Genomic DNA, 54,808 nt, shown 5'->3' with positions numbered 1-54,808 from the left:
CGAGATCGAACCGATCAGGTAAGCCACCACAGCAACAATCACATTGTTCATTGATTTCTTCTTATCTTCGGGAACGAGGACGTGAGCAAGACTTCAGGACGCGCATTTTAATCGACGCTCGCGCAACTCACGGGCGTGGCCTTCAGCAGGTCGCTCAGGACTGGCGGCGCAATGCTCACCAGATACCCGCGTCGTCCGCCGTTCAGATAAATTGTGTCCAGCTCCAGGATGGTCGATTCCACGTACACCGGCATCGCCTTCTTCGTGCCAAATGGCGAAGTACCGCCGATCAAGAACCCTGAATGCCGGTTGGCCACTTCCGGTTTGCACGGCTCGACGCGCTTCGCGCCAATCTGCCGGGCAAGATTCTTGGTCGAGACCGTTTTGTCGCCGTGCATGAGCACGATCAGCGGCTTCGCATGTTCGTCCTCCATCACGAGCGTTTTGACCACGCAATGTTCATCAACACCCAACTGGCGCGCCGATTCTTCCGTGCCACCATGCTCGACGTACTCGTAAGGATGCTCGCCGAAAACGACTTTGTGCCGACGCAAAAACTGCGTCGCCGGGGTCTCGGAAATGTGTTTTACCTTGGACATGACGGCATTGTAGCGGCGCGAAAGCACGGCCACCATCGGCCGAACGGCCAATTGTGCGAGCCGATTTACTGTGGCACGATCGTTCGCAATTGCTCATCTGGTGTGCGCCACCTCGGAGATTTAATGTGATTCGCGATTCAGAAACCCAGACGTTGCTTGAAGATGCCATTCGCCGCTTTGTACGCGAAACGCTGGTGCCGCGTGAAGCAGAAGTCGACGATACCGACCAGATTCCCGCCGATGTGCTCGCCGCCATGCGCGAGATTGGCTTGTTCGGGCTGACCATTCCGGAGGCTTACGGCGGTCTCGGCCTGACGATGGAAGAGGAAGTGCGCGTGGCGTTCGAACTCGGCCAGACATCGCCGGCATTCAGGTCTGTGATCGGCACGAACAACGGCATCGGATCAATTGGCATTCTGCTCGACGGCAGCGAGGAACAAAAGCAGCACTATCTGCCGAAGCTCGCGGCAGGCGATCTGATCGGCTCGTTTTGCCTGACCGAACCGGATGCGGGTTCAGACGCGGCGTCGCTTAAAACCAAGGCGCTTAGAGATGGCGATTACTACGTGCTGAACGGCACGAAGCGCTTCATCACGAACGCGCCGGAAGCCGGCATCTTCACCGTGATGGCGCGTACGAGCGACGCAAAAGGCGCAAGCGGCATTTCGGCGTTCATTGTCGAGCGGGATTCACCGGGGTTATCGCTCGGCAAACCCGACAAGAAAATGGGCCAGCGCGGGGCGCACACGTGCGACGTCATCTTCGAGAATTGCCGCATTCCGGCCGCGCAATTGATCGGCGGCGTGGAAGGCGTTGGGTTCAAGACGGCGATGAAAGTGCTCGATAAAGGCCGTTTGCACATTGCGGCGGTGGCTATTGGAGCGGCCAAACGGATGCTGCGAGACGCCCTCGCCTATGCCATGGAGCGCAAACAGTTCGGCCAGCCGATTGTCGAATTCCAGCTGGTTCAGGCCATGCTGGCCGACAGCAAGACCGAGATCTACGCGGCCGAATGCATGGTGCTCGATGCTGCGCGCCGCCGCGACGAGGGCCGCGACGTGTCCATAGAAGCGTCGTGCGCCAAATATTTCGCCACCGAGATGTGCGGCCGCGTGGCCGATCGCGCGGTGCAGGTGCACGGTGGCGCGGGGTATATCTCGGAGTACGGCATCGAACGTTTTTATCGCGACGTACGTCTGTTCAGGCTGTACGAAGGCACGTCGCAGATTCAACAAGTGATCATCGCGCGCGGCCTCATGCGCGGCACGGAGATTTGAAATGGACATGGATGTCGCCGCCCTGCTCGCCGCATTGCCCACGCGTATTTCCGATATCCCCGCACGCCTCGCCGCCCGCGATCCGCAGCACGTTGTGTTGATTGAAGACGAGCGACGGCTGAATGCGGCGGAGCTCGTGGAAGCAATCAACAACACCACCCGCCAGCTCGTGCAAGCCGGGGTGCAAGGCGGCGATCGCGTGATGATCGTGAGTGAGAATTGCGTGGCGCAGGTCGTGCTGATGTTCGCCGCGGCAAAGCTCGACGCGTGGTGTTTGCTCACGAACGCCCGACTGTCGGCAAGCGAAGTTGACGCAATCCGCGCTCACGCGAAGCCGCGAGTGGTGGCGTTTACCGTCGATGCATCGAAGGATGCCGCGAGTCATGCGGACCGCTTGAACGCTGCTGATGCAGCAGCGGCGACAAACGTGGGCGCGTGGCGTTTTACCGTCGATGAAACCGTGTCGCCGGAGCCCGTTGAAACGGATCCGGCCCGTCAATGCGCCGCGCTGATCTACACCACGGGCACGACGGGCACGCCGAAGGGCGTGATGCTGTCGCATCGCAACGTGTTGTTTATCGCGGCCATGTCCAGCACATTGCGGCGCGTGACGCCCGACGATGTGGTGTACGCCGTGCTGCCGATCACGCACATCTACGGGCTGACGTCGGTCTGTCTTGGCAGCCTGTACGCAGGCGCAACGCTCAGGCTCGCGCCCCGCTTCGCGCCCGATGCCGTGCGACGGGCGTTGGCCGAGGAGAACGTTTCGATCTTCCAGGGCGTGCCGGCCATGCACGCAAAGCTCGTTGAACACGTGCAGACAAGCGGTACACCGTGGCGCGCACCCGCGTTGCGCTTCGCGTATTCCGGCGGGTCTCCGCTCGATGCCGCGCTGAAGGCGCGCGTCGAAGGCTTGTACAAGGTGCCGCTGCACAACGGCTATGGCATGACGGAAAGCAGCCCGACCATCTCGCAGACCATGCTCGACGCGCCACGCGACGACTGCTCGGCAGGCGACCCCATACCCGGTATCGAACTGCGATTTGTCGCGCTGGATGGCGTGGATGTGGCGCCGGGCGAGGTCGGCGAACTATGGGTACGCGGGCCGAACGTGATGCTCGGGTATTACCGCAATGAAGCGCAGACGCGTGCGACGGTCACGGAAGATGGCTGGCTCCGGACCGGAGATCTCGCGCGTCAGGAGGTGGACGGCGCGCTGTATATCGTTGGGCGCAGCAAGGAGTTGATCATCCGTTCGGGCTTCAACGTGTATCCGGCTGAAGTCGAGAACGTGCTGAACTCACATCCCGATGTGCTGCAATCTGCTGTGATCGGACGGACGGTCGAGGGCAACGAGGAAGTGATCGCGTTCGTCGAATTGCTGCCGTCGGTGCATGCGCTGCCCGACGATATCGTCCAGTGGTGCGCAGACCGTCTTGCGCCTTACAAGCGTCCCGCCGAAATCCGCGTGCTGGCGGCGTTGCCGGCGGCATCGACGGGGAAGGTGTTGAAACATAAGCTCAGGGATCAGCTTTAATTAAGGACCCGCTCGGACCTGTCTGGACCCTTAACCGCGCGGATGGTGATCGTGATGCAGCGTCTTCAGCCGTTCACGTGCGACGTGGGTGTAGATCTGCGTCGTGGTGATATCGGTATGGCCGAGCAGCATTTGCACCACCCGCAGATCGGCCCCGTGATTCAGCAAGTGCGTGGCGAACGCATGCCGCAAGGTGTGCGGTGAGAGCGGCGCGCGCACGTCGGCGGTGAGCGCGTGGCGCTTGATGATGTTCCAGAATTGCTGGCGCGTCATGCCTTCGCCGCGCGTGGTGACGAACAACGCATCGGCGGCGCGGGCGCCGAGCAACGCCGGCCGCGATTCACGCAAATAGCGCTCGATCCAGTCGTGTGCGACCGCCCCGAACGGGATCAGGCGCTCCTTCGACCCCTTGCCCATCACGCGCACCACGCCTTCGTTCAAACCCACTTCCACCGTCTTCAACGTGACGAGTTCGGTCACGCGCAGGCCGCTCGCGTACATCAGCTCAAGCATGGTCCTGTCGCGCAAACCGAGCGCGGTTTCTACATCGGGCGCGTTCAGCAACGCTTCAACCTGGGCTTCGTTCAAGGTCTTGGGAAAGCGCGGGGGCTGTTTGGCCGAACGTAGCTTCAGGGTCGGATCGGCGGGCGCGCGATGCTCGCGCAAAGCCCACGCGTAGTAGCGTCGAAAGACTGACAACCTGCGGTTAGCGGAAGTTGCCTTGTCTGCGCGCCGGGCGGCGAGATAGCCGTTCATGTCGGCTTCGGTGGCGGTGTCCACCGTGCCGCCGCGCGTCTTCGATAACCACTCGGAGAACAAGCGCAAATCCCGCCGGTACGCTTCGAGCGAGTTCTTGGCGAGGCCATGTTCGAGCCAGAGCGCGTCGCAAAAGAGATCGATCGATGCGCTGCTCAACACGAGTTCCGGCGCGCGTTCTACCTCGGTCACTTCCATTGATTTTTCCTGTAAGCATGAGGTCATGCTTAAAATTACGCTTCCTGGCGCAGCGCCCATTCGACGTGTTCGCGAACCAGCTCTGAATCATCCGTGGCCCGGGCATTCAATGCGTCGCGGATTGCCGAGCGCTCATTCGCGCCCAATGCCGGCGAGCGCAACGCGTTGCCCATCGCCACCGCAATATTACGCAACCATCGCTCGTGGCCGATGCGGCGAATCGCGCTGCCTTGCATGCGTTCATCGAAATCGTGGGCGCTCCAGCCGAATAGCATCACAAGCGACGCGCGATCGAGCCCGTGGCGTACATCGAAATCCGCAACCGGCGCGGCCTGAGCGAACTTGTTCCACGGACAGACGAGCTGGCAATCGTCGCAACCATAAACCCGATTGCCGATCAGGGGCCGCATATCTTCGGGAATGCTGCCCTTCAACTCGATGGTCAGATACGAAATGCAACGGCGCGCATCCACGCGATACGGCGCGACGATCGCCCCGGTCGGGCAAACATCGATGCACCGTGTACAGCTTCCGCAATGTGCGCCGTCGTGTTCAGGCGCGCGATCGGGATTGGTCAAAGTGTCGGGCGGCAGCGGAATATCCACTAAAATCTCGCCGATAAAAAATAGCGACCCGGCATCGCTTTCCAACAACAGCGTGTGTTTTCCGCGCCAGCCGTTGCCCGCTTTTTGCGCCAGCTCGACCTCCAGAACGGGCGCGGAATCCGTAAATACGCGATACCCATACGCGCCAATCTCGGCTTCTATGCGATCGGCCAATTGTTGCAAGCGGTTGCGCATGACCTTGTGATAATCACGGCCGCGGGCGTAGACCGACACAACGGCGGCCGCGGGATCGGCTATTCGAGCCCATTCGGCCGCCCGCCAGTCAGTTGCCTGACCGTCGGCTGTCGCGGCACTTTCGCGCGCCTTGCCGTCGAGCGTCGATGCCGGCAGGTAGGCCATCCGAACTGTAATAACACGTCGCGTGCCGGCCACAAGCTCGGCTGGCCTCGCGCGTTTCATCGCATGTTTGGCCATATAATCCATCTCGCCGTGATAGCCTGCTTCGAGCCACGAGGCCAGGCCATCTTCGGCTTCCGTCAAGTCGGCGTCGCTGACGCCGACCGCACCGAACCCCAGCTCGCGCCCCCACGCCTTGATGCGCAGCGCGAGTTCAGCCAGCGCGGCTTCGTCGTCAAGTCTGAAGTGGCGCGTGTCCGCGACGGCGTCGTCTGACGCGCTCTCGCGTTCCACAGGGTGTTCCGGCAAACGGTTCATCACGACATTTTACGAGAATGCCCGACAGCCTCACTCGATCGTTTGCAAACCCTCCCGCCGCGCTGCTCGAACGCCGCTTCGACCTGCCCGGCGAAGACGCGACGCTCGCCTTCGGTGGCCGCTTCGCGACGGCGATCCTGCAGGCTCGCGGACTAAACAATTCACACATTTCAAGCGCGCCAACCGAACGTTTTCCCGGTTTGCAGGTCCAGTTGATCGGCGACCTGGGCGCGGGTAAAACCACGCTGGTACGCGCAACGCTGCGCTCACTCGGTCACGCGGGCCGCGTGCGCAGTCCCACTTACACGCTCGTCGAACCCTACTCCCTTCCTACGGAAACGGGTGCGCTCGAGCTCTATCACTTCGATCTTTATCGCTTTGCCGATCCAGCCGAATGGGCCGACGCCGGCTTTCGCGAATACTTCGATGCAGGTGCGATCTGCCTGGTCGAATGGCCGCAACGCGCGGGTGGATTGCTGGGTGTGCCGGATCTCGAATTCACGCTGGAACAGGAAGGCGAAGGCCGCGTGCTGATAGCGCGCGCGTTTAGCAAAACAGGAAAGTCATGTCTCGAAAGCTGTTGATCAAGCCGTTTCATTCGATCGAATCGACCGCCACGGCCTCGCACAACTGGCGGCGGCGCCAGGTGCTGCGCGCGGGTGCTTCGACTATCGCGCTTGCGCTGCTCGGACCGAAGCTCGCGTACGCGAGTTCGGTGCTCGGCGTGCGCGTGTGGCCTGCCCGCGATTACACCCGGGTCACGATCGAGTCCGATCAGCCGCTGCAAAACACCCAGCAACTGCTGCAGGGTCCGGACCGGCTCGTGGTCGACCTGAATGGACTCGACCTCGATCAGGAACTGAAGGATCTCGTCTCGAAGATCACGCCGAACGACCCGCAAATCCAGTCGGTGCGCATCGGGCAATATCAGCCTCATGTTGTGCGGATGGTGTTCGACCTGAAGGGGTCCGTGAAGCCGCAGGTGTTCACGCTGACGCCGATCGGCAGCTACAAGTATCGGCTGGTCTTCGATTTGTATCCGGCCGTTGCCCCCGACCCATTGATGGATTTGCTGGCCCAGTCCGAGCACAAGCAACAAACCTTCGATCAGACCAACCCGAACCCCACTCCTCCGCCCGCCACGTTGAGCGGCCCTGCCACGCCGCCCAAAGCGGCCGTGCCGGACAACACGGACGAGTTTTTCCAAAAGTACGCGCAATCTGATACGCCGCGCGCACCTTTGCCGTCCACTCCGTCAATACCCGTCCCGCCGATTGCAGCGATCCCGAAGCCCCGGCCTACGGTCAAGGCTGCGCCACCGACGGCCTTGGCGAACCAGGACGACTCTTCCGATAGCAGCACCACCGACGACTACGGCTTCGCCAACCCGAAGAGCAACAAGTCCGGGACAACGCGCCTGCTCACCGTCGCGATCGACCCGGGTCACGGCGGCGAAGATCCGGGTGCGATCGGCAGCGGCGGAACCTACGAGAAGCACATTGCCCTCGATGTCGCGAAGAAGCTGCGCGCCAAGATCGATGCACAGCCGAACATGCGCGCGATGATGACTCGCGACGCCGACTTCTTCGTGCCGCTCAACGTGCGTGTGCAGAAGGCGCGTCGAGTGGGCGCGGACCTGTTCGTTTCCATTCACGCCGATGCGTTCACCACGCCCTCGGCGCGGGGTTCGTCGGTGTTCGCACTCTCCGATCACGGTGCTTCGAGTGCGGCCGCCCGCTGGATGGCGAACAAGGAAAACTCGTCGGATTCCATTGGCGGCATCAATGTGACAACGCAAGATGCGAGCGTCAACCGGGCGTTATTCGACATGTCGACGACCGCGCAGATTCGTGACTCCATGCGCTATGGCAACTTCGTATTGAACGAGATTGGCGATATCAACAAGCTGCACAAGGGCTCGGTGGAACAAGCCGGTTTTGCGGTATTGAAAGCACCGGATATTCCGTCGATTCTGGTGGAAACCGCGTTTATCAGTAACCCCGAAGAGGAGCAGCGCCTAAACGACGACGCTTATCGCGACAAGATGGCTAACGCGATCATGAAGGGCATCAAGCGGTATTTTGCAGCCAACCCGCCGCTCGCCAAAAGCCGGATGACGTAAAGGCCGGATTCGCTCGCGCGGGGCTACAGCTGGATTAAGGCCTGCGCGAGCGAACCACGCCGGCCTTCTAACGCGCCGCCGATAGAAACCGCTGCCGCAACCATCCGCCGAACACATTCACGACCAGTCCGGCCATCACCAGCACCGCCCCCACGAATTGCATCGGGCTCAGCCCTTCATCCAGCAGCAACGCCGCTGAAGCCAGCCCGACAATGGGCACGAGCAACGAAAACGGCGCAACCTGACTCGCCGGATAACGCGCCAGCAGCTTGCCCCACAACGTATAACCGAGCATGGTCGCGATAAACGCGAGATAAACAATCGCCATGACCGACGTGAGCGAAATGCCGGACAAGCTGGCCGATATGCGCGCTGGCCCCTCCACCATCAGCGAAAGCGCGAGGAACGGCAGCGGGGGCACCAGGCTCGCCCACACCACAAGCGACAACAGGTTCACCTTGCCCATCCGCTTGGTGATGACATTGCCCATGCCCCACATGGACGCCGCCACGAGCGTGAGCAGGAAACCGGCAACCGTCATGGCATGCCCAGCCTGAACGCCGATCACGGCCAGCCCGCATGCGGCGATCAACAAACCGGCGACGTTCGGCCCACGAAAGCCTTCACCCAGAATCATGGCCGCAAAGATCAGCGTGAAAAAAGCCTGCGCCTGCAACACCAGCGACGCAAGGCCGGCGGGCATGCCAACGGACATCGCGTAGAAAAGCAGCACGAATTGCCCGAACGAGATGGTCGCGCCATAGGCGAACAGCCATCTAAATGGAATAGCAGGACGCTTGACGAAGAACACCGCCGGGAACGCGACCAGCGTGAAGCGCAACGCGCCAAGCAGCATGGGCGGAACGCCGTGCAGGCCCACCTTGATCACGACGAAATTCACGCCCCAGGCGAGAATGACAATCAGCGCGGACAACAAATCCTTGGGCGACATCGCCGTCTCCGTGAGTTTTATTCGAAGCTACCTTCAGGATCAGACTGGAGCCCGGAAGCCCCGAAATCAGATCGAACGCAATTCGACACTGTAGCGGACGATTTTGCAAATACGTTGTACAAACCCACGCCATAGCCCATTCGGACAAGGCGATCCCGCGTCACATCCCACAGAAAAAAGCGCTTGGGCCGACTAGGGCGCAAGCGCTTTGCTTTGCTTTGAAACCTGACCTCTTGGAACGCCCGCGGCGCCCCGGCCTACTTGCTTTGACCATTCTCCGTCGCGGCACTGGCGCCCGTCTCGACGGCGGGCGTCCTGCTCGGGTTAGCCGACTGGCCGGTCGACGACTGCTTGTTCGCGGGCTTGCGCATCTTGTGATGCTTTTTCATCGGCGCAGATGCACCGTCAGCCATGTCGGTGCTTTGCATCGGCGACGCGGTGGGCATGGATGCCCCGTTCGACGAATTGCCGCTCGACGTTTGGGCATAGGCGCCAGTAGTGGCGAACAGTCCGGCGGCAACGGCGATCAATAGCGTGTTCTTGTTCATGGTGAAGCTCCTGTCTAGGCTAGGCGGAAAAGGTCCATCGAAACGGTACTTCGCAAGGGTTCATCGAAAGGTCCATCGAAAGTTGCACGGTTCGCACGGTCGCCAACCTCGTCAGCGGCCCCATGTTCCGGTTTGAACGATCGGCCGAATGGCTTATCGCCCTGATACCGCTTGCGTGCTTCCACACGGCGCCCAGTAGAATTGCATTTCCGAGCACGCAATCCGGACGTCCTTATGTCTTCTACAATCCAAGCGTTTCTCAAGCCGCATCAGCACGACGTCGGTAACCTCATGGTGCGTCGGGTACTGCCTGCACCGGCTGCCCGCACCATCGGACCGTTCATTTTCTTCGACCATATCGGCCCTGCAACGCTCGTGCCCGGGGTCGGGCTGGACGTGCGCCCTCATCCGCACATAGGCCTCGCGACTGTCACGTACCTCTTCGAGGGAGCGATCATGCATCGCGACAGCGTCGGCTCAGCCCAGAAAATCTCGCCGGGCGACGTGAACTGGATGACGGCCGGCGGCGGCATCGTGCATTCGGAACGCACGCCCGACGAGGAACGCGCCGCCGGCCAGAACATGCACGGCGTCCAGACATGGGTCGCGCTGCCCGTGGCGGAAGAGGAGTGCGCGCCCTCGTTCGAGCATCATCCGGCTGCGACGCTGCCGCAAATCGAACGCAATGGCGTGACGTTGCGGGTGATTGCTGGCAGCGCTTTCGGTGAAACAGCGCCAACCACCACGTTCTCGCCCACCCTGTATGTCGCGGCGCAATTTTCGGCGGACAGTGCCGTGACGCTCGATACTGAACATGAGGAACGCGGGGTTTATCTGGTGGAAGGTAATCTCTCCATTGACGGCGACGTGCTGCCCGCTGGCCAGATGGCCGTGCTGAAGACGGGGTATTCCGCCGATCTGCGCAGCACGGACGGCGCAATCGCAATGTTGCTCGGCGGCGCGCCGCTCGACGGCCCACGCTTTATCGAGTGGAATTTCGTCTCGAGTTCGAAGGAAAAAATCGAGGCTGCAAAACTCGCGTGGAGCGAACAGCGGATGGGACAGGTCCCGGGCGAGACGGAATTTATCCCGTTGCCGCCGCCCCGCCGCCAGGCGAATCCGCCGGAAGCTTGAGGCTTGGGAAGCGCGAGGCAGGGATGGCCTGAGGCTTATGAGGCCGTCCAAGGTTTGAGGTCGAAGCTTGCCGGCAAATCAGGCATGCACCCGGTTGAACTCGGCCGGCTTGCCCCAAGATAATTGTTCATCGTTTAGCGTTTTTGGAGGAACACCATGGATACAACACTCGCCACGTTCGAACAGGACGTCATCGCCGCGTCCACGCTTGCGCCGGTGCTCGTCGATTTCTGGGCGCCGTGGTGCGGTCCGTGCAAGACGCTCGGCCCGATGCTCGAGCGGCTGGAAGCGGAAGGCGCGGGCAAGTGGAAGCTGGTGAAGGTCAACGTCGATGAAAATCCGGAGCTGGCGCAGCACTTTCAGGTACGCAGCATTCCGCACGTGGTCGCGTTTGCGGACGGCCATGCCGTCGACCAGTTCATCGGCGTGCTGCCTGAAGGCCAGTTGCGCGAATTCATCGACAAACTGGTTCCGGACGGCGCCGAAGCCGAGCGACGTGCCGCGCATGCGGCCTACGAGGCCGGCGACACCGATCTGGCCATTGACCATATCAAGGCGACGCTGGCACTTGATCCCGGTTATGACGACGCGCGGCTGGATCTGATTGAGTGGCTGCTAGCCGCAGGCCGCACGGACGAAGCACGCGACGAAGACAAACTGCTGTCGCCGAAAACCACGCAGGGAATCGACGCACGCTACAACGCGTTAAAGACGGAGCTGGACGCTGCCGATGCCGCCGAGAGCCTTCCACCCGCCGACGCCCTGATCGACGCCGTGAACGCCAATCCAGACGACCTGGAAGCCCGTTTCGCGTTGGCCAACCGTTTGATTGCCGGCCGCGATTACGATGGTGCGCTGGAGCATTTGTTCGCGATCGTGACGCGCGACCGCACTTTCATGGACGACGTGGGCCGCAAAACCATGCTGTCGGTGTTCGGTCTCGCCGCGCATCAACCGGAAGTGGTTTCGCAATGGCGCCGCAAATTGAGCGCGGCAATTAACTGACGCATTAAATGCCCGGCGCCAAAACCTTTCAAATAGTTTAAATCGATATTGGCGAAAGGGCATTTTGAAAAATGGCCGCTTGAAAGCGGCCATTTTCTAACCTACGCGGCGTTTAAGCGCGTTTCGCGATATCTCTTAAGACATACGCAGCAGCGGCAAATCCAAAACTGGCTGTCACGCAAACACTCGATCCAAACCCCGCGCAATTCAGTCCGACGGGTCCCGCAGCGCCCGGCGCCGTTTCTTCTGATTCGGCTGCCTCGCTGGCGTCGCGAGCGGGTGCTTCGGGGTAGATCAGCGGCTCGTCAGAATAGACCGCGCTCACCTTGAACTTCGCTTTGGGTCCACGCGGAAAACCGTGCAATTTGCGCAGTTGCCCGCGCACTTTCGAGAGCAGCGGGTCCTGGATCGTGAGTGCCAGATCGTCGATACGAATCCGCGTCGGATCAAGCTGCCCACCCGCTCCGCCGACGGTGATCAATGGCTGTCCATGCTCGACGCACCACGCAATTAGCGCCGTTTTCGTACGCACGCTGTCAATTGCATCGATCACGAAATCGAAACCGCCGCCCAGCACGGAATCGAAGTTAGCCGGCTCGATAAAATCTTCGACCTGCTCCACGCGGCACGCCGGATCGATCAGGTGAATGCGCTCGGCCATCGCGCTGACCTTGGCCTTCCCGTAGTTGCCGTCCAGCGCGTGCACCTGCCGGTTCGTATTGCTTTCGGCCACGTTGTCGAGATCGATCAGCGTCAGGCGCCCGATCGCATTGCGCGCCAGTGCTTCGACCGTCCACGAGCCCACGCCGCCAATCCCTATCACCGCCACATGCGCGCGTTCGAACGCCTCAAGCCCGGCTGGACCATACAAGCGCGCTACGCCGCCAAAGCGCCGGGCGCGGTCGGCGGCTTCAAACTCCGGCGTGGCGGAGGTAAGATTTGAAGTGTCGGCAGAGGCAGGAAAAGCGGTCATGATGAGTTAGGCGGCAGGTAGGCAAAACAAGCAAAAACGAGGCAAGAAATCATCAAAGCAGCAGTGAGCAACACCGGTCCGCACTGACGCGCTATCGCAACGATAGAACCAGAGATCAGCAGGAATTCGCTGAATTGCGTATTCTGCCTTATCGAAGATTGGACGTAAGAAATCACCGGCCAGTTTTTGAAAGCAAAATGAAAATAATTGGCCGGATCAATTCAAATTCTGTCGCCCGGGAACATGATCTAAATCATTGAAGATCAAAGGGACATTGGCAGTAAAGCGCAGAATTTGGAGACCTTGGCTATACTAATGCGATTGAAGCGTTTGCATAAAAAATGACGACCCTCGCTGATCTTAGAAAGAATTATTCCGTCGGATCGCTGGAAACATCCGACGTGGATCCCAACCCGATTCGACAATTCGAAACGTGGTTTGCGCAGGCGCTCGACGCACAGTTACCCGAACCCAATACCATGACGCTCGCCACCGTCGACGAGCATGGACGCCCTTCGGCACGCATCGTGCTGATCAAGGGCGTAGACGACCGTGGCTTCGTGTTCTTCACGAATTACCTCAGCCGCAAGGGTCATGAGCTCGCGAGCAACCCCGCCGCGAGTCTGCTGTTTTACTGGATCGAACTCGAACGCCAGGTGCGTATCGAGGGCTCCGTCGTCAAGACAAGTCCGGAAGATAGCGATGCGTATTTCGCGTCGCGCCCACTTGGATCGCGAATAGGCGCGTGGGCGTCGGAGCAGAGTGAAGTGATCGAAAGCCGCGCGGTGCTTGAAGCCCGCGAGCGCGAATTGATTGCGAAATACGGTGACAACCCGCCGCGTCCGCCACATTGGGGCGGCTACCGGCTCGTTCCCGACACCATCGAATTCTGGCAGGGCCGTCCGTCACGATTGCATGACCGTGTCGTCTATAAACGTGCTGCACACACGCTTGGGGCGAACGGCCAGCAATGGCAAATCGTCCGCTTATCGCCTTAGCCTTAGCAAGACTTCGACCTTCACCGGGTTCCTCGTGGACCCGCATTGACTGGACCCGCGTCAAATCGCGTCTCGTTGCGGCGTGTCCGGGCGGCGAAGGGCAAGTAGAGAAAGGCGAGTAAAGAAGGCAGCGAAAACAGTGCAAACGTGCAGTAAAGCGACCCGGTTTAGCTTCATTTTCAACTGAACGCGGAGAACGAGCATGTTTTGGGAGAAAAAGCTGACGCAGTGGGTGCAGGACGTTCGGGACCGGGCAAACCTGCCCGCCCGGCTGGTACTGTGGGATGGACAGCAACATGACTTCGGAAGTTTCGCGGCACCGCAAGTTACGTTGCACGTAAAGAGCGCGACCGCCCTGCCCTATCTGCTTGAACCAAGTCTCGACAACCTGGGCGAAGCCTATATAAAAGGCAAGATCGACATCGAGGGCAAGCTGTCGGACATCATCAATATTGGCTACGGACTGGCCAAGAACACGGTCACGAGCGCGAGCAAGCTGGCGCGCGTGCGGCGCTACTTCAATCATACGAAGGCGTCGGACAAGAAAGCCATTCAGTACCACTACGATGTGTCGAACGAGTTCTACGAGCTGTGGCTCGACAAGAACATGGTTTACTCGTGCGCCTATTTCGAGAACGGCGATGAAGACCTCGCCACTGCGCAGATCAAGAAGATCGACCACATCCTGACAAAGATCCAGTTGCAACCGGGCCAGCGTCTGCTCGACATCGGCTGCGGCTGGGGTGCGCTCGTCTTGCGCGCCGCCCAGAAGTTCGGCGCGAAATGCGTGGGCGTCACGCTCTCGCAGAACCAGTTCGATCTCGCCACGAAGCGCGTGAAAGACGCCGGACTGGAAGGCCAGATCGAAATCCGCCTGCAGGATTATCGCGACGTGCAAGGCCAGTTCGACCGGATCACGAGCGTCGGCATGTTCGAGCACGTCGGCCGCAAGAACCTGCCCGGTTATTTTGCCAAGGTGCGCGATCTGCTGGTCGACGACGGCATTGCCATGAATCACGGCATCACGTCGACCGACTTCAACAGCGGCGAGACGGCGCTGGGCGGTGGCGAGTTCATCGACCGGTACGTGTTCCCGGACGGCGAGCTGCCGCACATCGGGCTGGCGCTCGAAGCGCTGCAGGAAGGCGGGCTGGAAGCTGTCGACGTCGAAAGTCTGCGCCGTCACTACGCGCGCACGCTCGACATCTGGGCGGAAAATTTCGAGTCGAACGCGGAGCAGGCGAAGGCCCTTGTCGACGATGAAAAATTCCGCATCTGGCGCGTGTATCTTGCGGGTTGTGCGTATGCATTCGAAAACGACGACGTGTCGATTTATCAGATTGTGTGCCGCAAGGCCGGGCGCAGCGCGACAACGCTGCCGTGGTCGCGCCGGTATATCTACGACAAAACGCTCTGAGTTCAACTTCTGAGTCTGCCGCTTCCCACGAATCCGCATCCGGTGATGAACCGGATGCGGCGGCAGAGTCGCACGCGCTGCAAGTGGATATGTTCGGGGCGGCCGAAACGGCGGAGAACGAACCGGCTCCCGTAACTCCGTCTCGCACAAAAACAAAATCACGCGGCGGGGTTTTGCCCACTGTCGCGGCGCCCGACCATCACGCGTTAGCGCTTCGCCTTCCCGACACCGTTCATATTGGCCCGTCGACGTGGTCGTTTCCCGGCTGGCGTGACATCGTCTATGGGGACGAGTATTCGTCCGCCAAGCTTTCCCGCGATGGCCTCAACGCGCTCGGCGCGCATCCGTTACTACGCTGTGTGTCGATAGACCGTTCGTTCTACGGGCCCTTGTCGGTGGCGGACTATGCGCGCTACGCGAACCAGGTGCCGGCCCATTTTCGGTTCATCGTAAAAGCACCGGCTTCCGTCACCGATGCCACCGTTCGCGGCGACAAAGGTGCACCCGCCGGCGATAACCCCGCCTTCCTCGACGCGGGCATCGCGATCAATGACTTCGTGCAGCCGTGCATCGCCGGCCTGGGGGAAAAAGCCGGCGCGCTCGTGTTCCAGATTCCACCGTTGCCTGACGCGATGATCGTCGATCCGACCGCGTTCCTCGACCGCCTGTCCGCGTTTCTCAACGCGCTGCCGCCACTGCCCGGCGAGAGTTGCTACGCGGTGGAATTACGTGACGCCATCATGCTGACGCCGCGGTTTATCCGCGTGCTGCGTGACGCGAAGGTGCGATATTGCGTCGGTATCCACGCGCGCATGCCCGATCCGCGGCGCCAGGCGAAGGCGCTCGCGCTGCTGGACGAAGGCGGCCTTGGGCCGCTGATCGTGCGCTGGAGTCTGCACGGCGGCTTTAAATACGAGCAGGCGAAAGCGAAGTACGAGCCGTTCGATAAACTCGTCGATGAAGATCCGGACACGCACGAAGCGCTCGCCGAACTCGCGCTGCGCTACGCGCTTGCAGGGCAGCCGGTGGTAATCGCGGTGAACAACAAGGCGGAGGGTTCGGCGCCGCTGACGTGTTTCAAAATCGCGATGTACTTGGCGGCAGGCCTGCCGCCGGAATAAGCCGCCGGAATAAAAAACGGGCTTCGATTTCGCGAAGCCCGTCTTGCCTTGGTGTCACTCAAAACTTGCCACTCAAACGTGCCCTTCAAACGCTCAGCGTTTCAGCCGATGCGCGAACTTCTGCCTGAACTTCGCCACCTTCGGCGCGACCACAAACGCGCAATACCCTTGATTCGGATGCTGCTCGAAGTAGTTCTGGTGATAGTCCTCGGCCGGAAAATAATTGCCGTTCAACGGCGTGACTTCGGTAACGATCTTGCCGTCGAAGATCCCTTCCTTCTGCAATTCGTCGATCACTTCCAGCGCGATCTTCCGCTGTTCGTCGGAGTGCGTGAAGACGGACGATCGATACTGCGTGCCAACGTCATTGCCTTGCCGGTTGAGCTGCGTCGGATCGTGAGTCGCAAAGAAAATCTCCAGCACATTCCGATACGCGATCACCGCCGGATCGAATTCCACCTTGATGACTTCGGCGTGACCGGTCGTGCCGTCGCAAACCTGTTCGTACGATGGATCCTTCACTTGGCCGCCGGCGTAACCCGATTCCACCGACAGCACGCCTTCAACACCTAAAAAAACCGCTTCGGTACACCAAAAGCACCCGCCGCCAATGGTGGCGATTTCGCGCTTTGCCTGCTCATCCTGTTGCGTCATGCTGGCTCCTGGTTCGTGTTCCGCGAGAGCTACCAAATGCGTGCGGAAGCCTGTGAATCAACCCTTCCAGCTTACTGGTTTTCGAGTGTCCGCGTTGCCTGTGCGGCCTTTAGCACCGCGGCGAACAGGCCGATTCCGATAGAATCGTAACAATCGCCAATCCTCCGATGACTTCGAAAACTTCATCCGGCTTATTGTTTAGCTATGGTTTGCCGCCTGGATTCCGCCGATACCGTCGAACCCGAACCCATTCCGATGAAACGCGCTAATCCACCGAATTTCGACGCTAGCTCTTTCCGCGACGCGCTCAGCCAGTTTGCCACTGGCGTTACCGTCATCACCACCCGCACCGAATCGGGCCAGTTGATTGGCATTACCGCCAGTTCGTTCAACTCTGTTTCGCTCGATCCGCCGCTCGTGTTGTGGAGCCTCGCGACCAAATCCGCGTCGATGCCGGTATTCCAGGCCAATAGTCACTACGTCGTCAACGTGCTTGCCGCGACGCAAGTCGATCTTTGCAAGCGCTTTGCGACGGTCAAGGGCGACCGGTTTGCCGGCGTGTCGCATGCCGCGGGAGACACCGGCATGCCGGTACTCGATGGTGCGCTAGCGTGGTTCGAATGCCACAACCGCAGCCGCTATCAGGAAGGCGATCACGTGATCTTCGTGGGTCAGGTGGAGCGATGCGGCGTGCATGAGAATGCAGCGGAGATTGCCCCGCTGGTGTTTCAGGCGGGGCAGTTTCATACGCTTGGATCGCTGTAACCGGGCTTGTTCAGCTCGGGTTTATGACGCGCTAGCGGTTCTATCGATCAAGGCGACGGGCACACCGGCTTCGTCCTTCATGGTCTGAAGCACGATATTCGAGCGGATATCGATCACACCCGGCGCCTTGTAAAGCTTGCTCAGGATGAAGTCCGAGTAGTGCTTGAGGTTGTATGCAAGCACGCGCAGCACGTAATGCGTGTCGCCTGTCACAACAAACGCGCCCACCACTTCCGGCCATTCGCGCACAGCGGCCGCAAATTTCTCGTGCCAGTTTTCCTGGTCGTTGCGCATGGAAACATGGACGAACGCCTCCAGTTCCACGCCCAGCCGTTCCCGGTCCAGACACGCGCGATAGCTTGCTATTACCCCTTCCTCCTCAAGCAGCCGCATGCGACGCAGACACGCTGACGGCGAAAGCGAAATCCGCTCAGCCAGATCAAGGTTGCTGATGCGACCATCTTCTTGCAGCACCGACAAAATACGGCAATCCGTTGCGTCCAGCGAGAACCCGGTCATTTTTTAGTCTCCCTGCGGCTGTTTCATCGAATTATGTTCTAAGAGCCGTGTTTTTGGGATGTTATTTCTAAATCACGTTTTGACCGATTTCAACCTGATTTGGCTGTCAAGCGGCCCTATTCGGGCTTAATCAGTACGCCTTCACGCCAGTCGCGCGGCCAATGTCCGTAGCTTGGGCGCAACAACGTTGCGGAAATACGCCTCGTCCATCGACGATGCCGGCCCGCTGCTGCTCAGCACCAGCCATCGCCCGTTGCGGATATCGCGTAAAGGTGCGGCGATCGCGTTCACGTCGGCATGCCAGTCGCGAAACGAATAACAACAGCCATCGCGCGCGTAATCATCGATCGCTTCTTTGGCCGCCTTCACCAGCCGTGCGCCGTCTTCGCCATTTCTCACCGCCGCCGCGCCGAGTTCTTCGAGCAAAGCCTCGCGCTGATCCGGCTCCTGCACCGCCAGATAAGCACGCCCCATTGAGCTGGTCAGCATGGACAGCCGTGAGCCGGGAGCCAGGCCCAGCGTCAGCGCCGTCTCGCTGCGGATGGTTTCCAGATAGATCATATGGAGCCCGGCGCGGCATCCCAATGACACCGCCGCGCCAATTTCCCGCGCGAGCACCCGCATGTGCGGACGCGCGAGTTCGAGTGCATCGGCGCCGGCCAGTAAAGCGAATCCCAGCGACAGCACGCCCGTATCGAGCGCGTATTTGCCGGCCGGTTCGTCGAAACGCAGATACCCGAGCGTGGTCAGCGTGTAGGCAAGCCGGTTAACGGTGGCTTTGGGCAGGCCGGTTCTATCGACGAAATCGCGATTGCCCAGCAAGGTCTCACCCGGACGAAACGCGCGCAGCATGTCCAGGCCACGGGCGAGCGCGACGACAAACTTGCGCTCATCGATTCCCTCCGATGAATCAGGAGACTCTGCGGACGGCTTCGACAACTCGGAATTCCGGATGGAAGTTATTGGCATCGGATGCTAGACTCGACTTTAATTTGCAAAACATTGTTCCGCTTAGCGGAACATCAGTCAAGTCCGAAAATCAGGAATAGAGGAAACAGGAGAAACAACATGGCCGATGACGCCCGTTTTAGTTGGGAAGATCCGTTGCTGCTCGACCAGCAACTCAGCGACGAAGAACGCATGATCCGCGACGCTGCGTACGCTTACGCGCAGGACAAGCTGCAACCGCGCGTGATCAACGCGTTCCGCAACGAACACACAGACGTGGCGATCTTCCGTGAGATGGGCGAACTCGGTCTGCTCGGCCCGACCATTCCCGAACAGTACGGCGGTCCGGGTCTCAACTACGTCAGCTATGGCCTGATCGCTCGCGAAGTTGAACGCGTGGATTCGGGATACCGGTCGATGATGTCGGTGCAGTCGTCACTTGTCATGGTGCCGATCAACGCATTCGGCACCGAAGCGCAGAAGCAAAAGTATCTGCCGAAGCTCGCGACGGGCGAATGGATCGGCTGTTTCGGACTTACCGAGCCGAACGCCGGCTCCGATCCCGCCAGCATGACGACGCGCGCCAAAAAGGTGGACGGCGGCTTTTCGATCTCCGGCCAGAAGATGTGGATCTCGAATTCGCCGATCGCCGATGTGTTCGTCGTGTGGGCGAAGTTGGAGGAAGAAGGCCGTGATCTGATTCGCGGTTTCATCCTGGAGAAGGGCTGGAAAGGGCTGACTGCACCCGCCATTCACGGCAAGGTCGGCTTGCGGGCATCGATTACCGGCGAGATCGTGATGGACGAAGTCTTCGTGCCGGAAGAAAACCTGATGCCAAACGTGAGCGGGCTCAAAGGTCCGTTCACCTGCCTGAATTCAGCGCGCTACGGGATCGCTTGGGGCGCGCTCGGCGCGGCTGAAGCGTGCTGGCACATGGCACGGCAATACACGCTGGATCGCAAGCAGTTCGGCCGTCCGCTTGCCGCTAACCAGTTGATTCAAAAGAAACTCGCCGACATGCAGACGGAGATCACCCTTGGGCTGCAAGGCGTCCTGCGCCTGGGCCGCATGAAGGACGAAGGCACGGCGGCTGTTGAAATCACGTCGATCATGAAACGCAATTCGTGCGGCAAGGCGCTGGATATTGCGCGACTGGCGCGTGACATGCTCGGCGGCAACGGTATCTCAGACGAATTTGGCGTGGCGCGCCATTTGGTGAATCTGGAAGTGGTGAACACGTACGAAGGCACGCACGATATCCACGCGCTGATCCTCGGACGCGCCCAGACGGGAATTCAAGCGTTTTTCTGAGCGAGGTTCTCGCCGGGATCGTTGCGGCTCGATAAGGTCGCTGGAAAGCAAAAAGCCAACGCGGTTCATGCGTTGGCTTTTTGTTTGTTGCTGACGCCGCTAGCGCTTACTTGTTCGGTTGCGGCGTCAGGCGCAGATACGGGCGCACAGCCTTGTAGCCTTTCGGGAATTTGCGCTTGATCTCCTCCGGGTCTTGCAGCGACGGCACGATCACCACGTCGTCGCCCTGCTTCCAGTTACCCGGCGTCGCGACCTGATGGCTATCGGTGAGTTGCAGCGAATCGATCACCCGCAGGATTTCATCGAAGTTTCGACCCGTGCTCGCCGGGTACGTAATGGTCAGGCGAACCTTCTTTTTCGGATCGATGACAAAAAGCGAGCGCACCGTCAACGTGGCATTCGCATTCGGATGAATCATGTCGTATAGCTCGGACACCTTCCGGTCACCGTCGGCCAGGATCGGAAAACCGACATTCGCGGCCTGCGTTTCGTTGATGTCCTTGATCCACTCCTTATGCGACTCCACGTTATCAACCGACAACGCAATGGCCTTCACATTGCGTTTCTCGAACTCCCCCGCCAGCTTCGCCGTCAGACCGAGTTCCGTCGTGCAAACCGGCGTGAAATCCGCCGGATGTGAAAACAGCACGCCCCAGCTGTCGCCTAGCCATTCGTGAAACTTGATACGGCCAACGCTGGAATCCTGTTCGAAATCGGGCGCCGTGTCGCCTAGACGCAAGCTCATGATGTGTCTCCTTGAAGTGATGCACCGCGTTATTCGTCACGCAATGCAGGTCTGGTACAGGTTGGTAGCAGGTATCTGGGCCTTGTCTGTTCGGCTCAGCCAGACTGTACAGGTTCGTCCCGACGCGTCCGGTCCAGCGAAAATTAAAGCATAAGGGACTAGACCTGCACAACGAACGAACATTCCGTCACATCGACATGCATTTTTGTAATTTTTCGGCCCTCACCAATAACTCTCGCAGACGTGAACGCCTCCGGTTCGATGCACAACCTGCACCCATGCATTTAATGGCCGGCCTCCACGCGTTGGAGGGATACCCTTTTTGACAGATGCCGTGGCGAGCTTTGTGACAGCAGGAACAAAAACTGCAAGGTTTGATCTAGGGGCCGGATGGACGCCAATTAGCGACCGCTTCTTTGGTACGATTGGCGTAGCCTCACCCGTGTGGAGCCATCAATGTCAGAAATCAATAAGGAGCGATTCATGTCGGATATCAAAACCGTTCTCGCAGACGCCGAAGACCTGTTGAAACAGGCCGCAAGCGCCACAGGCGAGCGTGCATCCGAGTTGCGCGAGACCGCTCTGACCCGCTTGAAGCAAGCGAAGGAGCGAGCTGCCGACGCACAAGTCGTGGTGATCGAAAAAGGCAAGAAAGCCGCTCGTGCTACCGACGACTTCGTTCACGAACGCCCGTGGGCATCAATCGGGATTGCTGCAGGTTTAGGCGTCGTTGTGGGTTTGTTGATCAATCGTCGCTAATCGTCATTCATCCCAGGGGCCGGGTTAGCCGCTGGTCTTGCCGCGGTTTGCTAATTGCTATATACGCCGAGCTAACTTGGCCGGCAAAAGCCGTGACCGCCTGGGACCGCCGGAGCTTTCCTGGCCGGCGTCCAGATTAAAAGACCGGCCGGGGCGGCTACGCGACCCGGCCGGAAATATTCGCGCCAAAATAACGCGCTCCTCGCGCTCAAGCCATGACGACAGAAAGGCAATCTCAGCACGATACGCAAGGGCCGTTGCGCCGCATTGTCAGTTCCGTGTTCGCCATTTTCGAAACGCGCCTGGAACTGATCGGCATCGAGCTCGCTGAGGAAAAGGAGCGGCTGATCGGCGTGCTCTTCCTCGGTCTTGCCGCCATGATGCTCACCATGATGGCGCTCATCACGCTCACAGTGCTGATCGCGATCGCGTTCTGGGATACCTACAGGTGGCAATCGCTCGCGGCGATCACGGTTGCGTATGCGCTGTTTGCCGTGCTGTGCGCGGTTCGTGCGCGCGCCGGACTGCTCAATTCCCCTAATGTATTCGACAGTACGCTCGCCGAGTTCAAGAAGGACCGCGACACGTTCAACTGATGTGCGCCCGGGACTCACCTCATGGCGACGCCCGGGCAGTACGACGAAACAGTTTTCATCGACGACTTTCCAAGAGCCTGCCACGCCATGAGTCACTACGACGACACCTTCAAAGCTCAGAAGCGAGCGACCGCGCACAAGCTGAGCACGCCCCACATGCGCGCGCTGCGCAAGGAACTGCTGATCGCGCGGGCGGACGTCGAGCGTATGGAACTCGCGCAAGCCAGCGCCGATCTGCGTTACAAGGTCTCGCATTTCAGCGTCCTGAGTTTGTTGATGCCGGGGCGCCGCAAGCGCGGCCGGGCATCCGGTGCCAGCGGGTTCATGAGCCGGATGAGTGGACTGAGCGGACTTAGTGGCCTGTTCAGTGGCGGCGGTGGCGGTCTGGGCCTGTTGCTCAAGCAATATCCCGTTGTGAGTTCTCTTGCATCGCTGGTGCTCACGAAACCCGTGCGCTCCAGGCTGATCGCAAGCGCGAAACCGATCCTCAAGTGGGGCGGTCTGGGCTTGCTGGGCTGGGAGGCGTATCGCGTGTGGCAACAGATCAGGTCGGCTCCGGACAAACCGTTGCCCACGGACATTGCCGTCGATCCGGACGCCTGACACGCCAGGCCCGGGCCATTCGGGCGGCGCAGTGCGTTTAATCAATCCGCTCATTTGCCGCTCCAGCACGCCGCCACTTTGGGCGGCGTGAGTTTTTCCGCCGACCGATTTGACCTGACGCCCGTCGCGTCCAGCGAATAGATTCCGCACGCGTCCCTATCGTCGACCGGCTGCGCTTCAATCGAATACCCGCCGTTCTGCTCCGACTCGCCGAGCATACGCAACACATAAACCACCGTGCCTAACGCGGGCGCGTGATCGAAGCCAAGCGGCAGCTTCGAGGCCACGTCATTGCTTGAAATCGTTCGTGCGCTCTCCACGTATTGAGCCGCGCGATAGAGTGCCGTCACAGCATACATTCGATGCCCTCTTCTCACCTGTTCCCGATAAATCGGCATGGCGAATGTCGCGATAATCGCCGCCATGCCGAGCGTGATCATCAGTTCGAGCAGCGTGAAGCCCTCGTCTGAAGTTGTCATGGCAGGTTCCCTTGAAATGGCTTTGCGACAATGCGTCGCCAGTGCCGCACGATGCCGCTTTCACTCATCTCGATCTCCTGCTGTAACCACGACTCGTTGTCCGCCATCCGGCCGAAACCGCGAGCGGTGATCAAAACAGCGCCGGCTTGATCGTTAGCCCGCGCCGGCCAAATCTCGATGAGGCATTGGGGCGGTCGTATCGCATAGGGCCACGATGCAAACGGCATCACCGCACTCGCCGATGCACCTTCGAACGAAGCCTTCAGCCGCCATTTGTCCGATTCAACGGCAAGCGGACCGGTGAGGTTTTTCAGCTCGGGCAGAGAGTCAAGCGCGATGCGGGTGCAGCGGATCAACGCGCTGTCGGCGCTGTGAAACGCTTGCACGCGCTCACCCAGATTGGTTGTTGTTCGCGCGCTGACGAGCGCCGCCTCAAGCCATGCGGCGGCGGTGACCAGTAGCATCGACGACATCAGCAGGACGATCGGCAACGCGATGCCGCGTGAACTTCTACGCAAGCGGAAATGTTTTTTCATGACGATGCCGCTCCTGCATTGTTCGGAGCGTTCGGTGTAATCGCTACATTGCGCAGTGCAACGCGACGCCGGAAAACTTGCCGGATACGACCGTCCGCGCACACGACCGACGCACCATCGCAATCGGCATAACGCGGGCGAGCTGCCGCGCTCGGACTGTCTCCTCGCACGAGCACGCACACGTCCACGGCGACGACCAGCGGCCAGCGGTCCTGCGAGATCGCCGAGGCGTCCACGGAGAACGACGCATCCTTCAGCCAATAGCCGAACTTGATCCGTTCAATCCCCTCGACCAGTGGCTGCCCGGTACCGGGCTTGCCGCTTCCCTCGCAATACAGCTCGGGCTCGACCGTGGACGAACTCGCCTTCGCGTAGTAGCGGTTGACGATCCACTCACCCGCCGATATCTGCCCGAGACAGTCGGTCGGCAAGCCGGACGACGACGGCCACGTCGAGATAGTGTCAGCGGCATAGCGGACAACTATGCCGTCGGATCGGCTCGCAAGTGTCTCGCACACGGACGCAGCGTCGCTACCGGTCGGGCGGCCTGGAGAGCATCCGAACAGCGGCGGACCCTTGTCTTGGCCAGTCCCGGCCGGGACGAAACCCGCCATCTGAACTTGCTGGCCAATCAGGTCGAGGGCAGTGCTTGCTGCGTCGCGCAGGCGCGTTGTTTCCGTTGCATGGTCATAGGCAAACCGCTGCCCGCGATACAGCGAAATAGTCGCGAGCACGATCAGCACGCCGAGCGCCACCGAGATTGATAGCTCAAGCAGCGTATGGCCACGCTGCGGGTATCTGGAAGCGGTCATCGTGCAAACGCCACGACAACGCAGGCGAGCTTTGCGCCCACGCCCGGTTCTGCACACACCGCTTCACCGTCACTCGATGCCTGTGCCCGCCATTTCACGACCGCGATGTGCAGACCATCGCCACGGTCCAGCACATCGACATCGCCATCGGGCAACAACGCCGCGGCTCGCGCGCGCCAGTGGGTTATGACCGGATCGCGATCGGCGTCGCGACGGATTCCCTCTGCAACGGAATCCGCAATCGATGTGGCAAGCTCGCGCGCCATCAGCGAACGTTCGTTGCGAGCCAGCCACATTTGCGCGCCGATAATCCCGAGCGCTGTAATAGCCGTCAGCGACATCGCGATCAGGACTTCGATCAGTGAATCGTCTCGGCCGACACTGCGCGATGAACGTGTCATGTCGCCGCTCCGCACGCGCCTTGCGTCAACCGGGGCCGCCCGCCGGCCGCGAGCCGGATACAACGGCGCGCGCGCGCCAAGCGACGCCAACGCGTTGTCGCGCGCACTGAAGTCGAAGCTTCGAAAGCCGCCGATCACCTGGCCCGAAGGCGGCGTGAACGACAATTCACTCCCCGTGCCGACAATAGCAATGCCGCTCGCCGCCGGCTGCATTCTCAACAACACGCGCGCACCGCCTCGATCGGCGAATAGCGCCCATCCGCATGACCAGTCGGTCAAGCCGCCGTTGCAGGGCTTGCTGGCCGCGAGACACGCGTGCGCGGCATCGATCCGGCACATGGTCACGCGTGCCCCGCGCCGAATTGCTTCTGAGCGCGCCAGCGTGAGCGTGGCCATCATCACGCGCGCCCGGGTGTCGATCTGATCGCGCTTATGCCAGACGACAACGGACGGCGTAGCGAACGTGGCAACCACAGCGATCACTGCAAGCACGACCGCGAGCTCGACCAGCGTGAAGCCTGACAAACATCGAAAATTCATCTGCATCCCTTATCGACTGAACTGAACCAACGCTCAATCTAAAGAGATTTTTCGATGTCCGCCATTAGCCGATCGGTCGAGTATCGGACGTGCGAAAGCCTCGACATACTATCGAAACGATCACAGGGTTCAACGCAGGGTTCAAGCGAGAAAGGAAAGGGAAATGCAGAAACGCTCAGCGTTTGCGGGGACTGGATTTGCGCGGCGCAGCGCGCCGGAATTCCTCGAGCACGTCTTCGAATTCGGACACGTCTTCAAAGCGTTTGTAGACCGAAGCAAAACGCACGTACGCGATGGTGTCCAACTGCCGCAGCTCGTTCATCACCAGCTCGCCCAGACGGTCGCTGCGAACTTCGCGCTCACCGCTGCCAAGCAACTGGTATTCGATCCGCGCAACAGCGGCGTCAATGGCGTCTGCCGCAACCGGGCGCTTGCGCAGCGCCAGTTGCATGCTCGCCACAATCTTCGCGCGATCGAACTCGGTGCGGCTGCCATCCTTCTTGACTACCGACGGCAACGCGAGTTCCACGCGCTCATAGGTGGTGAAACGCTTGTCGCAGGCGGGACAACGCCGCCGCCGGCGAATCGCCGCCCCGTCTTCCGACACGCGCGAATCCGCCACTTGCGTGTCCTCGTGCCGGCAGAAAGGGCAGCGCATAGCTTAGCCGTAGACCGGGAATTGCTTGGTCAACGCGGCGACCTTCGCGCGTACGCGCTCGAGGTTGGCTTCGTCTTCCGGCGCATCCAGCACGTCGGCAATCAGGTTACCCACCTGCTCGGCCTCAGCCACGCCGAAACCGCGCGTGGTCATGGCCGGCGAGCCGAGACGCACGCCGCTGGTGACGAACGGCTTTTCCGGATCGTTCGGAATCGCGTTCTTGTTCACCGTGATATGAGCCTTGCCAAGCGCCGCTTCCGCTGCCTTGCCGGTGATGTGCTTCGCGCGCAGGTCGACCAGCATCACATGGCTCTCGGTGCGGCCCGAGACAATCCGCAGGCCGCGCTGCACCAGCGTTTCAGCCAGCACGCGCGCGTTGTCCACGACCTTCTGCTGATAAGCCTTGAATTCCGGCGACAACGCTTCCTTGAACGCAACGGCCTTACCGGCAATCACGTGCATCAGCGGACCACCTTGAATGCCCGGGAAAATGGCCGAGTTGATTTGTTTCTCGTACTCGGCCTTCATCAGGATCACGCCGCCGCGCGGACCGCGCAGGCTCTTGTGGGTCGTGGTCGTGACGAAATCCGCGAACGGCACGGGGTTCGGATAAACACCCGCTGCGATCAGGCCGGCGTAATGCGCCATGTCGACCATGAAATATGCGCCAACGCTCTTGGCGATCTTCGAAAACCGTTCGAAATCGATCTTCAGTGCGAACGCCGACGCGCCCGCCACGATCAGCTTCGGCTTGTGCGCTTTAGCAAGCTCTTCCATTTTGTCGTAGTCAATATCTTCGGCTTCGTTCAAGCCGTAGCTGACCACGTTGAACCACTTGCCGGACATGTTCACCGGCGAGCCGTGCGTCAGGTGACCGCCTTCGGCCAGGCTCATGCCCATGATGGTGTCGCCGGGCTTGAGCATGGCGAAGAACACGCCCTGATTGGCTTGCGAGCCGGAATTGGGCTGCACGTTGGCGGCTTCAGCGCCAAACAGCTGTTTCACGCGGTCGATCGCCAGTTGCTCGACAATATCGACGTACTCGCAGCCGCCGTAATAGCGCTTGCCCGGGTAGCCTTCCGCGTATTTATTCGTGAGTTGCGAGCCTTGAGCGGCCATGACGGCCGGGCTTGTGTAGTTTTCCGACGCGATCAGCTCAATGTGATCTTCCTGGCGCCGGTTTTCCTGCTCGATCACCGCAAACAATTCCGGATCGACTTGGGCAATAGTGCTTTGGGCTTTATCAAACATACGTTTTCCGTTGAATGGATGCCAGTTGACCGGATCGCGCGTGCGCATATGCGCCACGCCGCTGGAGCGCGAAGCACGATGGGTCCCAAGCGAGGCGGAAGAGAGAAGCTCCGTTTGCGCGAGACGGACAGCCACCGGCAACGCAACGAACGCGTGCGGATCTCAGCTGCCCAGGCGAACGGCAAAACGACACCCTGCGCTTCCCGGTGGGTTAATCCACCTTGGATCCGAAGATCCTTGTCGCCAGTTACGCAGGGCTGGAGCGCCCTAGTTTAATGGGCCGCCTGAGAATAGGCAACTCCCGAAAAGCGCCTTAAATAGGTGCTTCCAAGGCCATAAAGTACCGCTGGCCGCCGCGTGGAAGCATCGCGCCAGGGCTAGAATTGCCGGCCGGGAGCGAAATTTGCGATGCTCAGCGGGCTTTATCGGGCCGGATTGAATTATTCACTGACATAAAAACGCACAACTTGCCGCGTCGCAGCAATGGAAGTACGCTGTCCGGCTTTCTCGCGAGCGCCCGGGCGGCGGCGCGCGAAGACTCACTTTCCGTATCCTGACAAGCAACATTAAACCGGAACCCGCACATGATCGTATTTGTCACTGGCGCATCTGCCGGCTTCGGCGCAGCCATTGCCCGCACGTTTGTAAAAGGCGGGCATCGCGTGATTGCGACCGCGCGCCGTAAAGACCGCCTGCTGGCGCTATCGCAAGAACTCGGCGACGCGCTGTTGCCCGTCGAGCTGGACGTTCGCGACGAATCTGCGGTCAAATCAGCCCTCGCGGCGCTCCCGGACGCTTTTTCGCAAATCGACGTGCTCGTCAACAATGCCGGCCTGGCGCTTGGCCTGGAACCGGCACAGCGCGCGAGCCTCGACGATTGGAACAACATGATCGATACCAACTGCAAGGGGCTCGTCACGGTCACGCACGCGCTGTTGCCTGGCATGGTCGAACGCAATCGCGGGCACGTATTCAATCTGGGTTCGGTCGCGGCCACGTATCCCTATGCGGGCGGCAACGTTTATGGCGCGACCAAAGCGTTCGTACGGCAGTTCAGCCTGAACCTGCGCGCGGATCTGATTGGCACGGCGTTACGCGTAACCGACATAGAACCGGGCCTGTGCGGCGGTACGGAATTCTCGAACATTCGCTTTAAAGGCGACGACTCGAAGGCGTCGAATGTCTATAAGGACATGCAGCCGCTCACTCCCGAGGACATTGCCGACTCCATCTACTGGATCGCCACGCGCCCGGCGCACGTGAATATCAATACCATCGAGTTGATGCCGGTTGCGCAGTCGTTCGCTCCGTTGACCGTGTATCGCGGCTGAGCCGGGTCAGTGATCACGCCAGGCGTCCAGCCGATAGTTGCCGGAAAGCAGCGGCCGGCAGCACGATTCGACGGACGTTTTGCGGCTTCCGGTAAAATGCGCGGATGAACATGTCCACCAGCGAGCCTCAGCAGGCGAACGGCCTCTTGACCTTCGATTGGCCGCTCCGGGTCTATTACGAAGACACCGACGCCGGCGGCATTGTCTTCTACGCGAACTACCTGAAGTTTTTCGAACGGGCGCGCACTGAATGGTTGCGCGCGTGCGGTATCGACCAGCGTGTACTGGCCGAGTCGGACGGCGTATTGTTCGTCGTCAAGCGCACGGCGCTGGAATACTCGGCGCCCGCCCGCCTCGACGACGTCGTGCATGTCATGAGCCGGATCGAGCGCATTGGCCGGGCATCGGTGGATTTCCATCAGGAAGCGTGGCGGGACGGCACCTTGCTGGCTTCCGGCGACATCAAGGTGGCGTCGGTCAGTGTTGGCGCCATCCGCCCGGTCGGGATTCCCGCATCGGTGCTCGACGGATTACGTCGCGGACCGCAAAAATCTGTGTCAAACAACGCGTCAACCATGGCGATGCCAACACCGTTTAAATCATCTTGTTCAGAAAAACCCATGTAGACAAAGACCCTTTGGCTTCATCCAGACCTGAACTTAACTGAATCGAGCCGGCGTGCCATCAGGCATGCAGGCACAGAAGTACCGAGCATGTGCTGGCAGGACCTGCCTACGCTTTCAGTCGTTTGTCGAAAGCCTGACAATTTCCAGCCAGTTGCACCTCGGACGCCCCTTTGGGACGTAACAGCGGACTTTTATGAACTCTACACAAGATCTGTCGATCATTTCTCTCGTCATCCATGCCAGCCTGTTGGCGCAGGCCGTCATGGCGCTGTTGCTGATACTGTCGTTGTTGTCGTGGACTTACATCATTCGCAAGTGGTTTGCGATTCGGCGCGCACGGATCCAGACCGAGCGCTTCGAACGCGATTTCTGGTCGGGCGGCGACCTGCAGGCGCTTTACCAGAGCGCGGCGAACAACCGCCATACCATCGGTGCACTGGAGCGTATCTTCGAATCGGGCATGCGTGAGTTCCTGAAGGGCAAGGAGCGCCGCATGAACGATCCGGCGGCCACGCTCGACGGCTCGCGCCGCGCGATGCGCGCCGCGTTCCAGCGTGAAATGGATGTGCTCGAAGTGAACCTGGCGTTTCTCGCGTCGGTGGGTTCGGTCAGTCCGTATATTGGTTTGTTCGGCACGGTCTGGGGGATCATGAATTCGTTCCGCGGCCTCGCTAACGTCCAGCAGGCAACGCTTGCGAACGTGGCGCCGGGTATTGCCGAGGCGCTGGTGGCTACGGCAATCGGCCTGTTCGCCGCCATTCCGGCGGTGGTGGCGTACAACCGCTACGCACACGATATCGACCGCCTCGCCATCCGCTTCGAAACGTTTATCGAAGAGTTCTCGAACATCTTGCAGCGTCAGGCTCACTAAGGAGTTCAGAATGGCCGGAGGTCCAATGCGTTCCAGCATGCGCGGCAGTTCACGGCGCGCCATGTCCGACATCAACGTCGTGCCGTACATCGACGTGATGCTCGTGCTGCTCGTCATTTTCATGGTGACCGCCCCGCTCGTCTCGCCTTCCATCATCAACCTGCCAACGGTCGGCAACGCTGCGCCGCAGGAGCAAACGCCTCCGGTCGTGGTCAATATCAAGGCCGACGGCAGCATGACCGTGCGCTACAAGGACGACAGCGGCGCGTCGCAGCAGCAGAGCATGACAGAGGGCGACCTCAGGACTTTCGTGCTGAATCGGCAGGAATCGCATCCCGACCAGCCCGTCGTGATTGCCGCCGACAAGACCGTGAAATATGAAGTCGTCATGAATGTAATGTCCGATATGAAGGCGCGGGGCGTCAAACGGGTCGGATTGTTAGTCAAATCGCAATGATGAATCGGCAGCCCAGCGGGCACCCTGGCGCGCGGACCAGCGCGCGCCCCATCCGTCCGCCGCGTGAACGCGGGACATGGAAGGCGTTCGCGCTCGCCGCGCTGATGCATGTGTTGCTTGGCATCCTCCTGTATCACGGCGTCAACTGGCAGAACAACACCCCGGCGGGCGCCGAGGCAGAGCTGTGGACCGAGATCCCGGACTTGTCGGCGCCTACGCCTCGCCCTGTTACACCGCCCGCCCCGCCTATCAAGGCGCAGCCGGCGCCGCCACCGGCGAAGGATGAGGAAGCTGACATCGCGTTGCAGGAAAAGAAGCGTAAACAGCAGGAAGCGGCGGCGCGTGCCGCGCAGCTCGCTGAACAGCAGCGGGCGCAGCAACTGGCCGATCAGGAAGCCGAGGCCAAGCGTCAGCAGCAGCTCGCGGCACAACAAGCCGCGCAACAAGCTACCTTGGCGGCGCAAAAAGCGGCTCAGGACAAGCAGAAACAAGCCGATAAGCAAAAGCAGCTCGCTCAGCAGAAGCAGGATCAGCAGAAAGCCGAGCAAGCTAAAGAGAAGCAAGCTGACGCAGCGAAAGCCGCGGAACAGCAGAAGGAAGCAGAAACGAAGGCTCAGGAGCAGGCGGACGCCAAGGCGGCCAAGGCTCAGGCAGACGCGAAGGCGAAAGCCAAGGCTCAGGCCGACGCGCAGGCGAAGGCCAAGCTCGATAAGGAACGTAATGCCCGGCTCGCAGCTTTGCAGGGCCAGGCGGGTGGCGGCACCAGCTCCAGCGGCAACGGATTGGCCAAGAGTGGCACTGGCAGTGGCGCGGGTGGCACGGCGACATCGTCGGGATACGCGGAGAAGGTGCAGCGACGCGTGCGTCCGAACATCACGTGGGGAGGCGAAACGGCGGGACTTGAGACCGTGGTCTCGGTGCGTGTGTCGCCGTCGACCGGTACGTTGTTGTCGGCATCGATCCAACGTTCGAGCGGCAACGAGCAGTGGGACCAGGCTGCGCTCCGTGCTGTTCAGCGCTCGGATCCGATGCCCCTGGACACGAATGGTCAGGCGCCCGGCACGTTTACGATCACGTTGCGTCCGGCGGGTGGTTGAACGGACATGGTAAAACGAGAGCGCACAATGAGCCCTGATGGGAACGAATTGTGCATTCGGCGGTCTGTTCTGCTGCCGCCGATAGTTTAAAAATCGCTTTTTCTGGAACCAGATACATGAGTTTGATGACAAAGCTTGGCCTGAAAACACTCGTTGCATCCTGCCTGATCGCCGCGGGTACCGCCGCACACGCGCAGTTGAATGTGCTTGTTACGGGCGTGGGTTCTACCCAATTTCCTATTGCTACCGCCACGTTTGCCAACGAAGCGAATTCGCCGCAGCAGATCAGCGCGATCGTTCGTCAGGATCTGGCGCGCAGCGGCAAGTTTACGAATATCGATGCAGGCGCCACGCCCGTGTCGGAGACGGATTCCGTCGACTTGGGCAGCTGGAAAGCGAAAGGCGCGGATGCATTTGTCTCCGGCAGCGTGAATCGCCTGCCGAACGGCCAGTACGAAGTGCGCTTCCGCCTCTACGACACGGTTAAGCAGCAGAGCCTGGGCGGCCTGTCGCTCGTCAGCCCGGAAAGCGGTCTGCGGATGAGCGCGCACAAGGTCGCGGATTATATCTACGCAAAATTGCTGGGCGATCGTGGTGTTTTCGCGACGCGCCTGTCGTATGTGATCAAGACCGGTGGCCGCTATCAATTACAGATTTCGGACTCCGATGGCCAGGATGCGCGCATCGCGCTGTCCAGCCCCGAACCGATCATCTCGCCGGCATGGTCGCCTGACGGCACCAAGGTTGCGTACGTCTCGTTCGAGAAGAAAAAACCCGTTGTTTATATCCACGACCTGCCGACAGGCAAGCGTGTGATCGTATCGAATCAGAAAGGCAATAACAGTGCACCGGCGTGGTCGCCGGACGGCCGCAAGCTTGCGGTCGCCCTGTCGACTACCGGCAACACGCAGATTTTCCAGGTGAACGCGGACGGTAGCGGTCTGCGTCGCCTGACACTCGGCAGCTCGATTGATACCGAGCCGGCTTACTCTCCCGATGGCAACACGATTTATTTCACGAGCGACCGCGGCGGCCAGCCCCAGATTTACAAGATGTCTGCGAACGGCGAAAGCGCAGGCCAGGCACAGCGCGTCACATTCACGGGCAATTACAATACAAGCCCGCGAGTGAGCCCGGACGGCAAGCAGATTGCGTACATTTCGCGTGTTGGCGGCGGCTTCAAGTTGTATTTGCTGGACCTCGCGTCCGGCACGGCGACTGGCCTGACCGACACCACGAATGACGAATCGCCCAGTTTTGCGGCGAATGGTCAGTACATCCTCTACGCCACCCAGGTGAGCGGGCGTGGCGTGTTGGCGGCTGTGTCGACCGATGGTCGTACGCGGCAAGTCTTGTCGCTTCAGGGGGGCAGCGTACGCGAGCCGTCCTGGGGTCCGTTCATGCAATAAACCTCACGCAATAACTTAAGCAGCAACACACAAGGAGAGTAACCATGATGTCTAAAATTCGTATCGGCTTTGCAGTGGCGATGGTCGGTGCATTGGCCGCATGTCATTCAGGCGTGAAGCTGGATGAAGGTGCAAACAAAGGCGCGATCGGCACGCAACCCGACGCGAACGCAGTTCAACAGGTCAATGTCGATCCGCTGAACGATCCGAACAGCCCGCTGGCAAAGCGCAGCATTTACTTCGACTTCGACAGCTACGCTGTTCGTGACGACTATCAGCCGCTGCTGCAACAACACGCGCAGTATCTGAAGAGCCATCCGGACCGTCACGTCCTGATCCAGGGCAACACCGACGAACGTGGCACGAGCGAGTACAACCTGGCGCTGGGCCAGAAGCGTGCTGAAGCTGTGCGTCGCGCGATGTCGCTGCTGGGCGTGGCCGATTCGCAGATGGAAGCCGTGAGTCTGGGCAAGGAAAAGCCGCAGGCAACCGGGCATGACGAGTCCTCGTGGGCGCAGAATCGCCGCGCTGATCTCGCTTATCAACAGTAACGTAACCAGTCACGGGTGAGTCGCCGTATGTTGTATCGCTTCCCCTCGCTGCGCGCGGTCGCAGTTGCTTGTTTGTTAGGTTCGGCCGTGGTCGGCGGGTCAGCGCACGCGGCGTTGTTCGACGACAATGAAGCGCGTAAAGCCGTGCTTGATTTGCGCACGAAAACGGACAGCTTGGCTAGCCAGTTGTCCGCCGCTCAGCGCACGATCCTCGACCAATCGAATCGTCTCGACCAGTTGAATCAGCAGGTCGCTACGCTTCGAGGCCAGAACGAGGACTTGGCCAACCAATTGACGACGGTGCAAAAGCAGCAAAAGGACTACTACACTGACCTCGATGGCCGGTTGAAGAAGTTCGAACCGCAGCAGCAAACGGTGGATGGCGTGCAAGGGACGGTGCAGCCCGGCGAGACTGAATCGTTCAACGCGGCATCGACGCAGTTCCGTAATGGCGACTTCAAGAACGCTGCTGCGTCGTTCAAGACGTTTGTCGCCAAGTATCCGGACAGTCCGTACCAGCCCACCGCGCAATATTGGCTGGGCAATGCGCAGTATGCTTTGCGTGATTACAAGGGTTCGACAGCAACCTGGCAAAATCTGGTGACGAAATATCCGACGCATCCGCGGGCGCCCGATGCGCTGCTCGCGATCGCGAACAACCAGATCGAGCAGGGTCAGAAAGCCGCTGCGAAAAAGACGCTGGATCAAGTCATCTCGCAGTACGGTGGAACGGAAGCCGCGCAGTCGGCTCAAAGCAAGATGTCGCAGGTGAAGTAAGCGAAGCTGGTCTTGCGCCTCTCGTGAAAGAGCCCGTAGCGTGGTTGCTGCGGGCTTTTTCTTTAGGTTTCTTTTGCTTTTTCTTCGTTCCGTGATGCGGAGCATTTTTACGCTCCGTTGACAACTTGTGGTCCATGTGACTATAATTTCGGCTCTTTGGGTCGTTAGCTCAGCTGGTAGAGCAGCGGACTTTTAATCCGTTGGTCACAGGTTCGAATCCCGTACGGCCTACCAAAGACATAAAGGGCTCAGCGCAAGCTGAGCCCTTTTCTCGTTGGAGAGGCTCAACGAAGGATCCGGATTTCGTTCGGGCTACAACTACCTGGGCTCGCCTCCGCCGTCCGACTCTTTTTTGAGTGTCACTCCCAGACTCAAGGCGCGCTCGCTGCGTCAGGTTTCATCTCTAGTGAATTGTTTGTTGTTCTAACGCGATGAGCAAGCCAGTCTGGGCCTCCCGCGCAGCACCCATCACGGTCGCCGTCCCCTTTTTTTACGGCTCTCAACTCAAGAAAACAATCAATCAAGGTCGGCGCAATCGTGACTTGGGCAGCGGTTTCCCCTCGGGAATCTCTCTCAAAAACTCAGTCGCGAGAGTAACGGCGTGATCGAAGGTGGGTGTGTAGTCCAAGGTCTGAATGTCCGAGAACCTCTGACGGATGAACACGTCACGCGAAGCCAACTGCTCAAGAAAAATGTCTCGGTGGCGGATCAGGAATTCACCAGCCGCCAGCAATGCAGCAGGGTCACGCTTAATCACGAGACTGAGGTCAAATAGATCACGCGCGGTCGCACGATCACCTCGATGCCACATTTTCTTCGCCACGATTTCAGCAGCCGTCTCCACTTTTACCGGCCGATCGAGCAGGGTCCATAGATCGTATCCGGCGTTAGTCAGATTCGACGAAACAACAAAGTCAATCTCGCCTTCAGGCAGAAGCAGCTTCACGAATTGCGCGTGCTCTTCATACTCAGTCGTGATATCCGACGCAACATCGCTGATGCGCGGATTCACAAACCCTAGTATTGCGGATCGGGCACAAAAATATCGATGTCCTTGCTAGCACGTGCGGACCAGAAGCTCGGTGTAGGCGCGCATGAACGGCAGTCCCATCGTCAATTCCGCACGGTCGGGCAGGACAAAATCCGGTCGATTTCTAAATTCCTTCGCTATGCTAAACAGATAATCCCAGCGTCCAGCGGTTAACCCCGCCGCGTGGGGCCCAAGCGCATGCAGGATTTCATCCATTTCGTATGCGGCGCCAATGTGCTCGATCAACACAGTGGCACGTATGCTCCCACGGGGAATCCCCATCCAGTCCTGCGCAAATTCGAATACATCGTTCCACAGCTTCGCTTCGAGGTGATTCTCAAGCTTCGGCAAGTAGAAATAAGGCCCGCTGCCGCGCGCTAGTTGCCTGCGCGCACAATGAAAGAAGTACAGGCCGAAATCAACCAGACTAGCTGATGCCGCTTGTCCATCGACCGTCACATGCCGCTCAGGCAAATGCCAGCCGCGCGGCCTGACGATGATCGCGGTCGTGCCGCCTTCGAGCCTGTAGTGCTTGCCCCGCGGATCAAGGTAGGCGATATCGCCCATGACCGCTTCTCTCAGGTTCCGCTGACTCGCCATGGCGTTGTGCCAGGTGGGCGACATCGCGTCTTCCAGATCGGCCACCCATACTTGCGCACGGGCATTGAGCGCGTTGATGACAACCTTCCGGTTCTCTGCCGGACTGGCAATCTCCACGCGTCTGTCGATCAAATCTTGGGGAGGTGCAGGAACGCGCCAATCCGGATCATTGCGGATGCCGGCTGTGCTGGCTAAGAATTCGAAGTGACCGCCATTCAGGCGATGGCCCGAACACTCTTTGCGATAGTGGAGAATGTGCTGGCGCGGCTGGGAAAATTCGCGATCCAATGCCGCTATAAAGTCCGTGGCTTCGACGGACCACACATCGGGGAATAGCTCCGCCCCATCGCTTTCGATGAAGCAGGTCGCTCGAGTCGTCTTGGCCAACCTGAACTCCACAAAAGTAATTGTGTGTTCCCTGCCGGTTAGTCGAGCGCGCGGCGGTTGGTTTTCACTATCGATGCTGTAGCGGAATTGTTCAAGCGTGAAAGGGAAATGCCGCGTTGCGGATTTGCGCACAATGAAGCGGCATCGCTTTTCGCTCGACTTCGAGACGCAACAACACTCGATTCGGTCTGATACGATTTCTACAGAATGCAGGCGGTGTTCGCCCTAGCGCCAAGGAGATTGCTTTGCAATTCAATTCGGCCATCGACCCGGACACGCTCCGGGCTTACGAGGAAACGCATTATCGTGTCCTGGGTGATGCTCCGGCAACGCTGCGCATAGGCCACGCCAATCCCGAACTTGCGAAACTTCATCGGGCCTTTGACGTCGACTGCAGTGCGTTTGTCACGGCGGCGAATCCGTTCAGCACGTTAACCCGTGCAACGGACAATGCGGTCCGGCAAGCCGCGCTTGCAGAACAGCTTGGCGGCATGGGACTGCGCTTTATCGAAGGGATCGGCGAGCACCCGTCGGGGACATGGCCGGGCGAGCCGAGCTTCCTGGTTCTTGGAATAACACTTAGTGATGCAAAACAATTGAGTATGCAGTATAGGCAAAACGCGATCGTATGGTGCGACTCGGACACCGTGCCTCAACTGATCCTTCTACGATAATTCGTGCAAGCAGCTAACGCTAATCGCTTAAGCCCGTGCAATCACGAAAGTACGACCCGCAGCTCAAGCAAACTATGAACGGGTCGTCCGTGCGTTCATCAAGAACCCGCATAGATGTTGCAGAAGCTGTACGGCCCGACACACGCCTCATGACTCGGGCTGCCGACATTCGCAAAGCGCGACGAGCTGACGCTCGAACCGGCTGCCACGCCACCATAGGCCGATGTGCCCTGCCTGGCTTGTGCGACCTGATTCGTATAGATGCGAGCTACATCGGGATAAGAAGCGTTGCTGACGAGTTGCGAACCGTCTTGCTGCGCTTCAACGAGTTGTTGGCGGACCTCGGCGCGGGTCAGGCCCTGAGCTTGGGCAAATGCGCTTGACGATGCGAGGACAGCAGCGGACACAACGAACAGGGCAATCTTTTTCATTTTCGACTCCAGAGTGTTTAACGGGTTGGTACTAGGGCGAACCCATTTTTTCCCCGTCTATTCCGGATGAATCGAAAATAATTTACGAGCGGTCCTCGCGGCACCTGCTCATCCAAACGTCAGACCATGCGTGCGAGATCACCGGCCGTCGCGTGCAATCCCTTCTTCAGGGCGATGGGGTGTCAGCGCGTCGTGCACGCCTCGACGCGTGCACTCCGCACACCAGCGGCGCGTGGCAGCGTCCGCTTGCGCGTCCCAGCCATGCCCGAATGCGCATTCCCATCGCAACGGCGTGGCGGCATCAACATAACTCGCCGATAACAATCTACCGCCCCGCTCCTTGGCAAGGGCCTTCAGCCGCTCCGTGTGCTGTTCGCGGCGCTGCGTTGCACAGTTCATGCGGCGCACGTTCTGCGCGGCGCTCACGCCGTCGTCCCATGCGTGCCCGCGGCCGCATTGCCAGAGCGCGTCGGCCGTCTGAAGCGTTTTCAACGTCAACGCCCGGTCCGCGCGATGACGCGCCGCGAGCGCCATCAACGCCTCGGGCTCAAGCGCGTGTTTTTGGTTTTTGGTGATCCATCAGTATGGGTGCCGATATTGAAACGCCCCGCCGCGCAACTCAATGCTTGCCGCCGCCTAATGCTTCCGATCGCGATGTGGTCGTCACAATGCCATCGGGGCCAAAATGCGCGTTGAACATGGCATCGCGCGTCACACCGCCCTCCTCCCAATGCCAGCTCCACACGCGCTCCTTCTTGAGCGGATATTCGGCGATGGTAGTCGGCTTGCCCAGCAGGCGCCGCACTTCGTCCTGCGTCATACCCGGCCGTACCTTGGCGATGTTCTCCGCCGTCAGCACCTGCGTGACCGAGACGAACTTGCCGTTTGCATCGATATCGACGAAATAGGTATTCGTGCCCGCCGGGCCACGCGGATACTCAAGACGCTTCGAGCCGTCGGTATAGGTTCGCGCCGTTTCCGGCTCACCCATCTGATCGCGAATCTGTGCCTCGGTCGTCACGCCCGGCGTCAGGTCCTTGAGCAGCAGCGTGTCTGGTTTGACGGCGTTGAAAAACGCTTTGAGCTTGTTCATGGCATCCGCGTTTTGCTGGTCGTTGCAGCCGGCCAAGAGGACAGCGGACACGCATGCGGCAGCGAGCATGAGCCTTTTCATATCGGCCTGGCTCCCGCTGCACGCGCAATGCCCGCCGTATTCATCAGCCGGCCTTCTTCAGTGACGGCACCGGATCCACGGCCTGCCCCGACTTGCGCAGTTCGAAGTGCAGCAGCGGCTTGTTGCTCGGCCCGGTCCCCATTTCCGCGATGGTCGCGCCCTGGCGCACGGTATCGCCTTCCTTCACCAGCAACTTGCCGTTGTGCGCATAGGCGGTCAGGAAGTCGTTGCTGTGCTTGACGATGATCATCTGTCCGTAAGCGCGCAAACCGCTGCCCGCATACACCACCCTGCCCGCCGCCGCGGCTTTCACGGGTTCGCCGAGCTTGCCGCCAATATCGATACCCTTGCTGCCGCCTTCGCCGAACTTCGTGATCACGTCGCCTTGTGCCGGCCATGTGAGCCACGCGCCCTTCGAATTGATCGCGGGCGTGCTGGTGTCGGCCGGGGCGTTGTTATTGCTCGCCGTAGCGGGCGGTGCGCCGATGATCGGCGGCCCTGCCTTCGATCCCGCCGCCGATGAAGCCTGTTTGCTCCAGTCGTCACCGTTGGCGGCCGTGCCGGTGCTGCCCGGTGGCGCCACGCGCAACAACTGGTCGATGTTGACCTGCTTGCTCTCAGGCAGGTTGTTCCACTTGAGGAGATCGGACGGCCGCTGCTTTTGGGCGCGTGCAATGCCATAGAGCGTGTCGCCCGGTTTCACCCGATAGAACCCGGGCCCCGCATCCGCCTGCACCGGCGCGATGGCGACCGGCCCGGCGGACCCGGCGCCCGGCGGCGTGGTGGGGATCAACGCTGGCGAGCTCGTGCCGCCCGTCGACTGTTCGACGATAGGCGCGGGCGTCAGCGCCGTCGAGCAACCGGCGATGGAAACAGCCACGCCAATGGAAACGAGCGCACCGAGCACTCCCCCGCGGCCGATGACGGCCCATCCTGAATTACCTGAACGCGATACCGCCATGCTTGCCGTTTTCCCTGACTTCCTGTTATCGATATTTCCGGGCTGCGTCCAAGCGCTTAGAACCGCATGCCGGCGCCACATCCGCCAAAAGCCCCGCCGTTCGTTGCACTGCCGCCGCAACCAAAAATCCCGCAGCCGGCGAGCAGCGCCGTTACACCCAGCACCGCCACCGCCAGCCTGAGACGACGCCAGTTACCCGCCGCTCCCGCTTCACTTCTTGTTCGTTCCAACATCAGCTATGAGACCTCGCCAACCTTCGCCAGCATAAAACATTTAACGTTAATTCACGAAACGCCGGAATCGTTCATCTCGATATTCGAACCACCGAGCCGACAATTCGGCATTCTAACCTTTTACGTTTTGGCGGCGAAGACGCCAGCGGGCCGAGTAGCGTGCCCGTGATTTATGCGCTTTAGAACCACGCTTTTGAGTCACTCAATCCAGCTCAATTACCCGCTTTACGCCGCATAACTTTCCACAACGCGCCCAGCGCAATCGGCACGATTGCCGCGCACACGCCGACCAGCGCGATCACGTTCAGATACTGGCGAATAAACGGGATATTGCCGAAGAAATAACCGAGCAACACGAGCAACAATACCCAGATCAGCGCGCCGAGTATGTTGAACAATTGAAAACGCGAGGCTTTCATCGCCGATGCGCCCGCCACAAAGGGCGCGAACGTCCGCACGATCGGCACGAAGCGCGCGAGCACGATGGTTTTGCCGCCGTGCCGCTCGTAGAAGCCTTGCGTCTTGCGGAGCGCTTCGCGATCGAGGAAACGTTCGAGCACGGGAATATGGGTATCGAATACCTTGGGGCCGATCGCGCGGCCAATCCAGTAATTCACCGTATTCCCGAGAATGGCCGCGATCAGCAGCAGGGCGATCAGCGCGCCGAGATCCATGGACCCGCTCGCCGCGAACGCGCCGCCAATGAACAGCAGCGAGTCACCCGGCAGGAACGGCAACACCACGAGCCCCGTTTCACAGAAAACGATCAGGAACAGCACCGCGTACACCCAGCCGCCGTAATGCTGGATGAAGAAACCGAGCGATTTGTCGATGTGGAGAATAAGACTCAGGAATGACAGCAGCGTATCCAAAAGGGGGCCTCGACCAGGATGAAATGAGCGGGAAACCAGCAACAACAACGTGCACGCGCGGGCGCATCGTTGCGAAAACGTTGCGATAAAAACAGTCGCGCCATGATACCGAACTCGCCGCCGGAAAATTCGCGAAGCGCGTGTTCATTGGCGAGTTTTAGCGCTAAACGGCCCGTTTTCGCTGTTCGGAAACGCTTAGAACGGTATGCCGTTCGGTGACTGGCAAACGCGTAATGGCAGACCGAACGGCGGCGAAATCGTTCACGCGCGTGAAGCTTTATAATTTCGACATGCCCGATCTCATCGATTCATCCGACACCGTATCCCACTCCTCCGCCCCCGCCGGGCGCTTGACGCGCGCCATTCAGCCCTTGCCCGACCAGCTGATCAGCCAGATCGCGGCGGGCGAAGTGGTCGAACGGCCGGCGTCGGTGGTGAAGGAGTTGCTCGAAAACGCGCTGGATGCCGGCGCGTCGAGCTTGCGGATCACCCTCGACGAGGGCGGCGTGAAGCGGATCATGATCGTCGACGATGGCTGCGGCATTCCTCCCGCCGAACTCTCCTTGGCGTTGTTGCGCCACGCCACCAGCAAGATCCGCTCGCTTGCCGAACTGGAAGCCGTGGCGTCGCTGGGGTTTCGAGGCGAAGCGCTGGCGTCGATTGCGTCGGTGGCGGAGCTTTTCATCACCAGCCGGACGGCGGCGTGCGCGCATGCGACCCGCATCGACGCCCAGACCGGCGCGATCTCGCCGGCGGCCGGGACGATCGGCACGACCATGGAGGTGCGCGAGCTGTACTTCAACACGCCCGCGCGCCGCAAATTCCTGAAAAGCGAGCAGACCGAACTCGGGCATTGCCTGGAAGTGATCCGGCGCGTCGCTTTGGCGCGGCCGGACATCGCGATATCGGTGATCCATAACGGCAAAGCCGTCGAGCACTGGAATGCGTCGGACCCGTCCACTCGCGTGGCGAAAATTCTCGGCGATGTCTTCGCCACCGCGCATCTGCCGCTCGACGAACGCGCCGGGCCGCTGGCCGTGTATGGCTGCGCCGGCCTGCCGACCGCGAGCCGTGGCCGCGCCGATCAGCAATACTTCTTCGTCAACGGCCGCTTCGTGCGCGACAAACTGCTGACGCACGCCGTGCGCGCCGCTTACGAGGACGTGCTGCACGGCAACCGCTATCCGTCGTACGTCCTGTTCCTCGATCTGCCGCCGGAATCGGTGGATGTGAACGTGCATCCGTCGAAAATCGAAGTGCGTTTCCGCGATTCACGCTCGATCCATCAGTACGTGTTCCACGCCGTGCAGCGTGCGTTGGCGCGTAACGCGGGGGCATCGCCGGAAACGACAGCCGGTGGCCACGCCGCGCAACTCCAACCGACGGGTATCGCTCCGTTCAGCGCCCGGCCGTATGCGGGCGCGGGCTTGGCAGGCATGGGCACGGGTTCGCTAAACGATTCCACGCTGGGCTCGGGGCACAAGACCGACAGCGGTACGAACTGGCTGCGGCAATCGCGGATGACTCAGGGGAATCTGCCGGTCGCGCAGCCGCTGGCACTGTACGACGCTTTATTCGGCCACCGCGATGTGAACGCCGGCACGCCGCAGGGCTCGACGCTTGCCGCTGGCGTCAACTCCTCTGAGGCTTACTCGCCGAACCAGCCCAGCGCGCCGCTCTACGCCGCGATGCCGGGTGTGCCCGATTTCCCTGCAGACGAACAACCGCTGGGCTTCGCGCTGGGCCAGATTCATGGCATCTACGTACTGGCGCAGAACGCGCAGGGGTTGATCATCGTGGACATGCACGCGGCCCACGAGCGCATCCTTTACGAGCAGTTCAAGAACTCGCTGGCTGATCGGGCGATCGCTGTTCAGCCGTTGCTGATTCCCGTCACGATGACCGTCGATGCGGTGGAAATGGGCGTAGTCGAGGAAGAGCGCGAGGTGCTGGACGCGTTGGGATTCGACCTTGCGATTCTGTCACCCGGCTCGATAGCGATTCGCGCGGTCCCTGCCCTGCTGAAAGATGCCGATTTGCAGTCTTTGGCGCGCGCCGTGATTTCCGATTTGCAGGCTTACGGCGGCTCGCGGGTATTGACCGAGCGACAGCATGAATTGCTGGGTACGCTGGCCTGCCATCACGCGGTGCGAGCAAACCGGCGGCTGACGCTGGACGAGATGAACGGCCTGTTACGCCAGATGGAAGCCACCGAGCGTGGCGACCAGTGCAACCACGGCCGTCCGACCTGGTTCCAGTTGACGCTCGGCGATCTCGACCGACTTTTCATGCGCGGCCAATGAGCGCGCGGCGGATTGCGTGTTTGCTCGGGCCGACGGCATCGGGAAAGACGGCGGCCGCGCTCGCGTTCGCGCAGCGGCGGCCGGTGGAAATTATCAGCGTGGATTCGGCGCTGGTTTATCGCGGGATGGATATAGGCACGGCTAAACCGACTGCGGAAGAACGCGGGATGGCGCCGCATCATCTGATCGATATCATCGATCCGACTGAAGCTTATTCCGCGGCGCAGTTTCGCAATGATGCCTTGAAGCTGGTGGCGGAGATTGAAGCGCGTGGAGGGATTCCGCTATTGGTCGGCGGGACGATGCTGTATTACATGGCATTGACGCGTGGGTTGAATGAGTTACCCGAAGCTAATCCGGAAATGCGCGCTGAACTCGATGCAGAAGCGGCGCGCGACGGCTGGCCTGCTTTGCATGCGCGATTAGCTTTGATTGATCCAGAAACCGCGGCGCGGTTGGCGCCTAACGACTCGCAGCGAATTCAGCGCGCGCTGGAAGTGTTCATGCTGAGCGGCAGGGCTTTATCCGCAATATTGAAAGACCCGAAAAAGAGCCAGGATGGCGAACCTGAATTCGTTCCGATTGCGTTGGAGCCATCGGATAGAAGCGTGCTGCATCGGCGGATCGAAAAGCGCTTCGACGAAATGTTGAAGGCGGGCCTGATAGAAGAAGTCGAAAGCCTGCGCGCGCGGGGTGATTTAACACCGACGATGCCATCGATGCGCTGTGTGGGATATCGGCAGGCTTGGGAATATCTGGATCGGGAAATCGACTACGCGACCATGCGCGATAAAGGCGTATTCGCTACGCGCCAGTTGTGTAAAAGGCAGTTGACATGGTTGAGGGGGATCAAGGAGCGGCGAGTGGTGGATTGCGCCCGCGACGATGCGCTGGAAATGACGGTGGCGGAAATTGAGCGGGTGGTTCGTATTTAGTGCGTGGTAAGCGAAGCCGAGGTGGCGCGATACTAGTCGACGAACTTCGTGCGACGCGTATCGACCAACTACGGCCCTCTAGCGCCGCTGGAAACATCGTTAACAATCGTGATCTACCTTACGTATCAGATACTTCTGACCGTTGGAGCGGAAATTGTTGATTGCGACCGGCTGCTATCTCAGCTTTCGAAGGAGCGAAACGATCGATATAACGCATACCGGTAAAAGTATAAGCAGCTCGGGGATGGTAATTAACATAGCAAATCCGCGCCCAAGTCGGATCCCTCGGGAAGATGCCTTGGCTCGGTGAGGCTGTGATACATGAGCAAGTTAAGGGTTATGTTCCAAATGACGAAGGCGAGCACAATTCCGGCACCAGCGGCCAAAATGCCCAGCGAAGCTTTTTCGACCGTGCCGATCTTAATTTCGTCATTCTGGTCCATCGCGAACCTCAGATGATGATTTAAAAGCTCGTGCATTGTTCCATAGACGGGACACTGCGAGCGTGCTCATGCGAACGATTCGAAATATGTCCTGGTCGGGTAGGGCCAATTGCAGTGGGCATTAGCCGGCCGCTTTCAGCCATTCGACAACGCCGTCTGACTTGCCGACAATGTAGCGTTCATTCGTCATGGATCGCGCTTATTTAAGCGGATTAGTCTTATGATTTGAATAACAAACGCTATCGCGTAGAGCATTGCAGCCGTCGTCAAAGCTTTGAGCGCTACTGACGAAGAACGACTGAAGAAATATAAAACAATAAAGGTAGCTAATGCAATGAAGATACCTGTCCCAAAACCGACAAATCTTGCCGTTGTTTTTGATGTCATCCCTAGCGTTCGATAATTGACTGCCATGCCGCTCCGGTATTAGAGCCATTCTTCCCGTGTACGCGTCGGTTTTTCGTCCTTGGAACGCAGTGATACACGGTTGTATTAACGGCCGATAACACTCTTTCTTTACCATTTTTCGCGTTTGACAGAAAAACGTCTGAGCAGCAAGTTTGAAAGTTCACAGTTCGACCCGAGTCGCACGCGTGCACCGCCACGATTTGCGAACGTCCGCTGCCTGGAAAGTTGGTCGTCTCTAATGGGTCGACTTCCGCCCGACGCGGACCGATCAATGGCGGCCCACTCCACCTGTTCAACGTTGGACCGGGTGCGGCTACTTCAGACGTTGGACGTCCCAGCCGAAATCGTTAGCAATTGGTTACCTATCCTAGCAAGGTGGCTCGTTTGGGCCATAATAGTAACCATTAAAAATGAAACAAGTTTTTAAAACCCCGTCGGTGATTACCTGTCTGCAAATTAAGCCGCGCTTCCCGGTAGACAGGTGACCGGAACTTCTTTGTCATCAAAAATGCTACGTCCGGGGGTTTTTCTGGATACAGATGGCAATTTTCGTCTGACTCTGTGACGATCATCAAAAATCGCGGTCCGACAGCAATCTTTGCGCGTGTGAGTTGACCGTCTGCCTTCGCACTCGCCTTGCCAGATGGAGACGTGGAATGGAGAGGAGATGTTTGTGAATTTTCTAAAAATTATTAGCAGAGAAGTAAAACGATACAAAAACTCAATAATATTTCTTACAATGTATGTGACAGTATTATTATATCCCCTAATGGTTGTCATTTTAAATCCGCCTCCTTTGGAAAGGAACTTGGTGACCTTACATGCTAGGGTCATAAGGATGAGTCAAGAAAGGCCGAACGTCACTGCAGCCACGCAAGACGGCACCGTTCAAAATTTCGATTTCCCGTCGGGGAGTTACAGTCTCACCCACGGTTTTGGACCCGTCCCTTTCGGGAAAACGCGTCTTTTAGAAATCCCCCTAGGCTGTAGCGGGGAGCTAAAAACTGACCAGATTCGGTTGTTCTTTCTTCAACGCGTTACACGCATTTGGGAACTGCATTGCGGTAAGTTCGTAATTCTGTATGACGACATAAGGGCGGGCTACCGTCGAGATTTTGTAATAAACGCGTGGCTGAATGCCGTTGGACATCTTTTCTTTCTAAGTCTATGCGGATTGATCATTTACTCCGATTGGAAGAAAAAGGGTTCTCTACGATAATATAGTGATCGAAAGCAGGCGAATGGGCTCGCGGCCGACGCGCCCTTAAGCCGTGATGGACTGGTCACGATTCCCGAAGACTACGCAGTTATCGTTAAGGCGCCACCCAACAATCGCAGGTTCGACGGACAGTCGAGCCGGGGTTTTGCGCCGCTGCATTGTTGAGTAGATGAAAATCCAATCTATCGTGTAGTTGAATTATCTAGGCCGACTGCATGAACAGTTAAAAAGGGGAGCCGCGACCGACCGCTTTGCGAATGTGCCACTGTCTCTTGAGGGTCGAGCATTGCCCATCGGCAGTTGGTGCAGACTAACTTTCCCTTCACCTGAAAGGAGAGTTTTCATGGAAACGACAGTCAGCAACGGCGCGGCGCGTGTGCCGTGGAACAAAGACAAGCTAACCGGGCAGAAGTCGCCGCTGAAACTCAAGGAAATTTGGGCCATTCGGATTCGACTGCAACTGGGGGCGAAAACCCGCGATCTGGCCATGTTCAATTTAGCGATCGACAGCAAGCTGCGAGCGTGCGACCTAACGAAGCTGCGCGTGCGCGATGTCTGCTTGGGCGCCCGCGTGGCGCCGAGGGCGACCGTCATGCAGCAGAAAACTCAGCGGCCGGTGCAATTCGAGATCACCGAGCAGACACGCGACAGTGTGGAAAGCTGGATCAAGGCCGCAGCGCGTCTCCATCCGATTTTCTGTTCCCGGGTCGGATCCACACGTCACCGCACCTTTCAACCCGGCAGTACGCGCGAATCGTCCATCGCTGGATCAAATCGATTGGGCTTGACGACACGGCTTACGGGACGCACACGATGCGTCGCACGAAAGCGTCACTGATTTATCGACGCACGAAAAACCTGAGGGCCGTTCAGTTGCTGCTTGGTCATACTAAGCTTGAAAGTACCGTCAGATACCTCGGTATCGAAGTGGACAACGCACTCGAAATGGCCGAACAGACGGAAGTTTGAAAGTTGCCAGCCGGTCGGCCGTCGGACGCTGACCGGCCGCTCTCAGACGTTCGGACTCGTTGGGTAGATCGTCGACGATCTGCGTGTTCAAGAATACGGCGATGCACTTACAACCGACTACGGGGCGAATATGGGCGTACGGAGATTGCTGCTACAAGGCATGGTTGTTAGTGTTGTTGTCGTAATTGGCGCCCTTTTGGTTCTGCACAAAGACAGCAGCGCGGACGCTGGCATTCTTATCAATCGGCCGCCTTCCGATGTCTGGAGAGTCGTATCGAACAGCGCCGCATATCGCAATTGGAATCCGTTCATTACTCGGGTTGACGGCGACTTCAGGGAAGGAGCAACAATCCGCATTACGCTAGGCACTGGACCGGATTCGATGATATTCAAGCCTACTGTTCTGCTCGTTCATCCGGAACAAGACCTCTGCTGGCGTGGCAGTGTATGGATTCGCGGCATCTTCGACGGTATGCATTGCATCCACCTCACAGCAGCGGCAGACGGAACGCGTCTTGAACAGACAGAGTCATTCTCAGGATTGCTCGTCGGCCGGTTGACGGAGGACGTAATCGAGGAAACTCAGCGAAATTTTGAGGCGATGAATAACGCAGTTAAGCAGCGCGTAGAAGCGAAAGCACCCTGAGCGGGTTAAGGCGGGATCTCCGACACCATCAGCGGAGCTTCGACATCGGGGCCAAGTTCGTCGACAATTCTGCCATCCACGACAGCGCAACCGCGTTTAAGCTATCTCTCGCAATTTACTCATGCTGAGGACATTGGGGTGGAAACTAGCGTTTCGAACAATGACATCTAATGGCTTTTCGGGAGCAGCGATGAGAACGATAAGAGCAACAGGTCGACATATAGGTTTTCTGCTCGTAATGGCCTTTGCTGTGACTACGATTTGCAGCGCCGCAACAATTAAAATATACCAGCTATTTCTGCTAGTAGATGCAAGCACCTCAGGGTCGTCGGTAAGCACAGACGTCCAAGTGACCGAGGGTCGTCTCTATATTTTTTACCTCGTATTCCACTACAAAAACGAGGAACAGCGAGAAAGGCTCGCTGCAATCTTGGGGAACGGTGGTCGATCGAAAGCTAATGGCGAGTATGCATATCCTGGGATAGTGCAGCCCGTCCATTTGACACTGACGACCACCACAGGAAGCACGTTGATCGATGTCAACAGAGACGTTCAGGGTGTTGCTGCGCATGAACTCGGCGCTAACTATAGCGGAGCATATGATCGAAAGATTTATGCTGCGGTCTTGCAGACGGGGCTATACCACATGAAAATAACGATTCCTCAGGGGAGGCGAGAATTCGAGGGTTTTGAATCTGCTATTTCCGTTGGCGTTGAACCTCATACGCGTATGCCCTCCAATTAGAGTTGGCTATGGCATCGTACATGTGAAACAACAGAAAATATTGCACTCCGTTTGGAAAGGCACACGCTGATCATGCGACAACTGAACGGCCGCTTTGCGTAAATTCGGATGGCGGCAACGGGTCGACTTCTGCCCAACGCAGCTCCGTTGACACGGTCTCTTTTCGCTGACTCATCGTCGGACCGGGTCCGGCCATCAAGAGACGATCGTCGCGCCGTAAGTTCGGCATACACCGGCTCGACGCAGACCTAGAAGCCCAATGCTCTCGCCATTTCAGCCCAATCCCGGTGGTTTCGACCGGCTACGTTGATTTGAAGGTGCTGTTTGATTTAATTGGGTCAATTTTTTTGACCGATTTGAGATGACATCGAACCCTGCACGCCTCATGCTGGACTATTCGCGACAAGGAGCGGTAGCGATGGCAAACACGCATACGCAGACGTATCGCGCCTTCGATATCGATACCGAAATAGATATCGTCGCCGCGCATATACAAATCACACATCTGACTATCGGTATTAAAGGTCAGCTGCGGCGCATTCCTATTGTTGTGGATGCTCATACGTCAGTTGACTTTATGACGGTCGACCAAGCCATTGAGGGAGCGCAATCGCAGTCGCGACGGACCATCGACAGGTTGCTTGACCCCGATGAGAAGGGTCAATGAAATGTTCGCAAGCGCCGATTGAACTCAATTGTGTAACTCAGGACAGGCCCCGATGCACTATCGCACTGGCTCCGGATGGCCCCTGCGATACAACGATTGCAACGATCAATAGGCGGTCGATGCTTGACTCGACGTAGCTCCTTGCTCTCGTCCCGCATAAAGCGGCGCCTCACGGTCATTTGCGCTAGGCTCCAATCTGCCACCCGACGACAAGGCGCAATGCATTACAACGCGACGAGATGTAACAAGTTGTTAATTTAACCGTGTATATTCATTTATCGCCTTTTCGAAAACAACGTCCGAGTCAACGCTGTATCGGCTATATCTCACGGGGAATCCGTTGAATCCGCCTAATCAGTCCGAGCTTCCATCCCCCCTCATAGAGCGGCATCGACTCTATGTTCTGCAGGCATCGTGTCTTTTGGATACCCCGCCAGATGCCGCGCTGGACCGTGTTACCGAGCTTGCCACGCGTCTGTTCAACGTACCCATTGCACTAATCTCCCTGATCGACGAGAAGCGTCAATGGTTCAAGGCGCGCGTTGGCTTGGAAGTGGCTCAAACCGAACGGAAGGACGCGTTTTGCGCGCATACGATCCTTTCTCACGATGTTCTGGTCGTACGCGATGCTTCGCTCGATCCGCGGTTCAAGGAGAACCGAATGGTACTCGGCGAGCCGAACATCCGGTTCTACGCCGGCACTCCGTTGCGAACGCGCTCGGGCGTGGCTCTGGGCAGCTTGTGCGTGATCGATACCAAACCGCGTGATGACTTTGACGAGTCGCAGCAGAAATTGTTGTCGCAACTGGCCGAGATGGCGATGGACAGGATCGAAGCGCTTCGCTCGATCGCGTTCGTCGATCCACCCACGAAACTCCTGAACCGCGCACGGTTCAGCGATGACGTTCGTACGATGTTTGAGGAACGTCGAACCGGGCACGGATCGCCCAGCCATGCAGTCTTGATTAACGTCGTTCCTCTTGGATATCTCGATCAAACGTCGATCTCAGTCGGCATTGTCGCTGCCGACAGATTGATGGCCGCTATCTCCGTGCGTGTCGAGCAGGCGCTTGTTGAAAAGGGCACGGTTTATCGAGTGGACTACGCGCGTTTTGCCGTGTTCGTCCAAGATGGGGAAAGCGCCGCCATGCGCGTGATAGAAGCAGCGTTGAAGGCCTTCGACGCTCCGCTCGTGGTCAACCGGATTCCCGTCGATTTATCCCCGACTGCCGGCTTGGTCGACCTGTCCGGAATCGATGAACCTACCGACGTGCTGCGAGCCTTGATGTCGGCGTCCGAAGTGGCAAGGCGCGCCCGCGTTCCGTTCCGAAAGTTTGCGAAGCGCATGTTTGCGGCTCAGGAACGCACCTTCTTCATTCTCAACGCATTGCCTCAAGCGTTGCGTGAGGAGCGTCAATTGAGTCTGGCTTACCAGCCTCGAATCGATTTGCGCACGGGCCGATGCGTAGGCGTTGAAGCGTTGCTACGTTGGTTTCATCCGCTGCTGGGCGCGATTTCACCGGCGGAATTCATCCCGTTGGCGGAGAAGACTGCGCTGATGCCCGCGCTGACCGACTGGGTCATGGACAACGCGTTGAAACAGCTAGCGACGTGGCGGCAGGCCGGCATCCTGTTGAACATGTCCATTAATGTGTCGGTGCTCAATCTAGAGCAGCGTGGCTTCGTCATTCGCTACACATCCTTACTGCGCAATCATGGCATTGAACCTGCGCAGGTGGAGTTGGAGGTGACCGAAGGAGTGCTGGCCCTGAACGCGCAATCCGTTACGGACAACCTTCGCAACGTCGCAAGGATGGGCAGCACGATTGCCATCGATGATTTCGGTACGGGCTACAGCAACCTGTCCAAGCTTCAACTCTACTCAGCCTCTATACTCAAAATCGATCAAAGTCTGGTTCGCCGTGTTCTGGATTCGCAGCAGACACGTATTCTGGTCGAAGGCATCATCGCTCTCGCGCACAAGCTTGATTATCGAGTTGTCGCCGAGGGCGTTGAAACGCCGGAAATCTATGAAACGGTGGCTGGTTGGCAGTGCGACGAAGCTCAGGGGTATCACATAGCCAAGCCGCTAACAGCGACGATGTTTGAGGCTTGGCACTCCGAGGTTAAGCAGGACACTATCTAGGCAAGGAATATCCGTTGTGGCGTCTGACGACACGCTAAGGAGCGCAGATGTCTGGTGATGCAGCAAGAGCTGACGTTCGACCAATAAGTTGCCCAGGGTCAGAAATGGGTCTGGCTTCTGCCAAACGCAGCTCCGTTGACCCGATCTCTTTTCGCCTCAACGTCGGACCTGGTCCGGCCAGAAGCCGACATCCGACTGCAGAAAAGGAATGGCCGCTTTTCGCCGTGCAGGAGACATCCGTCATCCACTCGCTCCGGAGGCAGCTCTTTTAACGTTGGCAAGGAACGCAAAGACCGGATAGCTTCATCATCGTCCTGGGATCAGTCACGTTGGACCTTGATTGCAGAAGCAGCACACTGAATCTCGTCCCGATCAAACGCGCGCAGCTTTACCTTGAGCGGGGCCTGCGATTCTCATTGAGCCGCTTGAGCTTAAGCGTGCCGGACAAAAGCACAATCCGTGGCTTCTGCGCCAAAAGCTACCCGAGATCGGTCAGTGATGGGTCGCTCTCGGCGCTGAACATCATTTATCGCATGATAAAGCCGCCGTCGACGGAAATGGACTGACCGGTCACGTAGCTGGACGCGTCGCTGCAAAGCCACAAAACGGCATCCGCGATTTCCTCCGGGCGTCTGTGCCGACCCATTGGAATGCTCGCTGTCATGGCTTCAAGGGCCGCGCCCTGGCCACCCGCGACCATCCGGTCTGCCATGGCACTCCGTTTGGAAAGGCACACGCTGATCGTGCGACAACTGAACGGCCGCTTTGCGTAAATTCGGATGGCGGCAACGGGTCATCGTGAGCCGGCCACCGTCGGGCTCAGTACGGCCGAGGCTGTGTGGAAACTGTTTTTTATCGGTGGATGCGAGCCGCCAGCGTGACTATTCGAGTTTGGTTGGTCGAGCCCGCGCTAACGTAACGTCTCGAGCGCAAAAAAAGCCCCGCAGGGCCTTAGGTTTCAGCCATCCTCATCGCTTTTATTGTCCGGGCAACCCCAAGTATATTCATAACGCGCTTCAGGTTGTAGGCCAATACCTGAAGACTCATTTCAGTGCTCACCCGTCCGAGCGTCCGAGTCAGAAAGTGTGTGGCACCCATCCACTGCTTGAGCGTGCCGAATACATGCTCAACGGTACTTCTGCGGATGGTCATTGCATCAGGCTTTCGGTCGAGCCGGCGCTGCATGGCTTCCAGAATATGTTCGTGCTCCCATCGTCGGATTCGGCGACAGTCGCTGGACGAACATCGCTCCTTGAGATGGCAACGCTGGCATGCACTGGGCCAGTACACCTGCAGATTCATGTCGTGCTCAACCGTCGTGAATCGATGAATTGCGCGCTCGCCTGCCGGGCATCGATACTCATCGCTCCTTGCAACGTAGACGAAGTCGCGCTTGGTAAAGAGCCCTTTCTTCCTTGATGCCGAGGTAAGTGGTTTCGGGACATACGCTTTGATCCCGGTCAGTTCGCACGCGCGAATATCCGGCCCGCTGAAGTAGCCCCGGTCAGCCAGCACCTTCAGCTTCGGCTTGCCCATCGCGTTCTTCGCTGACAAAGCTATCCTGCTGAGTTGGCCTTGATCGCTTCCGACATTCGTCACGTCGTGTTCGACGATCAGATGATGCTTCGTGTCCACAGCGGCCTGAACGTTGTAGCCAACCGTTCCGGTTCTTTTGCCACCACTGGTCATGGAACGGGAGTCCGGATTCGTAAGCGACAACTGTCCGTCCGGTTGCTTCTTCAACTGCCTTTTGATTTGTTCGAGCTCACGCATCCGCCGGCGCAAGAGCGCGATCTTCTCGTACAGGCGCACGGTCTTCACATCGAAACCTATCGGACTGGTCCGATCCGCGGTTTCAATCATGTCGAGATATCGCTGAACGCTTTCCTCAATCTGCTGCTGACGCTTATCGATCTTGCCGGCCGTGTAGTTCCTGTCACGGCTGGTTACAGCCTTGAACTTGCTGCCATCGATGGCCACCATGTCGCTGGATAGTAGCTTCAGTCCGCGACACAGTTCGACGAAACGACGGCATACACTGTGAATGGCCGGCCCGTTGTCGCGGCGAAAGTCAGCGATCGTCTTGAAGTCTGGTGCCAGACGTCCTGTCAGCCACATCAGCTCGACATTGCGTTGGCATTCGCGCTCAAGACGCCGGCTGGAGGGTACACGGTTCAGACACCCGTAGATATAGATCTTGAGCGTCACGCCCGGATGATAGGACGGGCGGCCCGTGAGCGCCGGCATGGTGCCGTTGAAACCAAGTTCCGCCAGGTCCAACTCGTCGACGAAGGCATCTACGACCCTGACTGGATTGTCCTGTTCGATGTAGTCGTCAACACATTCGGGAAGTAGTGCAACCTGCTTGCGGTCATCGCCTTCAACGAATCGCTTCATGAGTCACCCGGTCTCAATGCGTTGATTCAGTTTAGGCGATCAATGCGTTTTCACACAGCCTCGGCCACTTTCGGTCGTTCGACAGGATGCCGTGAATCATCGACAATCACTAGCCAGTACGCCAGTTCCAGCGGGACAATCGCCGCAATTTCTCAGTTTTGGCATCGCGACTTGAAATTTGAAGGTATGAACTTGATCATCAAGCAGCTTGTCGATTAATTGCACGAACATGGTATCTACCTGCCAGATGGCGACGTTCGGATCGGCAGTTTTGGCGATTCCGAAACACTATCAAATGGGCTCATTTTACTTATCTCGGCCGGCATAAAACGAGCGACCTGCAGTCTGCTGTGGTCTTGGGAATTCGAGGGCGACGCTTTGCCAAAAGCCGGAGACATCGAGATTGTTCTCGATTGGCATGGTCGACCCACGCTAGTTCGGCGGGCGGCAACTGTAAAGATCGTTCTGTTTGCGCGCGTATCCGCCGAATTTGCAGCTAGTGAAGGCGAAGGGGATCTTTCCCTAGCGAATTGGCAGGCGCAGCACTGGCGTTTCTTCTCTGACGAGTGTCTTCGGATCGGACGAGTAGTGGATGAATCGATGCCTCTCGAGTGCGAGACGTTCGACGTACTTCACGTATTGAGCGGGTTCAAGTCGAAGGTAGGTGACTAGAGGTGTGCGACTAGCATCGGCCCAGAGTGTGTCAAAACACCTTTTTGAATTGCTAAAATATCACGTCCGATAGCGGGGGTGAGCGAGATGAAGCGGTTCGTTCAAGGCGACAATCGTACGCAAAGCTTTCTTCTTCCCGAAGCACTTGACGACTACGTGACGGACACCAACCCCGTGCGCGTAGTCGATGTCTTTGTAGATGAACTTGATCTTCAGAAACTTGGGTTTGAAGGCGTTGAACCAGCGCTGACTGGTCGGCCTTCGTATCATCCTGAGGTGATGC

59 protein-coding genes, 1 tRNA gene, 2 pseudogenes and 1 riboswitch (2 of these 63 cut by a window edge) are annotated in these 54,808 nt (G+C 58.9%); of the genes and pseudogenes, 33 read left to right on the top strand and 29 right to left on the bottom strand.

Features of this window, described 5'->3' with window-relative positions:
• Nucleotides 1-51, bottom strand: partial view of a glycerol-3-phosphate 1-O-acyltransferase PlsY gene (gene plsY, locus GSQ93_RS12980; RefSeq protein WP_158936081.1) — the beginning only. The gene continues 573 nt to the left of window position 1, outside the view; only the first 51 of its 624 coding nucleotides appear in the window; the start codon lies at nt 49-51; its stop codon lies off the left edge, out of view.
• A gap of 56 nt (nt 52-107) precedes the next feature.
• On the bottom strand, nt 108-599 hold the full coding sequence (locus GSQ93_RS12975) for an aminoacyl-tRNA deacylase (RefSeq protein ID WP_158936080.1): 492 nt from the start codon (nt 597-599) through the stop codon (nt 108-110).
• A gap of 125 nt (nt 600-724) precedes the next feature.
• Between GSQ93_RS12975 and GSQ93_RS12970 the strand changes: the two genes are divergently transcribed.
• Both GSQ93_RS12970 and GSQ93_RS12965 read left to right on the top strand, forming a co-directional pair.
• Nucleotides 725-1,876: an acyl-CoA dehydrogenase family protein gene (locus tag GSQ93_RS12970; RefSeq protein WP_158936079.1), complete on the top strand. Its 1,152-nt coding sequence runs from the start codon at nt 725-727 to the stop codon at nt 1,874-1,876.
• Between the two features lies 1 nt (nt 1,877).
• A complete protein-coding gene (locus tag GSQ93_RS12965) occupies nt 1,878-3,413 on the top strand; it encodes a class I adenylate-forming enzyme family protein (protein WP_158936078.1) in 1,536 nt (511 codons plus the stop codon).
• 30 nt (nt 3,414-3,443) lie between these two features.
• On the opposite strand, the gene xerD is transcribed toward GSQ93_RS12965, so the two are convergent.
• Nucleotides 3,444-4,367, bottom strand: a complete 924-nt coding sequence (xerD, locus tag GSQ93_RS12960) for a site-specific tyrosine recombinase XerD (protein ID WP_158936077.1) — start codon at nt 4,365-4,367, stop codon at nt 3,444-3,446.
• A 35-nt stretch (nt 4,368-4,402) separates the two neighbouring features.
• The gene (queG, locus tag GSQ93_RS12955; RefSeq protein WP_158936076.1) at nt 4,403-5,647 is read right to left on the bottom strand and encodes a tRNA epoxyqueuosine(34) reductase QueG; all 1,245 of its coding nucleotides are present in this window, start codon (nt 5,645-5,647) and stop codon (nt 4,403-4,405) included.
• Nucleotides 5,648-5,664: 17 nt separating this feature from the next.
• Between queG and tsaE the strand changes: the two genes are divergently transcribed.
• Entirely contained in the window at nt 5,665-6,231 is a 567-nt protein-coding gene (gene tsaE / locus GSQ93_RS12950; protein WP_158936075.1) for a tRNA (adenosine(37)-N6)-threonylcarbamoyltransferase complex ATPase subunit type 1 TsaE, read from the top strand.
• Nucleotides 6,213-7,769 carry an N-acetylmuramoyl-L-alanine amidase gene (locus GSQ93_RS12945; protein WP_158936074.1) on the top strand — a complete coding sequence of 519 codons (1,557 nt, stop codon included), beginning with the start codon at nt 6,213-6,215 and terminating at the stop codon, nt 7,767-7,769. The genes tsaE and GSQ93_RS12945 overlap by 19 nt, the downstream gene beginning before the upstream one ends.
• Nucleotides 7,770-7,836: 67 nt before the next feature.
• Here GSQ93_RS12945 and GSQ93_RS12940 read toward each other — a convergent pair whose 3' ends face one another.
• Complete coding sequence (locus GSQ93_RS12940) at nt 7,837-8,721, bottom strand: EamA family transporter (protein WP_158936073.1); 885 nt, start codon at nt 8,719-8,721, stop codon at nt 7,837-7,839.
• Between the two features lie 257 nt (nt 8,722-8,978).
• Nucleotides 8,979-9,269, bottom strand: a complete 291-nt coding sequence (locus GSQ93_RS12935; RefSeq protein ID WP_158936072.1) for a hypothetical protein — start codon at nt 9,267-9,269, stop codon at nt 8,979-8,981.
• Nucleotides 9,270-9,503: 234 nt separating this feature from the next.
• Here GSQ93_RS12935 and GSQ93_RS12930 point away from each other — a divergent pair, with 234 nt between their 5' ends.
• Both GSQ93_RS12930 and trxA read left to right on the top strand, forming a co-directional pair.
• Entirely contained in the window at nt 9,504-10,403 is a 900-nt protein-coding gene (locus tag GSQ93_RS12930; protein WP_158936071.1) for a pirin family protein, read from the top strand.
• A 156-nt stretch (nt 10,404-10,559) separates the two neighbouring features.
• Nucleotides 10,560-11,408 (top strand): thioredoxin, encoded by an 849-nt coding sequence (trxA, locus tag GSQ93_RS12925; RefSeq protein WP_158936070.1) that lies wholly within the window; start codon nt 10,560-10,562, stop codon nt 11,406-11,408.
• Between the two features lie 112 nt (nt 11,409-11,520).
• Here trxA and GSQ93_RS12920 read toward each other — a convergent pair whose 3' ends face one another.
• Nucleotides 11,521-12,381 carry a ThiF family adenylyltransferase gene (locus tag GSQ93_RS12920; protein ID WP_158936069.1) on the bottom strand — a complete coding sequence of 287 codons (861 nt, stop codon included), beginning with the start codon at nt 12,379-12,381 and terminating at the stop codon, nt 11,521-11,523.
• 341 nt (nt 12,382-12,722) lie between these two features.
• Here GSQ93_RS12920 and pdxH point away from each other — a divergent pair, with 341 nt between their 5' ends.
• The 3 genes from pdxH (at nt 12,723) to GSQ93_RS12905 (ending at nt 15,917) form a co-directional block, all read left to right on the top strand.
• The gene (pdxH, locus tag GSQ93_RS12915; RefSeq protein WP_158936068.1) at nt 12,723-13,379 is read left to right on the top strand and encodes a pyridoxamine 5'-phosphate oxidase; all 657 of its coding nucleotides are present in this window, start codon (nt 12,723-12,725) and stop codon (nt 13,377-13,379) included.
• Between the two features lie 202 nt (nt 13,380-13,581).
• A complete protein-coding gene (locus GSQ93_RS12910; protein ID WP_158936067.1) occupies nt 13,582-14,796 on the top strand; it encodes a cyclopropane-fatty-acyl-phospholipid synthase family protein in 1,215 nt (404 codons plus the stop codon).
• 89 nt (nt 14,797-14,885) lie between these two features.
• Nucleotides 14,886-15,917: a DUF72 domain-containing protein gene (locus GSQ93_RS12905; protein ID WP_158936121.1), complete on the top strand. Its 1,032-nt coding sequence runs from the start codon at nt 14,886-14,888 to the stop codon at nt 15,915-15,917.
• 93 nt (nt 15,918-16,010) lie between these two features.
• Here GSQ93_RS12905 and msrA read toward each other — a convergent pair whose 3' ends face one another.
• Entirely contained in the window at nt 16,011-16,571 is a 561-nt protein-coding gene (msrA, locus tag GSQ93_RS12900; protein ID WP_158936066.1) for a peptide-methionine (S)-S-oxide reductase MsrA, read from the bottom strand.
• A gap of 255 nt (nt 16,572-16,826) precedes the next feature.
• Here msrA and GSQ93_RS12895 point away from each other — a divergent pair, with 255 nt between their 5' ends.
• Nucleotides 16,827-17,336, top strand: a complete 510-nt coding sequence (locus GSQ93_RS12895; RefSeq protein WP_158936065.1) for a flavin reductase family protein — start codon at nt 16,827-16,829, stop codon at nt 17,334-17,336.
• Nucleotides 17,337-17,357: 21 nt separating this feature from the next.
• Here GSQ93_RS12895 and GSQ93_RS12890 read toward each other — a convergent pair whose 3' ends face one another.
• Complete coding sequence (locus GSQ93_RS12890; RefSeq protein ID WP_158936064.1) at nt 17,358-17,855, bottom strand: Lrp/AsnC family transcriptional regulator; 498 nt, start codon at nt 17,853-17,855, stop codon at nt 17,358-17,360.
• Between the two features lie 141 nt (nt 17,856-17,996).
• Nucleotides 17,997-18,824 carry an IclR family transcriptional regulator gene (locus tag GSQ93_RS12885; protein WP_158936063.1) on the bottom strand — a complete coding sequence of 276 codons (828 nt, stop codon included), beginning with the start codon at nt 18,822-18,824 and terminating at the stop codon, nt 17,997-17,999.
• Nucleotides 18,825-18,923: 99 nt separating this feature from the next.
• Between GSQ93_RS12885 and GSQ93_RS12880 the strand changes: the two genes are divergently transcribed.
• On the top strand, nt 18,924-20,114 hold the full coding sequence (locus GSQ93_RS12880) for an acyl-CoA dehydrogenase (RefSeq protein WP_158936062.1): 1,191 nt from the start codon (nt 18,924-18,926) through the stop codon (nt 20,112-20,114).
• Between the two features lie 106 nt (nt 20,115-20,220).
• On the opposite strand, the gene GSQ93_RS12875 is transcribed toward GSQ93_RS12880, so the two are convergent.
• A complete protein-coding gene (locus GSQ93_RS12875; protein WP_089162376.1) occupies nt 20,221-20,859 on the bottom strand; it encodes a peroxiredoxin in 639 nt (212 codons plus the stop codon).
• 456 nt (nt 20,860-21,315) lie between these two features.
• Between GSQ93_RS12875 and GSQ93_RS12870 the strand changes: the two genes are divergently transcribed.
• The 3 genes from GSQ93_RS12870 to GSQ93_RS12860 all read left to right on the top strand — a co-directional run bounded on the left by GSQ93_RS12870 (nt 21,316) and on the right by GSQ93_RS12860 (nt 22,817).
• Nucleotides 21,316-21,618 (top strand): YqjD family protein, encoded by a 303-nt coding sequence (locus tag GSQ93_RS12870; protein WP_089162377.1) that lies wholly within the window; start codon nt 21,316-21,318, stop codon nt 21,616-21,618.
• A 215-nt stretch (nt 21,619-21,833) separates the two neighbouring features.
• Nucleotides 21,834-22,214 carry a phage holin family protein gene (locus GSQ93_RS12865; protein WP_158936061.1) on the top strand — a complete coding sequence of 127 codons (381 nt, stop codon included), beginning with the start codon at nt 21,834-21,836 and terminating at the stop codon, nt 22,212-22,214.
• Between the two features lie 21 nt (nt 22,215-22,235).
• Nucleotides 22,236-22,817: a DUF3318 domain-containing protein gene (locus GSQ93_RS12860; RefSeq protein ID WP_367889752.1), complete on the top strand. Its 582-nt coding sequence runs from the start codon at nt 22,236-22,238 to the stop codon at nt 22,815-22,817.
• A 50-nt stretch (nt 22,818-22,867) separates the two neighbouring features.
• On the opposite strand, the gene GSQ93_RS12855 is transcribed toward GSQ93_RS12860, so the two are convergent.
• The 7 genes and pseudogenes from GSQ93_RS12855 to glyA form a co-directional block, all read right to left on the bottom strand.
• Nucleotides 22,868-23,296, bottom strand: coding sequence for a type IV pilin protein (locus GSQ93_RS12855; RefSeq protein ID WP_158936060.1), 429 nt, complete (start codon nt 23,294-23,296; stop codon nt 22,868-22,870).
• Complete coding sequence (locus GSQ93_RS12850; RefSeq protein ID WP_158936059.1) at nt 23,293-23,832, bottom strand: hypothetical protein; 540 nt, start codon at nt 23,830-23,832, stop codon at nt 23,293-23,295. Before GSQ93_RS12850 ends, GSQ93_RS12855 begins: the two co-directional genes overlap by 4 nt.
• Entirely contained in the window at nt 23,829-24,644 is an 816-nt protein-coding gene (locus GSQ93_RS12845) for a PilW family protein (RefSeq protein ID WP_158936058.1), read from the bottom strand. Before GSQ93_RS12845 ends, GSQ93_RS12850 begins: the two co-directional genes overlap by 4 nt.
• The gene (locus GSQ93_RS12840) at nt 24,641-25,045 is read right to left on the bottom strand and encodes a prepilin-type cleavage/methylation domain-containing protein (protein WP_216857621.1); all 405 of its coding nucleotides are present in this window, start codon (nt 25,043-25,045) and stop codon (nt 24,641-24,643) included. The genes GSQ93_RS12845 and GSQ93_RS12840 overlap by 4 nt, the downstream gene beginning before the upstream one ends.
• Nucleotides 25,042-25,591 (bottom strand): annotated as a pseudogene (locus GSQ93_RS12835) (GspH/FimT family pseudopilin). Before GSQ93_RS12835 ends, GSQ93_RS12840 begins: the two are co-directional and overlap by 4 nt.
• A 169-nt stretch (nt 25,592-25,760) precedes the next feature.
• Nucleotides 25,761-26,243: a transcriptional regulator NrdR gene (nrdR, locus tag GSQ93_RS12830; protein ID WP_047845188.1), complete on the bottom strand. Its 483-nt coding sequence runs from the start codon at nt 26,241-26,243 to the stop codon at nt 25,761-25,763.
• Between the two features lie 3 nt (nt 26,244-26,246).
• Nucleotides 26,247-27,494, bottom strand: a complete 1,248-nt coding sequence (glyA, locus tag GSQ93_RS12825; protein ID WP_158936057.1) for a serine hydroxymethyltransferase — start codon at nt 27,492-27,494, stop codon at nt 26,247-26,249.
• A 161-nt stretch (nt 27,495-27,655) separates the two neighbouring features.
• Nucleotides 27,656-27,755: riboswitch (ZMP/ZTP riboswitch) on the bottom strand.
• 323 nt (nt 27,756-28,078) lie between these two features.
• Between glyA and ydfG the strand changes: the two genes are divergently transcribed.
• From ydfG to GSQ93_RS12780, 9 genes are all read left to right on the top strand, one after another.
• A complete protein-coding gene (gene ydfG, locus GSQ93_RS12820) occupies nt 28,079-28,825 on the top strand; it encodes a bifunctional NADP-dependent 3-hydroxy acid dehydrogenase/3-hydroxypropionate dehydrogenase YdfG (RefSeq protein ID WP_158936056.1) in 747 nt (248 codons plus the stop codon).
• 110 nt (nt 28,826-28,935) lie between these two features.
• Nucleotides 28,936-29,451, top strand: coding sequence for a tol-pal system-associated acyl-CoA thioesterase (ybgC, locus tag GSQ93_RS12815; protein WP_158936055.1), 516 nt, complete (start codon nt 28,936-28,938; stop codon nt 29,449-29,451).
• A 193-nt stretch (nt 29,452-29,644) separates the two neighbouring features.
• On the top strand, nt 29,645-30,322 hold the full coding sequence (gene tolQ / locus GSQ93_RS12810) for a protein TolQ (RefSeq protein WP_158936054.1): 678 nt from the start codon (nt 29,645-29,647) through the stop codon (nt 30,320-30,322).
• 10 nt (nt 30,323-30,332) lie between these two features.
• Nucleotides 30,333-30,779: a protein TolR gene (tolR, locus tag GSQ93_RS12805; RefSeq protein ID WP_158936053.1), complete on the top strand. Its 447-nt coding sequence runs from the start codon at nt 30,333-30,335 to the stop codon at nt 30,777-30,779.
• Complete coding sequence (gene tolA / locus GSQ93_RS12800; protein ID WP_254073861.1) at nt 30,776-31,876, top strand: cell envelope integrity protein TolA; 1,101 nt, start codon at nt 30,776-30,778, stop codon at nt 31,874-31,876. The genes tolR and tolA overlap by 4 nt, the downstream gene beginning before the upstream one ends.
• Before the next feature lie 116 nt (nt 31,877-31,992).
• A complete protein-coding gene (gene tolB / locus GSQ93_RS12795) occupies nt 31,993-33,285 on the top strand; it encodes a Tol-Pal system beta propeller repeat protein TolB (RefSeq protein ID WP_158936052.1) in 1,293 nt (430 codons plus the stop codon).
• A 44-nt stretch (nt 33,286-33,329) separates the two neighbouring features.
• Nucleotides 33,330-33,836: a peptidoglycan-associated lipoprotein Pal gene (gene pal / locus GSQ93_RS12790; protein WP_031361343.1), complete on the top strand. Its 507-nt coding sequence runs from the start codon at nt 33,330-33,332 to the stop codon at nt 33,834-33,836.
• A gap of 27 nt (nt 33,837-33,863) precedes the next feature.
• Nucleotides 33,864-34,613, top strand: a complete 750-nt coding sequence (gene ybgF / locus GSQ93_RS12785) for a tol-pal system protein YbgF (protein WP_158936051.1) — start codon at nt 33,864-33,866, stop codon at nt 34,611-34,613.
• Nucleotides 34,614-34,771: 158 nt separating this feature from the next.
• A tRNA-Lys gene (locus tag GSQ93_RS12780) sits at nt 34,772-34,847 on the top strand.
• Between the two features lie 286 nt (nt 34,848-35,133).
• Here GSQ93_RS12780 and GSQ93_RS12775 read toward each other — a convergent pair.
• Nucleotides 35,134-35,625: a nucleotidyl transferase AbiEii/AbiGii toxin family protein gene (locus GSQ93_RS12775; protein ID WP_254073860.1), complete on the bottom strand. Its 492-nt coding sequence runs from the start codon at nt 35,623-35,625 to the stop codon at nt 35,134-35,136.
• Nucleotides 35,626-35,670: 45 nt separating this feature from the next.
• Nucleotides 35,671-36,630, bottom strand: coding sequence for a hypothetical protein (locus GSQ93_RS12770; protein WP_216857620.1), 960 nt, complete (start codon nt 36,628-36,630; stop codon nt 35,671-35,673).
• 245 nt (nt 36,631-36,875) lie between these two features.
• Between GSQ93_RS12770 and GSQ93_RS12765 the strand changes: the two genes are divergently transcribed.
• A complete protein-coding gene (locus GSQ93_RS12765) occupies nt 36,876-37,304 on the top strand; it encodes a DUF3293 domain-containing protein (protein WP_158936050.1) in 429 nt (142 codons plus the stop codon).
• Between the two features lie 98 nt (nt 37,305-37,402).
• On the opposite strand, the gene GSQ93_RS12760 is transcribed toward GSQ93_RS12765, so the two are convergent.
• The 5 genes from GSQ93_RS12760 to GSQ93_RS12740 all read right to left on the bottom strand — a co-directional run bounded on the left by GSQ93_RS12760 (nt 37,403) and on the right by GSQ93_RS12740 (nt 40,975).
• Nucleotides 37,403-37,735 carry a DUF4148 domain-containing protein gene (locus tag GSQ93_RS12760; protein ID WP_158936048.1) on the bottom strand — a complete coding sequence of 111 codons (333 nt, stop codon included), beginning with the start codon at nt 37,733-37,735 and terminating at the stop codon, nt 37,403-37,405.
• A 138-nt stretch (nt 37,736-37,873) separates the two neighbouring features.
• Nucleotides 37,874-38,269: a hypothetical protein gene (locus GSQ93_RS12755; protein ID WP_158936047.1), complete on the bottom strand. Its 396-nt coding sequence runs from the start codon at nt 38,267-38,269 to the stop codon at nt 37,874-37,876.
• Between the two features lie 85 nt (nt 38,270-38,354).
• Nucleotides 38,355-38,897, bottom strand: a complete 543-nt coding sequence (bamE, locus tag GSQ93_RS12750; RefSeq protein WP_158936117.1) for an outer membrane protein assembly factor BamE — start codon at nt 38,895-38,897, stop codon at nt 38,355-38,357.
• A gap of 55 nt (nt 38,898-38,952) precedes the next feature.
• Nucleotides 38,953-39,870 (bottom strand): peptidoglycan DD-metalloendopeptidase family protein, encoded by a 918-nt coding sequence (locus GSQ93_RS12745; RefSeq protein ID WP_158936045.1) that lies wholly within the window; start codon nt 39,868-39,870, stop codon nt 38,953-38,955.
• Between the two features lie 445 nt (nt 39,871-40,315).
• The gene (locus GSQ93_RS12740; RefSeq protein WP_158936043.1) at nt 40,316-40,975 is read right to left on the bottom strand and encodes a VTT domain-containing protein; all 660 of its coding nucleotides are present in this window, start codon (nt 40,973-40,975) and stop codon (nt 40,316-40,318) included.
• A 290-nt stretch (nt 40,976-41,265) separates the two neighbouring features.
• Between GSQ93_RS12740 and mutL the strand changes: the two genes are divergently transcribed.
• On the top strand, nt 41,266-43,278 hold the full coding sequence (mutL, locus tag GSQ93_RS12735; protein WP_158936116.1) for a DNA mismatch repair endonuclease MutL: 2,013 nt from the start codon (nt 41,266-41,268) through the stop codon (nt 43,276-43,278).
• Nucleotides 43,275-44,213 (top strand): tRNA (adenosine(37)-N6)-dimethylallyltransferase MiaA, encoded by a 939-nt coding sequence (miaA, locus tag GSQ93_RS12730; RefSeq protein ID WP_158936041.1) that lies wholly within the window; start codon nt 43,275-43,277, stop codon nt 44,211-44,213. The genes mutL and miaA overlap by 4 nt, the downstream gene beginning before the upstream one ends.
• Nucleotides 44,214-44,464: 251 nt before the next feature.
• On the opposite strand, the gene GSQ93_RS12725 is transcribed toward miaA, so the two are convergent.
• The gene (locus GSQ93_RS12725; protein ID WP_158936039.1) at nt 44,465-44,656 is read right to left on the bottom strand and encodes a hypothetical protein; all 192 of its coding nucleotides are present in this window, start codon (nt 44,654-44,656) and stop codon (nt 44,465-44,467) included.
• Nucleotides 44,657-44,842: 186 nt separating this feature from the next.
• A complete protein-coding gene (locus GSQ93_RS12720) occupies nt 44,843-45,070 on the bottom strand; it encodes a hypothetical protein (protein WP_158936037.1) in 228 nt (75 codons plus the stop codon).
• A gap of 1,556 nt (nt 45,071-46,626) precedes the next feature.
• Between GSQ93_RS12720 and GSQ93_RS12715 the strand changes: the two are divergent.
• The 5 genes and pseudogenes from GSQ93_RS12715 (at nt 46,627) to GSQ93_RS12695 (ending at nt 51,456) form a co-directional block, all read left to right on the top strand.
• A pseudogene (locus tag GSQ93_RS12715) lies at nt 46,627-47,252 on the top strand (tyrosine-type recombinase/integrase).
• A gap of 130 nt (nt 47,253-47,382) precedes the next feature.
• Complete coding sequence (locus GSQ93_RS12710) at nt 47,383-47,898, top strand: SRPBCC domain-containing protein (protein ID WP_158936035.1); 516 nt, start codon at nt 47,383-47,385, stop codon at nt 47,896-47,898.
• A 121-nt stretch (nt 47,899-48,019) separates the two neighbouring features.
• Nucleotides 48,020-48,643, top strand: a complete 624-nt coding sequence (locus GSQ93_RS38670) for a DUF5625 family protein (protein ID WP_367889751.1) — start codon at nt 48,020-48,022, stop codon at nt 48,641-48,643.
• 418 nt (nt 48,644-49,061) lie between these two features.
• Nucleotides 49,062-49,310, top strand: coding sequence for a hypothetical protein (locus tag GSQ93_RS12700; protein ID WP_158936031.1), 249 nt, complete (start codon nt 49,062-49,064; stop codon nt 49,308-49,310).
• A gap of 421 nt (nt 49,311-49,731) precedes the next feature.
• Nucleotides 49,732-51,456, top strand: a complete 1,725-nt coding sequence (locus GSQ93_RS12695) for a bifunctional diguanylate cyclase/phosphodiesterase (protein WP_158936029.1) — start codon at nt 49,732-49,734, stop codon at nt 51,454-51,456.
• Nucleotides 51,457-51,982: 526 nt separating this feature from the next.
• On the opposite strand, the gene GSQ93_RS12690 is transcribed toward GSQ93_RS12695, so the two are convergent.
• Both GSQ93_RS12690 and GSQ93_RS12685 read right to left on the bottom strand, forming a co-directional pair.
• Nucleotides 51,983-52,168, bottom strand: a complete 186-nt coding sequence (locus GSQ93_RS12690; protein WP_216857619.1) for an SDR family oxidoreductase — start codon at nt 52,166-52,168, stop codon at nt 51,983-51,985.
• Nucleotides 52,169-52,407: 239 nt separating this feature from the next.
• A complete protein-coding gene (locus GSQ93_RS12685) occupies nt 52,408-53,853 on the bottom strand; it encodes an IS1182 family transposase (protein WP_158936027.1) in 1,446 nt (481 codons plus the stop codon).
• A gap of 219 nt (nt 53,854-54,072) precedes the next feature.
• Here GSQ93_RS12685 and GSQ93_RS12680 point away from each other — a divergent pair, with 219 nt between their 5' ends.
• A complete protein-coding gene (locus GSQ93_RS12680) occupies nt 54,073-54,525 on the top strand; it encodes an ASCH domain-containing protein (protein WP_254073859.1) in 453 nt (150 codons plus the stop codon).
• Between the two features lie 87 nt (nt 54,526-54,612).
• Nucleotides 54,613-54,808, top strand: partial view of an IS1182 family transposase gene (locus GSQ93_RS12675; RefSeq protein WP_158936115.1) — the beginning only. Its footprint extends 1,235 nt past the window's final position; only the first 196 of its 1,431 coding nucleotides appear in the window; it begins with the start codon at nt 54,613-54,615; its stop codon lies beyond the right edge, outside the window.

The sequence above is a fragment of the Burkholderia sp. S171 genome, from assembly GCF_009766085.1.
Lineage (GTDB): Bacteria > Pseudomonadota > Gammaproteobacteria > Burkholderiales > Burkholderiaceae > Caballeronia.
The sequence above is the reverse complement of the archived record's forward strand: the minus strand, read 5'-3'. Positions and strand labels throughout refer to the sequence as shown.

Excerpts from the sequence above, each read along its gene's own strand:
- GSQ93_RS12975 (WP_158936080.1), bottom strand. The coding sequence starts at position 599 with ATGTCCAAGGTAAAACACATTTCCGAGACCCCGGCGACGCAGTTTTTG.
- GSQ93_RS12965 (WP_158936078.1), top strand. The coding sequence starts at position 1,878 with ATGGACATGGATGTCGCCGCCCTGCTCGCCGCATTGCCCACGCGTATT.
- xerD (WP_158936077.1), bottom strand. The coding sequence starts at position 4,367 with ATGGAAGTGACCGAGGTAGAACGCGCGCCGGAACTCGTGTTGAGCAGC.
- queG (WP_158936076.1), bottom strand. The coding sequence starts at position 5,647 with ATGAACCGTTTGCCGGAACACCCTGTGGAACGCGAGAGCGCGTCAGAC.
- tsaE (WP_158936075.1), top strand. The coding sequence starts at position 5,665 with ATGCCCGACAGCCTCACTCGATCGTTTGCAAACCCTCCCGCCGCGCTG.
- GSQ93_RS12945 (WP_158936074.1), top strand. The coding sequence starts at position 6,213 with ATGTCTCGAAAGCTGTTGATCAAGCCGTTTCATTCGATCGAATCGACC.
- GSQ93_RS12940 (WP_158936073.1), bottom strand. The coding sequence starts at position 8,721 with ATGTCGCCCAAGGATTTGTTGTCCGCGCTGATTGTCATTCTCGCCTGG.
- GSQ93_RS12935 (WP_158936072.1), bottom strand. The coding sequence starts at position 9,269 with ATGAACAAGAACACGCTATTGATCGCCGTTGCCGCCGGACTGTTCGCC.
- GSQ93_RS12930 (WP_158936071.1), top strand. The coding sequence starts at position 9,504 with ATGTCTTCTACAATCCAAGCGTTTCTCAAGCCGCATCAGCACGACGTC.
- trxA (WP_158936070.1), top strand. The coding sequence starts at position 10,560 with ATGGATACAACACTCGCCACGTTCGAACAGGACGTCATCGCCGCGTCC.
- GSQ93_RS12920 (WP_158936069.1), bottom strand. The coding sequence starts at position 12,381 with ATGACCGCTTTTCCTGCCTCTGCCGACACTTCAAATCTTACCTCCGCC.
- pdxH (WP_158936068.1), top strand. The coding sequence starts at position 12,723 with ATGACGACCCTCGCTGATCTTAGAAAGAATTATTCCGTCGGATCGCTG.
- GSQ93_RS12910 (WP_158936067.1), top strand. The coding sequence starts at position 13,582 with ATGTTTTGGGAGAAAAAGCTGACGCAGTGGGTGCAGGACGTTCGGGAC.
- GSQ93_RS12905 (WP_158936121.1), top strand. The coding sequence starts at position 14,886 with ATGTTCGGGGCGGCCGAAACGGCGGAGAACGAACCGGCTCCCGTAACT.
- msrA (WP_158936066.1), bottom strand. The coding sequence starts at position 16,571 with ATGACGCAACAGGATGAGCAGGCAAAGCGCGAAATCGCCACCATTGGC.
- GSQ93_RS12895 (WP_158936065.1), top strand. The coding sequence starts at position 16,827 with ATGAAACGCGCTAATCCACCGAATTTCGACGCTAGCTCTTTCCGCGAC.
- GSQ93_RS12890 (WP_158936064.1), bottom strand. The coding sequence starts at position 17,855 with ATGACCGGGTTCTCGCTGGACGCAACGGATTGCCGTATTTTGTCGGTG.
- GSQ93_RS12885 (WP_158936063.1), bottom strand. The coding sequence starts at position 18,824 with ATGCCAATAACTTCCATCCGGAATTCCGAGTTGTCGAAGCCGTCCGCA.
- GSQ93_RS12880 (WP_158936062.1), top strand. The coding sequence starts at position 18,924 with ATGGCCGATGACGCCCGTTTTAGTTGGGAAGATCCGTTGCTGCTCGAC.
- GSQ93_RS12875 (WP_089162376.1), bottom strand. The coding sequence starts at position 20,859 with ATGAGCTTGCGTCTAGGCGACACGGCGCCCGATTTCGAACAGGATTCC.
- GSQ93_RS12870 (WP_089162377.1), top strand. The coding sequence starts at position 21,316 with ATGTCAGAAATCAATAAGGAGCGATTCATGTCGGATATCAAAACCGTT.
- GSQ93_RS12865 (WP_158936061.1), top strand. The coding sequence starts at position 21,834 with ATGACGACAGAAAGGCAATCTCAGCACGATACGCAAGGGCCGTTGCGC.
- GSQ93_RS12860 (WP_367889752.1), top strand. The coding sequence starts at position 22,236 with ATGGCGACGCCCGGGCAGTACGACGAAACAGTTTTCATCGACGACTTT.
- GSQ93_RS12855 (WP_158936060.1), bottom strand. The coding sequence starts at position 23,296 with ATGACAACTTCAGACGAGGGCTTCACGCTGCTCGAACTGATGATCACG.
- GSQ93_RS12850 (WP_158936059.1), bottom strand. The coding sequence starts at position 23,832 with ATGAAAAAACATTTCCGCTTGCGTAGAAGTTCACGCGGCATCGCGTTG.
- GSQ93_RS12845 (WP_158936058.1), bottom strand. The coding sequence starts at position 24,644 with ATGACCGCTTCCAGATACCCGCAGCGTGGCCATACGCTGCTTGAGCTA.
- GSQ93_RS12840 (WP_216857621.1), bottom strand. The coding sequence starts at position 25,045 with ATGACACGTTCATCGCGCAGTGTCGGCCGAGACGATTCACTGATCGAA.
- nrdR (WP_047845188.1), bottom strand. The coding sequence starts at position 26,243 with ATGCGCTGCCCTTTCTGCCGGCACGAGGACACGCAAGTGGCGGATTCG.
- glyA (WP_158936057.1), bottom strand. The coding sequence starts at position 27,494 with ATGTTTGATAAAGCCCAAAGCACTATTGCCCAAGTCGATCCGGAATTG.
- ydfG (WP_158936056.1), top strand. The coding sequence starts at position 28,079 with ATGATCGTATTTGTCACTGGCGCATCTGCCGGCTTCGGCGCAGCCATT.
- ybgC (WP_158936055.1), top strand. The coding sequence starts at position 28,936 with ATGTCCACCAGCGAGCCTCAGCAGGCGAACGGCCTCTTGACCTTCGAT.
- tolQ (WP_158936054.1), top strand. The coding sequence starts at position 29,645 with ATGAACTCTACACAAGATCTGTCGATCATTTCTCTCGTCATCCATGCC.
- tolR (WP_158936053.1), top strand. The coding sequence starts at position 30,333 with ATGGCCGGAGGTCCAATGCGTTCCAGCATGCGCGGCAGTTCACGGCGC.
- tolA (WP_254073861.1), top strand. The coding sequence starts at position 30,776 with ATGATGAATCGGCAGCCCAGCGGGCACCCTGGCGCGCGGACCAGCGCG.
- tolB (WP_158936052.1), top strand. The coding sequence starts at position 31,993 with ATGAGTTTGATGACAAAGCTTGGCCTGAAAACACTCGTTGCATCCTGC.
- pal (WP_031361343.1), top strand. The coding sequence starts at position 33,330 with ATGATGTCTAAAATTCGTATCGGCTTTGCAGTGGCGATGGTCGGTGCA.
- ybgF (WP_158936051.1), top strand. The coding sequence starts at position 33,864 with ATGTTGTATCGCTTCCCCTCGCTGCGCGCGGTCGCAGTTGCTTGTTTG.
- GSQ93_RS12760 (WP_158936048.1), bottom strand. The coding sequence starts at position 37,735 with ATGAAAAAGATTGCCCTGTTCGTTGTGTCCGCTGCTGTCCTCGCATCG.
- GSQ93_RS12755 (WP_158936047.1), bottom strand. The coding sequence starts at position 38,269 with ATGGCGCTCGCGGCGCGTCATCGCGCGGACCGGGCGTTGACGTTGAAA.
- bamE (WP_158936117.1), bottom strand. The coding sequence starts at position 38,897 with ATGCTCGCTGCCGCATGCGTGTCCGCTGTCCTCTTGGCCGGCTGCAAC.
- GSQ93_RS12745 (WP_158936045.1), bottom strand. The coding sequence starts at position 39,870 with ATGGCGGTATCGCGTTCAGGTAATTCAGGATGGGCCGTCATCGGCCGC.
- mutL (WP_158936116.1), top strand. The coding sequence starts at position 41,266 with ATGCCCGATCTCATCGATTCATCCGACACCGTATCCCACTCCTCCGCC.
- miaA (WP_158936041.1), top strand. The coding sequence starts at position 43,275 with ATGAGCGCGCGGCGGATTGCGTGTTTGCTCGGGCCGACGGCATCGGGA.
- GSQ93_RS12725 (WP_158936039.1), bottom strand. The coding sequence starts at position 44,656 with ATGGACCAGAATGACGAAATTAAGATCGGCACGGTCGAAAAAGCTTCG.
- GSQ93_RS12720 (WP_158936037.1), bottom strand. The coding sequence starts at position 45,070 with ATGGCAGTCAATTATCGAACGCTAGGGATGACATCAAAAACAACGGCA.
- GSQ93_RS12710 (WP_158936035.1), top strand. The coding sequence starts at position 47,383 with ATGGGCGTACGGAGATTGCTGCTACAAGGCATGGTTGTTAGTGTTGTT.
- GSQ93_RS38670 (WP_367889751.1), top strand. The coding sequence starts at position 48,020 with ATGCTGAGGACATTGGGGTGGAAACTAGCGTTTCGAACAATGACATCT.
- GSQ93_RS12700 (WP_158936031.1), top strand. The coding sequence starts at position 49,062 with ATGGCAAACACGCATACGCAGACGTATCGCGCCTTCGATATCGATACC.
- GSQ93_RS12690 (WP_216857619.1), bottom strand. The coding sequence starts at position 52,168 with ATGGCAGACCGGATGGTCGCGGGTGGCCAGGGCGCGGCCCTTGAAGCC.
- GSQ93_RS12685 (WP_158936027.1), bottom strand. The coding sequence starts at position 53,853 with ATGAAGCGATTCGTTGAAGGCGATGACCGCAAGCAGGTTGCACTACTT.